42 protein-coding genes (2 of these 42 cut by a window edge) are annotated in these 57,671 nt (G+C 54.6%); 22 read left to right on the forward strand and 20 right to left on the reverse strand.

All coding sequences use genetic code 11. The annotated features are described in order from the left end of the window. A protein-coding gene (locus tag Q4606_RS08450; protein ID WP_303607250.1) for a universal stress protein crosses the window boundary here: on the reverse strand, window positions 1–646 show its 5' portion. Its footprint begins 248 nt before the window's first position; only the first 646 of its 894 coding nucleotides appear in the window; the start codon lies at window positions 644–646; its stop codon lies off the left edge, out of view. 1 nt (window position 647) lies between these two features. Further along, on the reverse strand, window positions 648–2,135 hold the full coding sequence (locus tag Q4606_RS08455) for a SulP family inorganic anion transporter (protein WP_303593799.1): 1,488 nt from the start codon (window positions 2,133–2,135) through the stop codon (window positions 648–650). 196 nt (window positions 2,136–2,331) lie between these two features. On the opposite strand from Q4606_RS08455, the gene Q4606_RS08460 reads away from it, so the two are divergent. Next, entirely contained in the window at window positions 2,332–3,612 is a 1,281-nt protein-coding gene (locus Q4606_RS08460; RefSeq protein WP_303593801.1) for an MgtC/SapB family protein, read from the forward strand. Between the two features lie 11 nt (window positions 3,613–3,623). On the opposite strand, the gene alkB is transcribed toward Q4606_RS08460, so the two are convergent. Further along, window positions 3,624–4,274 (reverse strand): DNA oxidative demethylase AlkB, encoded by a 651-nt coding sequence (gene alkB / locus Q4606_RS08465; protein ID WP_303607251.1) that lies wholly within the window; start codon window positions 4,272–4,274, stop codon window positions 3,624–3,626. 143 nt (window positions 4,275–4,417) lie between these two features. Between alkB and djlA the strand changes: the two genes are divergently transcribed. Together djlA and Q4606_RS08475 are read left to right on the forward strand one after the other, a co-directional pair. Beyond that, window positions 4,418–5,194, forward strand: a complete 777-nt coding sequence (gene djlA, locus Q4606_RS08470) for a co-chaperone DjlA (RefSeq protein ID WP_303607252.1) — start codon at window positions 4,418–4,420, stop codon at window positions 5,192–5,194. Next, window positions 5,194–6,645, forward strand: coding sequence for an amidase (locus Q4606_RS08475; protein WP_303607253.1), 1,452 nt, complete (start codon window positions 5,194–5,196; stop codon window positions 6,643–6,645). Before djlA ends, Q4606_RS08475 begins: the two co-directional genes overlap by 1 nt. Window positions 6,646–6,674: 29 nt before the next feature. Here Q4606_RS08475 and Q4606_RS08480 read toward each other — a convergent pair whose 3' ends face one another. Both Q4606_RS08480 and Q4606_RS08485 read right to left on the reverse strand, forming a co-directional pair. Then, window positions 6,675–9,755: an efflux RND transporter permease subunit gene (locus tag Q4606_RS08480; RefSeq protein WP_303607254.1), complete on the reverse strand. Its 3,081-nt coding sequence runs from the start codon at window positions 9,753–9,755 to the stop codon at window positions 6,675–6,677. A 5-nt stretch (window positions 9,756–9,760) separates the two neighbouring features. Next, a complete protein-coding gene (locus Q4606_RS08485) occupies window positions 9,761–10,843 on the reverse strand; it encodes an efflux RND transporter periplasmic adaptor subunit (protein WP_303607255.1) in 1,083 nt (360 codons plus the stop codon). A gap of 332 nt (window positions 10,844–11,175) precedes the next feature. Between Q4606_RS08485 and ilvG the strand changes: the two genes are divergently transcribed. From ilvG to Q4606_RS08500, 3 genes are read left to right on the forward strand one after another with little or no spacing between them, the layout of a single operon-like run. Then, window positions 11,176–12,876 carry an acetolactate synthase 2 catalytic subunit gene (gene ilvG, locus Q4606_RS08490; RefSeq protein ID WP_303607256.1) on the forward strand — a complete coding sequence of 567 codons (1,701 nt, stop codon included), beginning with the start codon at window positions 11,176–11,178 and terminating at the stop codon, window positions 12,874–12,876. Next, on the forward strand, window positions 12,873–13,157 hold the full coding sequence (locus tag Q4606_RS08495; RefSeq protein WP_303607257.1) for an ACT domain-containing protein: 285 nt from the start codon (window positions 12,873–12,875) through the stop codon (window positions 13,155–13,157). Before ilvG ends, Q4606_RS08495 begins: the two co-directional genes overlap by 4 nt. Window positions 13,158–13,185: 28 nt before the next feature. After that, window positions 13,186–14,370: a nitrate/nitrite transporter gene (locus Q4606_RS08500; protein ID WP_303593816.1), complete on the forward strand. Its 1,185-nt coding sequence runs from the start codon at window positions 13,186–13,188 to the stop codon at window positions 14,368–14,370. Between the two features lie 62 nt (window positions 14,371–14,432). On the opposite strand, the gene cynS is transcribed toward Q4606_RS08500, so the two are convergent. The 4 genes from cynS to Q4606_RS08520 are packed head-to-tail and all read right to left on the reverse strand — an operon-like array spanning window position 14,433 to window position 18,117. Beyond that, window positions 14,433–14,876, reverse strand: coding sequence for a cyanase (cynS, locus tag Q4606_RS08505; RefSeq protein WP_303593818.1), 444 nt, complete (start codon window positions 14,874–14,876; stop codon window positions 14,433–14,435). Window positions 14,877–14,903: 27 nt separating this feature from the next. Further along, window positions 14,904–15,806 carry an ABC transporter ATP-binding protein gene (locus tag Q4606_RS08510; protein WP_303593819.1) on the reverse strand — a complete coding sequence of 301 codons (903 nt, stop codon included), beginning with the start codon at window positions 15,804–15,806 and terminating at the stop codon, window positions 14,904–14,906. Window positions 15,807–15,862: 56 nt separating this feature from the next. Then, window positions 15,863–16,690 carry a nitrate ABC transporter permease gene (gene ntrB, locus Q4606_RS08515; protein WP_303593820.1) on the reverse strand — a complete coding sequence of 276 codons (828 nt, stop codon included), beginning with the start codon at window positions 16,688–16,690 and terminating at the stop codon, window positions 15,863–15,865. Between the two features lie 2 nt (window positions 16,691–16,692). Next, window positions 16,693–18,117: an ABC transporter substrate-binding protein gene (locus Q4606_RS08520; protein WP_303607258.1), complete on the reverse strand. Its 1,425-nt coding sequence runs from the start codon at window positions 18,115–18,117 to the stop codon at window positions 16,693–16,695. Window positions 18,118–18,418: 301 nt separating this feature from the next. On the opposite strand from Q4606_RS08520, the gene Q4606_RS08525 reads away from it, so the two are divergent. Then, complete coding sequence (locus Q4606_RS08525; protein WP_303593822.1) at window positions 18,419–20,344, forward strand: sigma 54-interacting transcriptional regulator; 1,926 nt, start codon at window positions 18,419–18,421, stop codon at window positions 20,342–20,344. Window positions 20,345–20,375: 31 nt separating this feature from the next. Here the strand turns inward: Q4606_RS08525 and Q4606_RS08530 are convergent, their stop codons facing one another. From Q4606_RS08530 to Q4606_RS08550, 5 genes are all read right to left on the reverse strand, one after another. Continuing rightward, window positions 20,376–21,557, reverse strand: coding sequence for an acetyl-CoA C-acyltransferase (locus tag Q4606_RS08530; RefSeq protein ID WP_303607259.1), 1,182 nt, complete (start codon window positions 21,555–21,557; stop codon window positions 20,376–20,378). Window positions 21,558–21,575: 18 nt separating this feature from the next. Next, window positions 21,576–22,727, reverse strand: coding sequence for an acyl-CoA dehydrogenase family protein (locus tag Q4606_RS08535; protein WP_303593826.1), 1,152 nt, complete (start codon window positions 22,725–22,727; stop codon window positions 21,576–21,578). A 25-nt stretch (window positions 22,728–22,752) separates the two neighbouring features. Then, window positions 22,753–23,514 carry an SDR family NAD(P)-dependent oxidoreductase gene (locus tag Q4606_RS08540; RefSeq protein WP_303593827.1) on the reverse strand — a complete coding sequence of 254 codons (762 nt, stop codon included), beginning with the start codon at window positions 23,512–23,514 and terminating at the stop codon, window positions 22,753–22,755. Between the two features lie 108 nt (window positions 23,515–23,622). Next, a complete protein-coding gene (gene bktB, locus Q4606_RS08545) occupies window positions 23,623–24,810 on the reverse strand; it encodes a beta-ketothiolase BktB (protein ID WP_303607260.1) in 1,188 nt (395 codons plus the stop codon). Between the two features lie 50 nt (window positions 24,811–24,860). Next, window positions 24,861–26,003 (reverse strand): acyl-CoA dehydrogenase family protein, encoded by a 1,143-nt coding sequence (locus Q4606_RS08550; protein ID WP_303607261.1) that lies wholly within the window; start codon window positions 26,001–26,003, stop codon window positions 24,861–24,863. Between the two features lie 146 nt (window positions 26,004–26,149). Between Q4606_RS08550 and Q4606_RS08555 the strand changes: the two genes are divergently transcribed. The 13 genes from Q4606_RS08555 (at window position 26,150) to Q4606_RS08615 (ending at window position 43,638) form a co-directional block, all read left to right on the forward strand. Next, on the forward strand, window positions 26,150–27,163 hold the full coding sequence (locus tag Q4606_RS08555; RefSeq protein ID WP_303593832.1) for an AraC family transcriptional regulator: 1,014 nt from the start codon (window positions 26,150–26,152) through the stop codon (window positions 27,161–27,163). A gap of 130 nt (window positions 27,164–27,293) precedes the next feature. Then, window positions 27,294–28,880 (forward strand): fatty acyl-CoA synthetase, encoded by a 1,587-nt coding sequence (locus tag Q4606_RS08560; RefSeq protein WP_303607262.1) that lies wholly within the window; start codon window positions 27,294–27,296, stop codon window positions 28,878–28,880. Window positions 28,881–29,125: 245 nt separating this feature from the next. Beyond that, complete coding sequence (locus Q4606_RS08565; RefSeq protein ID WP_303593836.1) at window positions 29,126–29,572, forward strand: MerR family DNA-binding transcriptional regulator; 447 nt, start codon at window positions 29,126–29,128, stop codon at window positions 29,570–29,572. Window positions 29,573–29,641: 69 nt separating this feature from the next. Next, the gene (locus Q4606_RS08570) at window positions 29,642–30,808 is read left to right on the forward strand and encodes an isovaleryl-CoA dehydrogenase (protein WP_303593838.1); all 1,167 of its coding nucleotides are present in this window, start codon (window positions 29,642–29,644) and stop codon (window positions 30,806–30,808) included. A gap of 208 nt (window positions 30,809–31,016) precedes the next feature. Further along, entirely contained in the window at window positions 31,017–32,624 is a 1,608-nt protein-coding gene (locus Q4606_RS08575) for a carboxyl transferase domain-containing protein (RefSeq protein WP_303594348.1), read from the forward strand. A 15-nt stretch (window positions 32,625–32,639) separates the two neighbouring features. After that, the gene (locus Q4606_RS08580) at window positions 32,640–33,473 is read left to right on the forward strand and encodes an enoyl-CoA hydratase-related protein (RefSeq protein WP_303607263.1); all 834 of its coding nucleotides are present in this window, start codon (window positions 32,640–32,642) and stop codon (window positions 33,471–33,473) included. Window position 33,474: 1 nt separating this feature from the next. Continuing rightward, on the forward strand, window positions 33,475–35,478 hold the full coding sequence (locus tag Q4606_RS08585; protein ID WP_303593840.1) for an acetyl/propionyl/methylcrotonyl-CoA carboxylase subunit alpha: 2,004 nt from the start codon (window positions 33,475–33,477) through the stop codon (window positions 35,476–35,478). Beyond that, window positions 35,478–36,377 (forward strand): hydroxymethylglutaryl-CoA lyase, encoded by a 900-nt coding sequence (locus tag Q4606_RS08590; protein ID WP_303607264.1) that lies wholly within the window; start codon window positions 35,478–35,480, stop codon window positions 36,375–36,377. Before Q4606_RS08585 ends, Q4606_RS08590 begins: the two co-directional genes overlap by 1 nt. 9 nt (window positions 36,378–36,386) lie before the next feature. After that, on the forward strand, window positions 36,387–36,965 hold the full coding sequence (locus tag Q4606_RS08595) for a peroxidase-related enzyme (protein WP_303607265.1): 579 nt from the start codon (window positions 36,387–36,389) through the stop codon (window positions 36,963–36,965). A 51-nt stretch (window positions 36,966–37,016) separates the two neighbouring features. After that, entirely contained in the window at window positions 37,017–38,708 is a 1,692-nt protein-coding gene (locus tag Q4606_RS08600; protein ID WP_303607266.1) for an AMP-binding protein, read from the forward strand. Window positions 38,709–39,158: 450 nt separating this feature from the next. Further along, entirely contained in the window at window positions 39,159–41,117 is a 1,959-nt protein-coding gene (locus Q4606_RS08605) for a hypothetical protein (protein WP_303593846.1), read from the forward strand. A 257-nt stretch (window positions 41,118–41,374) separates the two neighbouring features. After that, entirely contained in the window at window positions 41,375–42,016 is a 642-nt protein-coding gene (locus Q4606_RS08610; RefSeq protein WP_303607267.1) for a TetR/AcrR family transcriptional regulator, read from the forward strand. Continuing rightward, the gene (locus Q4606_RS08615; RefSeq protein WP_303607268.1) at window positions 42,013–43,638 is read left to right on the forward strand and encodes an NAD(P)/FAD-dependent oxidoreductase; all 1,626 of its coding nucleotides are present in this window, start codon (window positions 42,013–42,015) and stop codon (window positions 43,636–43,638) included. The genes Q4606_RS08610 and Q4606_RS08615 overlap by 4 nt, the downstream gene beginning before the upstream one ends. A gap of 67 nt (window positions 43,639–43,705) precedes the next feature. Here Q4606_RS08615 and Q4606_RS08620 read toward each other — a convergent pair whose 3' ends face one another. The 5 genes from Q4606_RS08620 to Q4606_RS08640 all read right to left on the reverse strand — a co-directional run bounded on the left by Q4606_RS08620 (window position 43,706) and on the right by Q4606_RS08640 (window position 55,089). Further along, window positions 43,706–46,237: a hypothetical protein gene (locus tag Q4606_RS08620; RefSeq protein WP_303607269.1), complete on the reverse strand. Its 2,532-nt coding sequence runs from the start codon at window positions 46,235–46,237 to the stop codon at window positions 43,706–43,708. Between the two features lie 46 nt (window positions 46,238–46,283). Continuing rightward, window positions 46,284–47,411 (reverse strand): cytochrome-c peroxidase, encoded by a 1,128-nt coding sequence (locus Q4606_RS08625; RefSeq protein WP_303607270.1) that lies wholly within the window; start codon window positions 47,409–47,411, stop codon window positions 46,284–46,286. Further along, complete coding sequence (locus Q4606_RS08630) at window positions 47,401–50,604, reverse strand: hypothetical protein (protein ID WP_303607271.1); 3,204 nt, start codon at window positions 50,602–50,604, stop codon at window positions 47,401–47,403. Before Q4606_RS08630 ends, Q4606_RS08625 begins: the two co-directional genes overlap by 11 nt. Before the next feature lie 93 nt (window positions 50,605–50,697). Then, on the reverse strand, window positions 50,698–51,879 hold the full coding sequence (locus tag Q4606_RS08635) for a cytochrome-c peroxidase (RefSeq protein ID WP_303607272.1): 1,182 nt from the start codon (window positions 51,877–51,879) through the stop codon (window positions 50,698–50,700). A gap of 72 nt (window positions 51,880–51,951) precedes the next feature. Beyond that, on the reverse strand, window positions 51,952–55,089 hold the full coding sequence (locus Q4606_RS08640) for a hypothetical protein (protein ID WP_303607273.1): 3,138 nt from the start codon (window positions 55,087–55,089) through the stop codon (window positions 51,952–51,954). Window positions 55,090–55,275: 186 nt separating this feature from the next. Between Q4606_RS08640 and Q4606_RS08645 the strand changes: the two genes are divergently transcribed. Then, entirely contained in the window at window positions 55,276–55,968 is a 693-nt protein-coding gene (locus tag Q4606_RS08645) for an aspartate/glutamate racemase family protein (RefSeq protein WP_303607274.1), read from the forward strand. 306 nt (window positions 55,969–56,274) lie between these two features. Continuing rightward, entirely contained in the window at window positions 56,275–56,790 is a 516-nt protein-coding gene (locus Q4606_RS08650) for a hypothetical protein (RefSeq protein WP_303607275.1), read from the forward strand. Here Q4606_RS08650 and Q4606_RS08655 read toward each other — a convergent pair. Next, window positions 56,781–57,671 carry the 3' portion of an ion channel gene (locus Q4606_RS08655; RefSeq protein WP_303607276.1) on the reverse strand. 123 nt of this gene lie beyond the right edge of the window, so 891 of the gene's 1,014 nt are visible here — the last part of the coding sequence; its start codon lies off the right edge, out of view; the stop codon is at window positions 56,781–56,783. The two genes, Q4606_RS08650 and Q4606_RS08655, sit on opposite strands and share 10 nt — an antisense overlap.

Consider the following 57,671-nt stretch of genomic DNA (forward strand, 5'->3'; position numbering starts at 1 on the left):
CATTGCCCACCATCACCAGATGCATTGGCATGCCTTTGAGTACCGGGCTGGCTGCCAGGTGCTCAACACCACGAAACGCCGTGGCGCTGCCATCAAATGCCAGCATGGCGCTTTTAGGCGTTGAGAATTCATTGGGAACCAGCAGGATCGGAAGGCTCATACTGCGGATGACGGTTTCCAACTGGCTGCCGATGTGTTGCTCACCCTCTGAACTGCTTTCGCCGTGCAGCCCCATCACCAGCAGACGAATATGCTCCTGCATTCCCAGCAGAGATTCCGTCAGATCACCATGGCGCTGGCGTTTTTTGATTTCGCTGACGCCTGCCTCCTGCAACCTGAGTGCGGCTTCTTCCAGCATATGGTTGCCATGCTCCAGAGCAAGCTTTGCCCTTTGGCGATCCAGCTGAGCCAGTTCATCCAGAAGATGTTCCCGGCTCCCCAGGCCAATGTTGCCGGCCAGATCCGGCTCCGCCGGGTAGCGCTCTTCATCAAGTACATGCAGCAAGGTCAGCGGCAGGTTCATATACTTACTGGCCCAGGCAGCGTATTCACATACGGCCGGTGCAGCACGGGAGCCATCAACACAGGCTACAACTTGCAATGTATCCTGCGGATCAGTTTGGATATTCGCTGTCGTTTCCTGCATATCAATGGCCCATCAGCTGGTCAATGCCTTCCGGCTTGTCGTGCACGCCAAAGCGGTCAACGATAGTGGCGCTGGCCTGGTTCATGCCAATCACTTCCACTTCCGCACCGTCACGACGGAACTTTATAACTACCTTGTCCAGCGCGCCCACGGCGGTTATGTCCCAGAAGTGGGCACGGCTGACGTCTATCACCACTTTATCCACCACTTCGCGAAAATCAAATGCTGCAACGAACTTTTCTGAGGAGCTGAAGAAAACCTGCCCGGTTACCTGGTATGTGCGTGTACCCGATGATTCATCAAGCGTTGTCTGCACCTCCATAAAATGCCCGATCTTGTTAGCGAAGAACAACGCTGCAAGGAGTACGCCGGCGAACACGCCCAACGCCAGGTTGTGGGTTGCGACAACCACGCACACGGTGACCAGCATGACAATGTTGGTAGAAAGCGGATGCGTTTTCAGGTTGCGGATAGACTCCCAGGAGAAGGTGCCAATGGATACCATGATCATCACTGCCACCAGAGCTGCCATGGGAATTTGTACCAGTATGTCGTCCAGTACCACGATCATCACCATCAGGAAAACACCGGCGGTGAGCGTGGAAAGCCGTGTACGCCCCCCGGATTTGATGTTAATAACTGACTGACCAATCATCGCGCATCCCGCCATACCACCAAATAGGCCGGACCCGATGTTGGCAATGCCCTGCCCACGGCATTCGCGGTTACGATCACTTTCGGTATCGGTCAGGTCGTCCACTATTGTGGCTGTCATCATCGACTCCAGCAGACCGACCACGGCCAGCGGAATGGAGTATGGAAGGATAATCATCAGGGTTTCGAGATTCAGCGGCACATCAGGCCAAAGAAAAATAGGCAGCGTGTCGGGTAACTCGCCCATATCGCCCACGGTGCGCACGTCGATATTGAACAGCACAGCAACAATCGTCAGGGCCACGATACAAATCAGCGGCGATGGCAGCACCTTGCCCAACACCGGTACATACGGGAACAGGTAGATAATGCCCAACCCGGCTGCAGTCATGGCGTAAACGTGCCAGGTAACATTGGTGAGCTCCGGCAGCTGGGCCATGAAGATCAGAATTGCGAGAGCATTCACGAAGCCTGTAACCACCGAACGCGACACAAACCGCATGAGGCCGCCCAGTTTCAGCCAACCAGCTACAATCTGGATCACACCGGTCAACAGTGTGGCGGCCATCAGATATTCCAGGCCGTGCTCTTTTACCAGCGTTACCATAAGCAGCGCCATGGCGCCGGTCGCGGCGGAGATCATACCGGGTCGACCGCCCACAAACGCAATGATGACAGCAATACAAAAAGAGGCGTAAAGCCCCACTTTTGGATCTACCCCGGCGATGATCGAGAAGGCAATCGCTTCCGGTATCAGTGCGAGGGCAACCACAATTCCGGCGAGCAAATCGCCCTTGGTGTTGGAAAACCAGTTGGCTTTCAGTGTATTTACCATAGTTTAGGGTATCCGGGTGGCTGCGCTGTTTAACAAATATCGCATTGCCGATGTTTGGATTACGGCAATTTCGGCAAGATAAGGGGCGCGAATTCTACCAAAGTGCGGGTGCCGGCGTAAGGGCGCCTGTCCTCTTCGCATAGCGGACTGGTATTATTGGAGCACTGCTACAGACACACAGGAGTTTCGCCCGTTCATGGACGATGTTGCATCCCAGTTTCTGGCCGCGAACCAGACCACGCTGAATCTCGCTGTCGCACTCATTCTTGGAGCCATCATTGGCCTTGAGCGCGGCTGGGATGCGCGCGAACAGAAATCCGGCGAGCGCATTGCGGGCATCCGTACCTTTTCCCTCATAGGCCTTCTTGGCGGCATTTCTGTTGTTCTGGCACAGGAAATCACAGTATGGGCGTTTCCCGTTCTTCTGTTGAGCGTGGTCGCCATGGCAATCGTGGCCTACAGTGAACGGCTCGATCATATCCGCAATTTCAGCATTACCGGCATGGTCGGCATGGTGCTGACGTTCTGTTTTGGTGCTATTGCTGTTGCCGTAGACCCCGTAATAGCAACTACCGCCGCTGTGATCACCGCGATTATTCTCGATAACAAGGAACAAATTCACGGCTGGGTGAACAAACTTAAAGCCCACGAGCTGGATGCCGGGCTAAAACTCCTCGTAATTTCCGTAGTGATGCTGCCTTTGCTCCCCAACGAACCAATGGGGCCAAGTGGTGTGCTTAACCCTCGGGAAATCTGGTGGATGGTGGTGATGATCGCGTCCATCTCCTTCGTGGGTTACTTTGCCATGCGGTTGGCGGGCACTAAAAAGGGCATTCTCTTTACCAGCCTCTTTGGAGGCCTGAGCTCCTCCACTGCGCTGACCTTGCATTTTGCTCGCCAGGCCAATCTGCACCCAGCGCTGAACGCACAGTTTGCAACCGGCATCCTCATTGCCTGTGGCACTATGTTCCCTCGCATATTGGTGTACTGCTTCGTGATCAACCGCGACCTGCTTCCCAGCCTTGTGTGGCCAGTCGCGATAATGACGACACTGCTTTACGTACCGGCGGTTGTTATTTGGCGCCGAAATTCCGGGGGCAACCAGCTTAACCAGCCAACCCTTGGCCAAAACCCGCTCGACCTGAAATCTGCCCTGGTTTTTGGCGTACTTTTAACCGTTGTATTGCTGCTCGGTGACTTTCTCGAGAACTGGCTTGGAGACATAGGCGTGTACGTGCTGGCAGCCACCTCTGGTATTGCTGATGTGGATGCAATTACGCTTTCCCTCGGCCGCATGTCCAACACGGGTCTTTCGCTGGATACGGCAGTTATGGGTATTGTTATTGCTGCCACAGCCAACAACCTGGTCAAGTCCGGTATGGCCTGGGTTATTGGTAACCGGAAAACGGGGCTTTATGTCGCAGGGCCCATGCTGCTGTCGCTCAGCGCGGGGCTTCTGGTGGCATGGATTCAGTAATCAGATAATCGCTATCGGGCGCAGCGAAAAGTCAGGTTGTAACGACAGGCACCGGTCAGGGGATGGGCTCCGTGCTTGAGTGTAAGCACTCCATGATAGCGCAACCGTGAAGGCCCTCCCCAGACCACCACGTCGCCGTGGCCCAAGGGAATATTTCGTGGCCGCTCACTCCGTGTCATATCACCGAACTGAAACGTCTGGGGCAGCCCAAGAGAGACCGATACAATCGGCTGCGACAGATCACGCTCATTTTTATCCTGGTGCAGCCCCATTTTTGCACCTGGCCCATACCGATTGATGAGGCAGGCGTCCGGAGTAAAATCCGGATACCCCGCAGCCAGTGCGGCCGACCGTGCCAACTCGGCAAAAATAGGAGGCATCTCCGGCCAGGGGTCGCCAGAACAGGGGTCCTCCGCCTGATAGCGATACCCGCGCGCATCAGTCACCCAGCCCCAATGTCCACAACAACTCATGGCAACAGACATACTGTGCCCGCCGGGTGTTTTCATGTGTCTTAAAGGGGCGGCAGCCGTGATCTGTCCAATCTCACGCAACAGATCCTCATCTGCGGCCGACGCGAAATGCCTAAGCACAAACGCACCCTCCGCAAGGGCTTCGGTCGTTGTTTCAATGTGCTGGTCGGCAAACAGGTCAGGAGTCATAACCGCTACTTTTAACACGAAAAACCGGCCTGCTAACAGGCACGGGTATAGACAGATGACCAGAATGAAAGCCTGTTCATGAAGATTGACTGAAAAACACGTATATTCTGTGGTCTGATCCATTATCCGGTAAGGACGTTTTGATGCTGTTTGCGATGATCATTGGTGGTCTGATTGGTTATGCCTTTGGCAAGTTCCCCGGTTTCCTGGTGGGCGCAGCTCTCGGTGCATTTTTGCTCAACCGGGCGAAGAGCCGTCTGATCGGTAAACTGCAGAACATTCAATCTGGTTTCATTGAATCTGTATTCGCGGTTATGGGTGCCCTTTGCAAAGCAGATGGCGTTGTTTCAAAAGATGAAATCCAGATGGCAGAAACCATGTTCGTGCGTTTTCGCCTGAATGAAACCCAAAAAGCCGCAGCCAAAGCAGCCTTCAGCCGTGGCAAAGCCGAAGGTTTCGACCTGGATGCAGAACTGGCGCATTTCATGCGCATCAGCGGGCGCCAGCCAGCCTTCCTGCAGATGTTTCTGCAAGTACAGGTTTCAGCGGTCGCGGCGGACGGCGTAGTACATCCGGCTGAGCACGAAATGCTGGTTCGCATTGCCCGCGGCCTCGGCCTGCCGGAGAGCCAGGTTGATCAACTGGAAGCCATGCTGCGCGGTGCCCATGCGGGACAGGCTGGTAGCCAGCGCACTAGCGCCCAGCAGAATGACGACGCCTACAAGGTTCTTGGGGTATCCCCATCTATCAGCGATGCAGAGCTCAAGAAGGTTTATCGTAAACTGATGAGTGAAAACCACCCTGACAAACTTGCAGGCCGAGGTCTTCCGGAAAGCATGCGCGAAATGGCGGAAGAGCGCACACAGGAAATCACCCACGCCTACGATGTAATCAAGGAATCCCGGAAAAATAGCGCCTGATGTCGGCCTCTGACTCCCCGAAAATCGGCAACGCGTTTACCGACGATGCCCTGGGCACTGATGACGGCACCGCCCTCGCCGAACGCATCCGTAGCCGCGACGTATCGGTTACTGAGGTCACACAGGCTGCCATCCAGCGATTACGCAAAGTTGAGCCGCTGATTCACAGTATTGTTGCTGAACGTTATGAGCAGGTGCTGGGGGCAGCGGCAAAACTGGACAAAGGCAACAGCCTGACGGAGGCTCCTTTTTTCAGCGGTGTGCCGACCTTTATCAAAGACAACACGAATGTGGCCGGAATGGCCACACGCATGGGTTCAGACGCCGTGCCTGCCGGCCACCCCTTAAAAAAGACCAGCCCTTTCGCACAGCAGATGCTCGCGCAGGGTTTTCTTTGTCTGGGCAAAAGCACCATGCCCGAGTTCGGGTTCAACGCTTCAACCGAATACGCTCATGGTGAACCAAGCCGCAACCCCTGGAACCTTGCTTACTCCGCCGGTGCCTCGTCCGGCGGCTCGGCTGCGTTGGTGGCAAGCGGAGCAATTCCCATTGCCCACGCCAACGATGGGGGCGGCTCCACACGAATTCCTGCAGCCTGTTGCGGATTGGTAGGACTGAAGCCTACCTGCGGGCGCGTTGTCGACAACGACGCCGCTAAATCCCTACCCATCAATATTCTCAGCGACAGCGTGGTTACCCGCTCGGTAAGGGATACCGCGAACTTTATCTACCAGGCAGAGCGATACTTCCGGAACACCAAGTTGCCACACGTTGGCAAGGTGGACGGTCCAACTGAAAAGCGGCTGAGAATTGGCCTGGTTATAGATTCCATCAACGGCCATAAAACTGACGGTATGACCCGTAAAACCGTCGAAGCAACCGCCAGACGACTGGAAGCTCAGGGGCATCACATTGAGCCGGTGCGAGTGCCGGCAAACTCAACATTCCCCGAAGATTTTGCCTTGTATTGGGCCATGCTGGCATTCGGCATCCAACTACATGGACGCAAGCTGACTCATCCGGGTTTTGACAAACGCCGGGTAGATGCTCTTACCCAGGGCCTGGACCGGATGTTCCGGAAAAACTTCTGGCGCATGCCTGCGATTCTGTGGCGCCTACGCCGCGCAAGATTCGATTATGCCAAAGCAATGGCTGGTTTCGACGCCGTCCTTACGCCGGTGCTCGGCCATACCACGCCCAGGCTAGGCCACCTCAGCCCGAACGTGCCTTTCGACACCTTGTTCGACCGGCTGACCCGCTACGCTAACTTCACGCCTCTGGCCAACGTCACCGGCGCACCCGCCATTTCACTTCCCGCAGCCCGGTCACCGGAGAACCTGCCGGTTTCAGTGCAGATTATGGGCCGTCACGGCGATGACCGTACACTACTGGAGATCGCATTCGGGCTTGAGGCCGATCATCCCTGGCCCTTGATCTGCGAGAAGCGTTAATTCCGCGAACGACTCTGCAAACAACGTGGTCATGAGACGTTTCGGCTCAGACGCCTCCTCACTCTCTGCCCGACCTTGTCTCCAAGTACCAGCATGGCCGGCGTTAAAAGCAGTGTCAGTATGGTGGCGAAGGCCAAGCCTCCGGCAATGGCGCTGGAGAGCTGTGCCCACCACTGGGTTGATGGCGCGCCCATACCGAGCGACGGTGTCAACAGGTCGACATTAATACTCAACACCATAGGCATCAGACCCAGCACTGTAGTAATGGCAGTGAGCAGCACAGGCCGTACACGCAGACAACTTGTCTCCAGCGCTGCTTCATAGGCAGTCAATCCCTCTTTCTTCATCTGGTTGTAGGTATCGATCAGAATGATGTTGTTATTCACCACAATACCCGCCAACGCAATGATCCCCATACCCACCATAACAATGCCAAAGGACTGGCCGTTTAACAGCAGCCCGAGGAGAACTCCAGCCGTGGACAGCACAATCGCTGAAAGAATCAGGAAGCTCTGGTAAAGGGAATTGAATTGGGTCACCAGAATAAGCAGCATCATAGCGATCGCCACCAGAAACGCTGTGACGAGAAAATTGGAGGCCTGCTGCTGGTCTTCGTTTTCGCCCGCAAACTTTACGGTCACCCCCTCAGGTGTTTCCGGGAGCTCAGCCTGCAGTGCTTTCAACAGGCTATCCACCTGTTCACCAGGTTGAATATCCGATTTGATGGTTACTGCCCGCTGTCCGTCCACCCGGGCGATGCTGCCGGTCTTGTTTCCCGGTTGCAGATCAAGAAACTGCGAAAGCGGAACCTGCCCGCGCGATGTGTTAATGGTCTGTCGCTGCAGATGATCCAGCTCGCGCCAGTTGTTCGGAACCCGCACGGCAATATCCACCTCATCGCGCACATCTTCAGGGCGGTATGTGGCCAGCACCAGGCCATTGGTCACCAGGCGAACCGCACTGCCGATACTGAGTACATCGGTTCCGAAACGCGCAGCAGCTTCACGATCAACTTCCAGGCGCCATTCAATGCCTGGCAGGCTACGGTCATCTTCAATATCCAGAAAGCCACCTTGCGCGCGCATCTGGTCTTCGATTTGGTCCACATAGCCATTAAGCTTGCTGCTCTCGCGACTGCTGACCTGCAATTCAATTGGTTTGCCGCCGGCAGGGCCGTCTTCCTGCTTCCGGAACTCAAGCTCAATACCCGGAATATCCTCAGTGCGGGTCAGGAAATCATCAAGAATGGCGCTGGCCGGGCGGCGGGTAAACCAATCAGTAAACTGAAACTGAAGCACGCCTATGACATCCGGTGCCATCTGCGTGCTGGCACTCAACATTGAGCGCGCGTAAACAGCTTTCACTTCGGGCATTCCCTGCAAGCGGCCCTCTACCTGACGCACAATGGCGTCTCGCTCCAAGACCGAAAGATCACCCCGGGCACGAACCTGCACTTGCGCCGAATCCGGCTCTACACTGGGGAAAAATTCGACGCCGTAGTTGAACTTGCCATAAGCAACATATACCAAAACAACCACTGCCAGCACGCCTGCCAGCGTATAACCGGGGTAGGACAGTAGCCCGGAAAGCAGTCGACGATACCCATGCATCATCCGGCCGCTTTCGTTAACCACACGGACACGACGACCACCGCTGACACCTCCCAGAACCGGCAGGAACACCAGAGCCATCGCCAGAGATGCAACCAGGCAGATAATGACAGTGATGGGCAGGAACTTCATGAACTCACCCACAACGCCAGGCCAGAACAGAAGCGGTACGAACACCGCCAGCGTGGTCGCCGTGGACGCAATAATGGGCCAGGCCATACGACTTGCTGCCTCAGCCCAGGCATCCACCACCGTCTGTCCGTCTGAAAGGTTACGGTCGGCCAGTTCTGAAACAACAATGGCCCCATCCACCAGCATTCCGGCTACCAGAATGAGGCTGAACAGTACGACGATATTCAGGGTGAGACCCATCATCCAGATAACCAGAATGCCGGTCAGGAATGCGCCAGGAATGGTCAGCCCCACCAGCATGGCGGAGCGCGGGCCCATGGCGGCAATTATAACAATGATGACCAGCACGATGGCGGTTAGCACGTTGTTGAGCAGATCACTCAACATGTCACGAACTTCGTCGGACTGATCCATGATGTAGCGAATATCCAGCGCATCAGGCAACTCTGGCTGCGCCTGGGCAATCAGCTCACGCACCTGCCCCACGGTTTCGATAATGTTGGCACCCGTGCGCTTGGACACTTCCAGAACCAGCGCCGGCTCTCCATTGATGCGCGCAAATCCAGTCGGGTCTTTAAAAGTGCGCTGGAGCATGGCCACATCACCAAAAGTCACAACTGTGTCGCCGTCCACTTTGATCGGCATGGACATGACATCTTCGATATTTTCAATAACGCCCGGGACTTTAAGCGTCATGCGGCCATTGCCGGTATCCAGCGAGCCGGCGGCCACCAATTGGTTATTCCGTGTCACCAGAGAGCTGAGCTGATCGAAGTCTATGCCATAGCTTTCAAGCACTTGAGGGTCTGCAACGATTTCCAGAAGATCCTCCCGGTCGCCCCCTATCTCTACCTCGAGTACCTCTGGAATGGCCTCAATCGCATCTTGAAGCCCACGGGCAACAGTAATCAGCTCACGTTCAGACAGGGGCCCGGAAAGGCCAATGGAAAGTACCGGAAAGAGGGAAACGTTGATTTCATTTACCCGGGGCTCGTCTGCCTCCTGCGGAAGCTTGCTTCGGGCAGTGTCCACTTTTTCCCTGACGTCCTGCAGAGCGGCATCCGGATCGAAACCTGCATCAAACTCCAGCATTACCGAGGCATGCCCCTCTGAGGCAGTACCACGCATTTCCTTTATCCCCTCAAGCGAGCGCAGTTCCTGCTCCATAGGCCGAACCAGCAATCGCTCTGCATCTTCCGGACTGATACCTTCCAGTGTCATGGAGATATAGATCATTGGAATAGTGACGTCCGGGTTTGCTTCCCTGGGGATCGTCTGAAAAGCCGCTATACCGCCCAGAATCAAAAACAAGAGAGTCAGGAGCGTGGTGCGACTGCGATCTATGGCAGCTAAGATGAGTGTGCGCATCCCGCTCAGCCCCGCTCGTCAGAGGCATCAACAGGCTCAACGTACTCACCCTCACTGACAAAGCCCCCACCCCGGGTAATCAGGCGAATTTCATCAGGCAAGCCAGTAACCCAGGCACCTTCAGTGGATACGTTGAGCAATTTCACCGTGCGGAAAACGACCCGATTCTGTTCATCAACGTATTTCACACCAGGGCGACCGTCGTCCCCCAGAGACAGATAGGCCGGAGAAATAAAGGTGGCCTGAACGTCAGGTAAAGCAACCCGGAGGTTGGCACTGCCCCCGGCAATACGTTTCTTGTCCGGATTATCAACCGCGATCTCCAGAGCAAAGCTGCGCGTCTCGGGATTTGCAGCACTGGCAACGAAGGAAACCACACCATCTAGCGTATCGCCATCCAATGGGCGCACCCGCACTTTCTGGCCCGGCGCAACTTGAGAAACAGATTGCTGTGGTACCTGACCTTTAGCCTTTAACCTGTCTATCCGCACCAGTTCAAAAAGCGGCGAGCCCACCTGAACCAGGCTACCAGCCTCAACGCTCTTACTATTAATCACACCATCAAACGGTGCTGAAGGCCTGAGGTGGGCAACTTCAAGCTCAGCAGTCTGCAGCTCTGCACGCGCCGCTGCCAGGTCACTTTCAATACTGAGAATCTCTGACTGCGAGGCCAGATTGCTGGAGCGAAGTTTGCGCGCTGCCGTCAAATCCGCTTCAAGCTTCTTCACCCGGGCCTGCCAGCGCTGGACGACTGCACCGCGACCATCCTCAGACAGTGTTAAGAGCAGATCCCCGGCCTTTACCGATTCACCAAGATCCGCCCCAATGCTTTGGACTGTACCAGCAGCCCTGGCACTCACGTTCACAGTGCTCCATGGTTCAAGCTCGCCCTGAAGCAAAAGGCCCGGTTCATACAACCGAGTGTTGAGTGTCGTAACCTGAACCCGTGTACGCTCCTGCTGCCCTGTTTCCTGCTTTTCCGGTGCTTTGGTGCTCGCAACCTTGATATCACCCGTTGCCATCCAGATAACCAGAACGATCACGACCACCAAAGAGAGCCCCAGCGAACTCCATTTTACTTTGCTCATGAGATACCTACACAGCCTGAATTTGGTGAACGACAGATCGAAAAGTGACGTTGCCTGAAAAATAAAAAGATTAAACGGTTGCAACCGGTTTAAAGCGTGAGGTAGATTCTACACATAATCTTTGTACGAATTCAGAGCAGATTGTCCGTTTTATGAACCTCAAATCCGTGATCGTCCTTGCAATGCTAGTCCTCGTGGTAGTGATACCTTCCGGGGGATTTTGCGTGGATAAACGGGTGAGATAAAGACAAGCCTGACAAAACACCAGAAACCCCCGGCACCGCAAGGTCCCGGGGGTTTCTTTTTTGCGGAAGAAAAAAGGAAATACGATAATGAACGGCGCACAGCACATTCTCGAAGCGTTCCACCGCCACAACATCCAGACGGTTTTCGGTTACCCCGGCGGCTGCATCATGCCGCTATACGATGCCCTGGTGGATGATGTCCGTGTGGAACACGTGCTTTGCCGCCACGAACAGGGTTGTGCACTGGCCGCCGATGGCTACGCCCGTGCCAGCGGCAAGCTGGGAGTATGCATTGCCACCTCAGGCCCGGGCGCAACCAACCTGATTACCGGCGTTGCCAACGCACACCGGGATTCCATTCCCATGCTGGTTATTACGGGCCAGGTTCCCTCGGCTCTGATCGGCACAGATGCGTTCCAGGAAACCGATGTTCTGGGCATGACCCTGGGTATCGTAAAGCACAGTTATCTGGTTGAGAGTGCAGATGAACTGCCAGGCATTCTGGATAGCGCAATGCAGCTTGCCCAAAGTGGTCGACCAGGCCCTGTGTGGATTGATATCCCAAAGGATGTTCTGCTGGCAGAAATCACTACAAGCCCCTTTACGACACCTGCGCCACCGCAAGCAGAGTGCCCGGATCTGGCAAGTGCTATAGCCTTGCTGCGCGCTTCCCGGAAACCTCTGCTTTACAGCGGCGGGGGCATCAGCCTGGCACACGCGGAAAACAGCTTTCGCGAGTTTGCGGAATGCTCGGAATTGCCAGCCGTCGTGACCCTCAAGGGAATCGGAAACCCAGGTAAATATAGCGCTCACAACCTTGGCATGCTGGGCATGCATGGCTCTCGCGCAGCCAACCAGGCAGTGGATGAGTGTGACCTTCTACTGGTTATCGGTGCCCGCCTTGACGACCGGGCCACCGGCAGGATGGATAGCTTCGCGCCCAATGCGCGCCTGGTTCATATTGACGCCGACAGTGCCGAAATCAACAAACTCCGGCGCGCGGAGCTCGCGGTTCGCGGTGACCTGAACGCTATTCTAGGCGAGCTGACAAGGGCGCTCAGAGAAGCCCCACTGGCCATCAACGATTGGCAGAAACAATGCCAGAACCTGCGCACAACAGGCGGGTTTCAGGCAGCCGATAACGAAGAACCTTTGGCACCGATCACCGGCCCTGCCTTCATCCGCCAGCTCTCCCGGGTTGCCCCGGATGACACGATTATTGCGTGCGATGTTGGCCAGCATCAAATGTGGGTTGCCCAGCACTACCAGTTTGATCACCCACGCCACCACCTTACCAGCGGCGGCCTCGGCACCATGGGCTTTGGTTTGCCAGCGGCAATCGGCGCCCAGTTTGCCGACCGCCAAAGCACCGTTTTGAACGTGACTGGCGACGGTTCCTTCATGATGAACGCTCAGGAATTGGCCACTATTCGCCGATATAACCTGCCTGTGAAGCTGATCGTTATGGACAACCAGTGTTTAGGCATGGTGCGCCAGCAGCAGGAACTGTTCTACAACAACCGCGAAAGCCAGATTAACCTCGACGACAATCCGGATTTTGTCGCCATGGCCCGAGCGTTCGACATCCCTGCCCTGAAAATCGACCGCACTGATCAGGTTCGCCGCGGGATTGAAACCATTCTCGCCTATAACGGCCCGATGCTGCTGCATGTTGCCATCGCGCGGGAAGAGAACGTCTGGCCGATTGTAAAACCGGGTGGCAGTAATAAAGAAATGATTAACGAAACCCGCCGCTGTGCCGCGGATAAGAAGGAGAGAGTTGCATGATCACTGACCGTAGCAATGTATCGTCCAGCTATACAATTACCTGCCGGATGAACCACGAAGCGGCAGCCCTTGAGCGCCTATGTCAGGTGGTTCGTATCCGAGGTTTCCGAATTGAAAAAATGGCCGTAGAAACGACAAACGATTTTCTGGATATCGCCTTGACGGTTCAAGGCACCCGACATGTGACCATGCTTCAATCTCAGCTGGAAAAGCTGCACACTGTCGCGGAGGTTATACTCACCACTCCAGCCATGATGCCTGCAGCAACCCGCTCGGCCTGACGGCCCGGGACGATGACAGGGAACAACCGTGATATTCCGAAATACTGCACAGCGTTATCCATTATTTGTCATCGTCCTGGCGCAGCTGTGCGGAACCTCGCTGTGGTTTAGTATAAACGGTGTATGGCTCTCACTTTCCCGGGAGCTCGGGCTTTCGGAAGCAGATATCGGGCATTTCACGCTCACGGTACAGGCAGGCTTCATCATCGGTACCCTGGGCATAGCCATAACCGGTCTGGCTGACCGATTCCATGCCAGTTATATTTTCGCCTGTTCCAGTGCACTTGGCGCCTTGGCAAATGCAGGTTTTGTAATCGCCGTAACATCGCCTCCCTTTGACCTTGTTATGCGTTTTTTAACCGGCCTTTGCCTGGCCGGGATCTACCCCCTCGGGATGAAACTGGTTATCGGCTGGACGCCCAAACATACAGGAACCGCACTGGCCTGGTTAGTTGGCATGCTGACCCTTGGTACCGCCATGCCTCATCTGCTACGGGGCATCACACCGGGGCTTCCCTGGGAGTGGCCGTTACTGGGCTCTTCGGCCCTGGCACTTCTGGGTGGGGCTGCGGTTCTTCTTCTGGGGGATGGCCCTCACCTACCGTTGAACACAGCAAAAACCCGATTGCGAAGCGGGCTGGCGGGGCTCAGGTCGCCCGGGTTTCGTGCTGTAGCCGGTGGTTACTTCGGCCACTGCTGGGAGCTTTACGCTTTCTGGACCCTGACACCGCTGTTGATTACCCGGGAAGTACTGCGAATGCAGGCCCCGGCATCAATGATCCCCTTATTATCATTCACCGTCATCGGTGTAGGGTTTGCAGGCTGTATAGGCGGAGGCTGGCTCAGCCGACGGCTTGGCAGCCAGTGGGTAGCAAACAGTTCACTGGCTGTGTCGGGAACGATCTGCCTTGCTTACCCTTTCCTCGTCTGGGCCCCGCCTGGCATATTACTGGCACTACTGATGTTTTGGGGGCTTACGGTCATTGCCGACTCCCCCCAGTTTTCCGCACTGGCAGCCGACAACGCTCCCAGAGAATATGTCGGAGCATCTCTGGCGGTAATGAACGCCATAGGCTTTGCGCTGACCATACCGGCCATCTGGATAACCAATAGCCTCTGGGACACCCAGGGCGTCTGGGTGACACTTTGGTTGTTACCCGGCCCTGTTCTCGGGCTTTTGTCGATGCGCCGGCTCAATAGCCAGGAAGGCTAAGGTCTGGCGCCCTCCTTCTTTACAATCTTAATCGACAACCTGTATCGGTGGCCTCTTCCGGGCTACCAGGCTTTATAGGGTAGAAACTTCCCATTCATCGTGACGACGACTCGGTCGCCCTTCGGGTTCTCTTCCTTTTCGATATCCATGCTGAAATCAATTGCACTCATAATGCCGTCTCCAAATTTTTCATGGATGAGCGCCTTCATGGTATCGCCATATACTCCAACCACTTCGTACAGACGGTAGATCAGCGGGTCTTGAGGAATAGCACCGTCCCAGGCTTTCTTCGGGCAAACCTGGAGTGCTTCGGCTATCTGTTTATCCAGGCCCAGCGTCTCACAAAGGCTAAAGGCTTTGTCTTCGGTCAGGCTGTTCATACCCAGTACGGCAGAGGTAGTGAACACCGGAGAAAGGCCAATAGCCTCGGCAATGGCTTCCCATGTCATGTCCTTGGCTACTTTTGCTTCCAGAATCTTTGCAGTCATCAGTTCTTTGTTCATCATGGCAGTTTCCTCTTTCGGCTATCAATATCAGACATTTACCGCATGGGCGGCAATTTCAGTTTCAGTTTCGGCTCCAGCAGAAGCAGACCGGGCGACTCCTATGGCGGGCTCCACTATTCTGGGCGTGCCATCTTCCTCCGGCGTGGCTGACCCACTCCGGTTGACCAGAAAGTCCACCAGGTAGTCCCGGGTTTTATGATAGGCCGGGTTCTGAAAGATCGTGGCCCGAGCTCTCGGGTGGGGGATATCCACTTTTACACTCTCGGCTATGCGGGCGTTGGGACCGTTGGACATGAGGAAGATGCGGTCAGATAGCAGAATCGCTTCATCCACATCGTGGGTAATCATGAACACAGTCTGTCGGGTCTCTTGCCAAATATTGACCAGTTCGTCCTGAATGACGCCTCTCGTGAGCGCGTCCAGCGCACCAAACGGCTCGTCAAGCAACAACAATTCAGGCTGGGTGGCGAAAGCGCGGGCAATACTGACTCTCTGGCGCATACCGCCAGATAGCTGTGACGGCTTACGATTCAGGGCATGGTCCAGGCCTACCATTTTCAGATAACGTTCACTGTGCTCTCTGATCTTTTCTTTAGACCACTCGGGCCAGCGGGCGCGCACTGCAAATACGATGTTGTTCAGCGTCGTTTTCCAGGGCAGCAAGCTGTAATTCTGGAACACAACGCCGCGCTCAAGCCCCGGGCCTTTGATTTCCTTCCCGTTCATAACCACGTTGCCGCCGCTGGCTTCATCCAGGCCGGCCAGTACATTGAGGATGGTCGACTTGCCGCAACCAGAGTGGCCGATGATGCAGACAAACTCCCCTTTCTCCAGCGCAAAACGGACATCTTCAAAGACGGTCAGTTCGCCGCCCTGCCCGTCCGGGTATACTTTCGACAGACCGTCGACTTCGAGGAATGGCTTACTCATAACAGGTCTCCATTCGGAGTATTGAGGCTGGCGCCCGCTTGCAGACGCCCAGCCACTCATTCTTTGTATTCCACCAGCTTTTGGGCTTTACCCAGAACCAGGTCCAACAGCATACCCACCACCCCGATCATCAGGATCGAGAAGATCACGCTTGCCAGGTCCAGATTGTTCCACTCGTTCCAGACGTAGTATCCAATCCCGGTGCCACCCACCAGCATTTCAGCTGCAACAATGACCAGCCAGGCTATACCGATGGAGATCCGCATACCGGTCAGAATGGTCGGAGCAGCTGCGGGAAGGATGACCGTGATTGCGGTACGCAGCGGCCCGAGTTCGTGAGTACGCGCCACGTTCACCCAATCCTGCCTGACGTTGGCGACACCAAATGCCGTGTTAAGCAACATTGGCCAGATCGAACAAATAAAAATGACAAAGATGGCGGACGCATCGGAATCCTGAATGATAAACAGCGCCAGAGGCATCCACGCCAGAGGGGATATTGGCCGCAAAACCTGAATGTAGGGATTCATGGCCTTGTACATCAACGGTGACATGCCAATAAGGAAGCCCAGCGGCAAAGCGATGGCCATGGCAGCCAGGTAGCCGGCAAGAACCCGATATACCGAATAGGCCAATTGAATACCTATGCCTTTGTCGTTGGCGCCCGCATCATAGAAGGGGTCAGACAACTCGGCCCAAGCCAGTTTGATCACCGCCGAGGGCGGTGGCACCCGCGATTCCTGTTCAGCGCCGCCCATCAGCATTTCGTATTCGGTCAGCCCGGTCTGGGCTTCAGGGGGCTGAGTAGCCATCTCCCAAAGCCCCAGAGCCAGGATCAGGAACGATACCGACAACAACGCTGCCCGAACGTTCAGGGATGCCATGGTTACACCCTCCCGATGTCAAAGCTGCGGGCGTATTCTTCTGCGTGATCCGAATCGAAGGTTTTACCCATGATAACGTGAGTTTTATATGTCTTGTCTGGCGCGGTGTAGCCGAGCTCTTTCATAATCTTGCCGGTTTCGCCCGCCAGATAGACCTGTTCAGCGATGCCCTTGTAGTCCACATCACCTTCGATATATCCCCAGCGCTTCATCTGGGTGAGAATCCAGACGCCCATGGAGTGCCAGGGGAATGGATCGAAGTCGATACGGTCCGGCACATTTTGTATCTCGCCAAGACCGTCAGCGTAATAGCCGGTCAACACCTGCTGAATAACCGGTACCGGCTGGTTCAGATAGTTCTTGGGCGCAATGGCTTCGGAGATTTCCTTCCGGTTTTCAGGGTTATTAGAGTATTGGGTTGCATCGATAATCGCCCTTAGCAGGGCTCCGTAAGTGTTGGGGTTCTGGGTAGCAAACTGCTGACTGCAAGCAAAGGCACAACACGGATGGCCGTCCCAGATATCTTTGGTGAGCATGTGAATGAACCCGACTTTTTCCCAGACTGCACGCTGGTTGAAGGGGTCTGGAGATAAGTAACCATCCAGGTTACCGGCGCGCAGGTTGGCGACCATCTCAGGGGGTGAAACCACACGAATCTGCACGTCTTTGTCTGGATCAACGCCATTTTCAGCCAGATAGTAGCGCAGCAGAAAGTTGTGCATGGAGTACTCGAACGGCACACCGAACTTGAACCCTTTCCACTGTTTGGGATCCCGCTTGTCCTTGTGATCAACGTGCAGAACGATGGCCTGGCCGTTGATATTCTCGACAGCCGGCATAATGTAGGGTTCCGGCGTAGAGCCTGCGCCTACTGTCATGGCCAGAGGCATGGGCGTAAGCATATGAGAGGCGTCGTACTCGCCAGCCAGAGACTTGTCCCTAGCCACCGCCCAGCCGGCGGTTTTGGTTACGGTCACATCAAGCCCGTAGCGCTCATAGAAACCCATGGGATGCGCCATGATGATCGGCGTAGCACAGGTTATCGGCACAAAACCTACGTTCAGTTTGGTTTTCTCGAGCTTTCCAAGAGATTCCTTTACAGCTGCCTTGGCTTTCTCAAAGGGGAACACACTGCCAAGCAAAGCAGCTGCTGTGCCGGCGCCCATCATTTTCATGAAACTCCGGCGGCTGTGGTCGTTGTGCGCAAACACTGACCGCACCACTGCACTTTCAATTGCCCGATCCATCATCGCCTCGGAATCCATGATCCCTTGAGATGCCATGACGTCCTGGCTTTGAGACTGCGGCAGGTCCAGTGAAATCGACGGCATTTCCTGACCCGGCTGACACTCGTGGCAACCGCAGGTTTTTGCGTGAATCAGAGATTTGTCACCGTCAAACGGATTGCCAAGGCTTTTCGTGGTCATGGGGCACTCTCCCTACTCTTCGCTAGTTTTTGCACTTTTGCTGTGCAGCAAAAATGCGGTCCGGGTCCGGCATGTGAAAACCAATCTGCCGTCTACGCGTTCTGCCAGAGTTATTGCAGGGTTTGTGCCATCGATTCAATTTTTAGTAACCACTTGTTTTTATTTGATTTTCAAGCTTATCGCACAACTTTTAAAACTACGCAATTTCGTAATTCACGATATTTCGTAGCCAAATTAACGATTTTTCGTAGTTGGCACAGAGTTTGTTTTGTCTTTTTGCAGGATCACACGGGACAACTCTATGAGCACCAAAACTGCCGACCCCGCCATCGAGTGGATCGACCATCTTCCGGAGGCTGCCCTGCTGGTTGATGCGGGAGAGGATCTGATCATTGCTGCAAACAGCGCCATGGGTAGGATGATCGGCACAAGCCGGCGATCTCTCACAGGCACTCCATGCACCCATCTGTTTCCGGACCAACGCCCACAACTGATCGCTTTCACCGAAGAAACCCTGTTCCGGGGACAGGGATGGAGCAGAGACTTTATGCTTCAGCACCGGGACGGCAACACGGTAGAGCTGGAAGTCTCCTCCTCTCGGGCCGGCGAAGCCGAATCCCTGAATGTATTATTGCTTCTTAGGGACAGGCAACAGTTACGTACGCTGAGGGAGAGACATGAAGTCAACCACTATCACCGGGGCGGATTGCTGGAGTGGCGGCGCGTAGAAGAGTTGTTCAAGGACATGGAACGAGAGAATCAACTGATACTGCACGCTGTCGGGGAAGGTATCTATGGCGTTGATGCAGAGGGGCGTGCCACCTTTGCCAACCCGGCGGCGGAGCGAATGCTGGGCTGGAGAATGGATGAACTGATGGGCCGGGTAATTCACCGGGTGATGCACCACTCACATCAGGATGGCAGCCTTTACCCCTTAAAAGAGTGCCCCATTTACGCCGCTTTTCGTGATGTCAGCGTCAAACGCGTAGGCGAAGACTGGTTCTGGCGTAAGGATGGCACAGGCTTCCCGGTCGAATACACCAGCACACCCATCCTCGACAACGGCCACCCGGTCGGCGCCGTGGTAGTTTTCCGCGACATATCTCCCCGCCTGCAGTCACAAAATGAGCTGCAAAAAGCCCTGGAGGAAGTCGAAAGCCTCAAGCACCGACTGGAAATGGAAAATGCTTATCTGCAAGAAGAAATCAGTGCTGAATACCACTTCCACGAAATCTTCGGCCAGAGCGACGCCATCAAAGCCATTGTTCGACGTATCGGCATGGTTGCGCCCACCGATGCCAATGTTCTGATTACCGGAGAATCCGGCACCGGCAAGGAACTGATCGCACGGGCCATTCATCAGTCCAGCACCCGCAGGGACAGGCCACTGATACGGGTAAACTGCGCAGCGATTGCCAAAGACCTGTTCGAGAGTGAGTTTTTTGGACATGTGAAAGGTGCATTCACCGGCGCTATTAGCGATCGTGTTGGGCGATTTGAATTGGCTGACGGCGGTACACTTTTTCTCGACGAAGTCGGAGAGATCCCGTTGGAGCTTCAAGGTAAGCTCCTTCGGGTGTTGCAAGACCAGCAATTCGAGCGCGTCGGGGACAACCGCACCAGGGCTGTAGACGTTCGGGTTATCGCGGCGACCAACCGGGAGCTGAAAACGGAAGTTCGGGAAAAAACCTTCCGTGAAGACCTGTACTTTCGCCTGAACGTCTTTCCTATCGAATCCGTGCCTCTCCGGCGACGCGTGGAGGATATCCCGATTCTGGCCCAAGAGTTCCTCAGCCGCGCGTGCCAGAAATTTAACCGGCCAGCCCTTGTACTGAGGGAGCAGGAGGCTGAAATCCTGAAGGCCTACCAATGGCCGGGCAATGTGCGAGAGCTGGAGAATGTTATCGAACGCCAGGTCATTACCTATGACGGCAGTTTCGATCTGGAGACATTGGCGCCAGATTCACGATCACGACCCGCCAGCTACCAGCACCCGCCGGCGCGCCACGATAACGGCGAGCTTATGACCGAAAATGAACTGCGGGCACTTGAAAAGCGGAACCTGATCAATGCACTCCGAATAAGCGAAGGCCGAATTTTTGGAGACGACGGTGCTGCGGCGCTTCTCCAGATCAAGCCAACAACGCTGACTTCACGACTGAAAAAGCTTAGGGTTGATGCACGGCAATACCGTACTCAACCCCATCAGCCTCCAGCACCCGTTTGAACAATACAGAACCCTGGAGGCCAGCCACCTATCAGACCAGCTCTACAGCAACTGCAGTAGCTTCACCACCCCCGATACACAGGGAGGCCACTCCACGCTTCAGTCCTTTCTGCTTTAGAGCATTGAGGAGCGTGACAATGATGCGTGAACCAGACGAACCGATAGGGTGGCCCAGAGCACAAGCACCGCCGTAGACGTTCACCTTTTCCGCATCCAGTCCCAGCTCATTGATCGCCAGCAAGGAGACAACGGCAAAGGCTTCGTTGATCTCGTAAAGATCTACCTCGTCTTTGCTCCAGCCGGCTTTTTTCAGCACCTTCTCTATGGCGCCAATGGGTGCCAGAGTGAACTCGGCTGGCAACTGGGCGTGGGTAGCGTGGGCCACAATCTTCGCCTGAACGCTCAAACCGCGGGCCTTTGCTTCCTCAGCCGACGCCAGAACCAGCGCTGATGCACCATCACTGATAGAACTGGAGTTAGCGGCAGTAACCGTGCCGTCTTTTTTAAAGGCCGGCTTAAGTTGGGGAATCTTTTCGGGGCGCGCATTACCCGGCTGTTCATCGGTGTCTACCAGGGTTTCGCCACCACGTCCAGGAACGCTAACGGCCGCGATTTCAGGCTTGCACCAACCGTTGTGTATCGCCGCCAGTGCCTTGTTCAATGAGCCGATGGCAAAGTCGTCCATGGCTTCCCGGGTGATGTTGTATTCATCAGCCGAGCGTTGCGCAAACACGCCCATCAGGCCGCCTTCATAGGCGTCCTCAAGACCGTCGAGGAACATGCTGTCCATCACCTGACCGTGGCCCATACGCATACCGCCGCGAGCTTTCGGCAGCAAGTAAGGTGCCTGGCTCATGTTCTCCATACCACCGGCAATCATGATGTTATTGGTGCCCGCCTTGATCTGGTCGTGCGCCATGATCACGGCCTGCATGCCGGAACCACACATCTTGTTCACAGTGGTGCAACCTGAGCTGTCCGGGATACCGGAGGCGCGGGAGGCCTGGCGCGCAGGTGCCTGACCCAGTCCGGCCGGCAACACGCACCCCATAACCACCTCCTGAATGTCTGCGGGTTTCAGGCCACTGCGCTCAATAGCAGCCTTGATGGAGAATGCTGCCAGCTCAGGAGAACGCACCGAACTCAGCGCCCCCATCATGCCACCCATGGGGGTGCGGGCAGATCCCGCAATCACTACGCTGTTATCGCTCATACTCAAACCTCAATAATGTCAGACTCTACCCAATACAGAACGGGCAATGATTTCTTTCATGACCTCGGACGTACCACCATAAATGCGCTGAACCCGGGCATCCATGAATGCACGGGAGATGGGGTACTCAGTGGTATAACCATAACCACCAAACAACTGCAGGCAGCCATCTGCCACACGACACTGCATTTCAGTCGCGCTGTACTTGGCCATGGACGCCGTGGGCGCATCCAACTCACCGACTTCGTACTGGCTGATGCACTGGCTTACGAAGGCCTTGTTGACCTGGTAATCGGTTTCCATACGGGCAATTTCAAAGCGTGTGTTCTGGATCTGAGCCAACTTCTGGCCAAACAGCACACGCTCTTGGGTGTAAGCAATGGTGAGATCCAAAGCACCTCTGGCGGCAGCGACGCCCAATGCGCCAATAACCAGGCGTTCACGTGGCAACTCCTGCATCAGGTAAACAAAGCCTTTGCCTTCTTCACCCACAAGTGCCGATGCCGGTACGCGCATGTCCGAAAAGAACAGCTCAGAGGTATCGCCGCTGTGCTGGCCTATTTTGTCGAGGTTCCGCCCTTTGCTGTAACCCGGCAGGCTGGTGTCGACCAGAAAAAGGCTGATGCCTTTGGCGCCCGCCGAAGGATCGGTTTTCGCCGCAACAATCACCATGTCAGCATGCTGACCGTTGGTGATGAAAGTTTTGGAGCCATTAAGAATGTAGTCGTCACCATCCCGCACAGCACTGGTGCGCATGGCCTGCAAATCACTACCGGCACCCGGCTCGGTCATGGCTATAGCGCCAACCACCTCGCCAGATACCATTTTGGGTAGCCACTGCTGCTTTTGCTCTTCGTTACCCAGATGGCTGATGTAAGGCGCGACAATGTCTGAATGCACCATCACGTTGGTAGAGAGCGCACCAAACCCCATGCGAGCCAGCTCCTCGCCAACAACCACGGAATACTGAAACGGTGCGCCGCACCCCCCACACTCTTCAGGAACATCGACACACAACATGCCGGCATCGCCGAGCGTGTTCCATAGTTCACGGGGTACAAGGCCGGTTTTCTCCCATTCCTCATAGTGTGGCGCCACTTCTGTTTCCAGAGCCTTGACGACAGATGCCCGAAACAGTGCGAGCTCTTCTTGATCCACAGTGTTGGTCATTGCGCTCTCCTCACAATCATTGGATTCACTTGGGTGCCATACGCAAAGCACTGTCGAGCCGGATGGTTTCGCCGTTCAGAACCGGGTTGCGAACCATCTGATCCACCATCATGCCAAACTCTTCGGGCTTGCCCAGGCGCTTGGGGAACGGCAGCGTTGCCGCCAGGCTATCCTGAACTTCCTGTGGCATACCGGACATCATCGGCGTCATGAACAGGCCAGGTGCAATAGTGTTTACCCGGATACCTTCGCGGGCCAGTTCCCGGGCCGACTGAATTGTCAGGGCAACCACTCCCCCCTTGGAGGCACTGTAGGCTGACTGTCCGATCTGCCCCTCGTATGCGGCTACCGAAGCCGTGTTGATAATGACACCCCGTTCGCCATCGGCATTGGGTTCACGCTGTGCCATATCGGCAGCAGCCAGCCTCAGAATATTGAACGTACCGATAAGGTTGATCTGGATGACCTTGCTGAACTTTTCCAGTGGCATAACGCCGTCGCGACCAAGAATCTTTGCTGCCGGGCCAATACCTGCACAGTTCACCGCGATACCGCAGGGGCCGTGGGCCTCACGAGCTGCCGCCAACGCCGCTTCTGCACTGTCTGGCGAGCTCACATCGCAGTGTACGAAGATGCCACCAATATCGGCGGCTACCTTTTCGCCCTGTTCTTTCTGCAGATCAAGGATGGCAACTTTACAGCCTGCCGCTGCGAGCGCACGGGCTGCACCTTCGCCAAGCCCGGAAGCACCGCCGGTAACAATGGCTGGTATGTTTTTGAATTCCATCGTCTTATACCCCACATCAAATAGTTTGGCTGAATCAGCAATCAGAAAACCTTTACGTTAACGTAAACTTTAACCAATTCAGCCCTGAAAATAAATCAGTCTGTTGGATCAGCCAAGGCTTTCGACGATCAAAGCTATGCCCTGGCCACCACCAATACACATGGTAACCAGCCCGTAGCGCCCGCCCGTGCGCTCAAGCTCTGCCATCGTTTTGATGATCAGAATAGAGCCCGTGGCACCTACAGGGTGACCCATAGCGACCGCGCCACCGTTCGGATTTACCTTGTCTGCTGGCAGACCAAGCTCTTTGCTGACCGCCAGTGCCTGGGCCGCAAACGCTTCATTGGACTCAATCACGTCCAGGTCTTCCACGCTGAGACCAGTCTGCTCGAGCACCCGACGTACGGCCGGAATCGGACCCAGCCCCATAACGCTGGGATCCACACCCGCAAATGCGTAACCGACAATCCGTGCCCGGGCTTTAAGGCCGCGCTTTTCGGCTTCCGCGGCACTGGTAAGCACCATGGCAGCAGCACCGTCGTTAATACCGGAAGCGTTTCCAGGAGTGACTATCCCCTCTTTGGTAAAGGCGGGCCTCAAGCCGGCAAGGCTTTCAGCAGTGGTACCGGGGCGCACATGCTCGTCCTGCTCAACGACTGACTCTTTGCGACCCTGCTTTACTGTTACCGGCACAATCTGTTCTTTAAAGTAGCCACTCTCAATGGCGTGACTGGCACGGCGATGGCTTTCTGCCGAGAAGGTATCCAGATCTTCACGGCTCAAGCCGTACTGCTCTGCAATACGTTCAGCCGTCATGCCCATGTGCCCGCTACCGAACGGATCGCTAAGTGTGCCTATGGTCATATCAACGGCTTTACCATCACCCATACGCAGGCCCTTGCGAACATTAGGCAGCACGTAAGCACCCTGGCTCATGCTTTCGGCACCACCCGCCAGGGCAATCTGACTATCGCCCATCATAATCATCTGCGCAGCACTGATAACCGATTGAACACCGGAACCGCAAAGGCGATTCACATTGAATGCCGCGGACCCCTTTTGCAGACCAGCATTGAGCCCAATATGGCGAGCAACGTAAGCATCAGCCGGGCCGGTCGGAATAATGTGGCCAAATACAGAGTGGTCGATATCTTCAGCAGGCACGCCGGAACGACTGATAGCTTCCTTTGCTGCGCAGGTTCCCAGCTCGGCCGGGCTCAGCGAACTCAGGCTGCCGCCAAAGCTGCCAATGGCTGTACGTGCACCGTCTAAAATTACAACATCGGTCAGTTTCATAGCGTAATTCCTTAAATTTAAGATGAGTAATAATCCGGAGAACGGATAATCTATTTGCCCAGCATAGAGCGGGCGATGACTTCTTTCATGATTTCAGATGTCCCGGCATAGATCGTCTGTACTCGGGCATCCACAAAAAATCGCGACACGGGATACTCAAGGGTATAACCGTAACCGCCGAACAACTGCAGACACTCATTCGCAATGTCGCATTGCATTTCGGTGAGCATCAATTTCAGAATGGCCGCCTCTGTTGGCCCCATTTCGCCTTTCAGATAGTTGGCAATACATTGATTCAGATAAGCTTTTGCCATTTCCAGGCGCGCCCGGGCCTCTGCAAGCTTAAACCGGGTGTTCTGGAAATCCGCAACTCTCTGCCCGAAGGCCTGACGTTGCTGCACATAATCCAGCGTGATTGCCAACACACCCTCGGTCGCGCCCACAGCCTGCGCACCAACGCCCAGCCGCTCTCGTGGCAACTCCTGCATCAGGTAGGCGAATCCACGACCCTCCTCCCCCAGCAGCGCATCGTGCGGGACCACCAGATCCGAGAAAAACAGTTCCGCAGTATCACTGGCGTGTTGTCCAATCTTGCGAATACCCTTGCCTCGCGAGAATCCAGGGAGGCTGGCATCTACAAGGAACAGGGATACACCCTTGGCACCGGCGGCGGGATCTGTTTTGGCACACACAATTACCAGTTCGGCGTTCAGACCATTAGTGATAAAGACTTTGGCTCCATTGATCACATAGCCGTCCTCCGTGCGCTGGGCCGTGGTGCGCATGGCGGCAAGATCACTGCCGGCACCCGGCTCAGTCATGGCAATAGCACTAAGCACATCACCGCTGATCATGTCGGGCAGGTAACGCTTTTTCTGCTCTTCGGAGCCAAGATGCAGAATATAGGGCATCACAATGTTGGCGTGAATATTATAGCCGGAAGCCAGACCGCCAAAACCCTTGCGAGCCATCTCCTCAATAGCCAACTGGGAGATCTCGAAACTCGCCGCCGCACCTCCATATTCTTCCGGCATATCAATGCCGAGCATGCCAGCCTGCCCCAGCGTATTCCAGACGGGCCGCGGAAGAGCTGCATCCTCCTCCCACTTTTCATAGTGGGGCGCAATTTCCTTATCGAGCACCCGGTTGATCATGGCGTGAAACAGCTCAATATCTTCGTGTTGACCCGACATATATAACCCCCTACATAACCCTTGGATAAACCCGTTTTTGATCTGATAAACCGGGCAGCCGACCATTTAAAGGGTTATGCTGTTCTCCGAGAATGGCCGTACAAGCCGAAAAAATTGACACTTTACGCACCTGAACCGCCGCAGACATGTCCAACTTGCCACCCAGACCTCATATAGCGAACCACTACCTTCGGGCATCCTTGTGTGGCGCCGAACGACTGGGCGCCCAGCGCGAAGCTCTACTGGCAGATGCTGGCGTACCAGCAGCCTGGCTGGACAAACCGGAGCAGCTGATTACCGAAGACCAGCTAACCCGGCTGATAAAAACCGTCTGGCGCGCGACGCGCGACGAGTTCATGGGACTGTCCACCAGTCGATGCAAAAACGGCACCTTCGCTCTGATGGCCGATTACTGCCTCGATTCCGCATCTCTGGGCGCGGTGTTGCGAAAAAGCGCACGGGTCTACAGCATCGCCTGCGACAACGTCGATACAGGCCTGAATGAAAGTGACGATAACAGATTGGTATTTTTCCGCCTGAGCCTCGAAGACAGCAGTCTGGATACCGACCACATGCTTCAGGAATTCCTGCTACTCATGTGGCAACGATTCGCGTGCTGGCTGGTGGACCAGCAAATTCCATTCGCCACGACCCGATTTAACTATCCGCCCCCACCTCACGTAAATGAATACCGCGCCATGTATCCGACCGAACTGCAATTTAATGCAGAGGTCTGCGGCTTTGCTTTGCATGAAAAATATCTGCAACTCCCCGTAACGCGCAGCGAGGCTGAGCTGGCCGTGTTTTTGAAAGAGGCGCCCGCCTACATTCTGCACCGCCCGGACATCGATGATAGCCTGCGCAACAGGGTTCGAACCCTTTTGGCGAACCAAAGCCTGAAAGACATGCCGAGTCTGGATGAGCTCGCAAAGATGCTCCACATGACACCACGGAGTATCGGTCGAAAGCTTCAGGAAGAAGGCACTTCCCTGCGCATAATCAAGTCATCCCTGAGGCGGGAATACGCTGTAAAACTGATGAGCACGGAAAACCTCACCGTTGCCGACATCAGCGAGCGCGTCGGCTTTTCAGAAACAGCCTCGTTTTGCCGGGCCTTCAAGCGCTGGACCGGTAAACCGCCCTCCCAATGGACCGGGTAATCAGCCGGCCGGAACAGCGAACTGGCCAATTAGGTCAATTTTTTCGACCTGATCGATCATTCCCGTAGCATCCGTTCCTCTGAGTTAATGCCGGCACGCACGAAATAACAACAGCACAAGGGGCACCTGCATGAACAACACCCGTACATCCGCTTCTACCTCCGTATCAGCGGGTATACAGCGGGCTCTGCGCAATACCATCGGTGACGCCATTGCCCGTTCGGCGAGCACTCACGGTAGCCGCACCGCTCTGGCTTTTGGCGATCGTACCTGGACCTTTTCGGAGATCCACACAGCCTCGAACCGGCTGGCGCACCGTCTGATAGGACTGGGGCTGGAGAAAGGCGATCGCGTCTGCGCTTACGGCAAAAACTCGGACGCTTACGTTCTGCTTTGGCTGGCTTGCACAAAGGCGGGGCTGATTCATGTGCCACTCAATTACGCCTTGATAGGGCATGAGCTCACTTACGCGCTCAATCAATCTGGCTGCAAGGCCCTGTTTTCCGATCTGGAACTTCTACCCCAGGTTGACGAAGTGCAGGCTGAAACGGATGTGGCAATTCATGGCAGCATTCATGGCGGAGATGCCTCGGGCAACAACCCGGATGCACTGAAGTTCGCGCTGGCAGATGGCGAGGATACCGCACCGGAACTGGACCTCTCCGAAACCGACGTAGTACAGATTCTCTATACCTCAGGCACTACGTCCGACCCTAAAGGTGCCATGCATACGCATCGCTCACTGATGACGCACTACAGCGCCTGCCAATATCATTTGGGCATTCGTGCGGGCGATCGTTCACTGGCCGCTCTACCACTCTACCACTCGGCTCAGATGCATGTGTTCACCATGCCGATGTTGCTGAGCGGCGGCTACAGCCGGATGATCAACACGCCAACCCCCGAAGCGATTCTCGGCCTGCTTGCCGGCGAACAGCTCAATGCCTTCTTCGCACCACCTACCGTGTGGATTGCACTGCTGCAAAATCCGCAATTCAATCCGGACAAACTGCAGCACATGGACAAACTCTACTACGGCGCCTCCATCATGCCCGTCCAGGTTGTAAAAGAACTTGGCGAGAAATTGCCCGGCGCAGGCCTTTACAACTGTTATGGCCAAAGCGAAATCGCCCCGCTGGCAACCGTACTACTACCCGATGAACACGCTGAAAGACCCTCTTCTGCCGGCCGCCCCCTGCAAACCGTTATGACCCGCATTGTGGACCCGGTTACCGGTCACGACTGCAAACCCGGCGAACAGGGTGAGCTGGTTCATCGTTCACCACAATTGATGGTGGGTTACTGGGCCAAACCGGAAGCGACGGAAGAGGCCTTTAAAGACGGCTGGTTCCATTCCGGCGACCTGGGCTACCGTGATGATGAGGGCTACATCTACATTGTTGATCGCATAAAAGATGTCGTTAATACCGGCGGCGTTCTCGTTGCCAGCCGCGACGTGGAAGAAGCTCTTTACCAGCATGAATCTGTTGCAGAAGTTGCGGTTATCGGCGTACCGGATGAAAAGTGGATTGAGGCCATTTGCGCTGTTGTGGTTGTCAAAGAGGGCTACCCGGACGATCCAGAGGCGCTTATGCAACACGCCCGCTCCAAACTGGCCAGCTTCAAGGTACCCAAACACATTCACTTTGCAGAACAGCTACCCAAAAATACCGCAGGCAAGCTGTTAAAACGGAAACTCCGGGAAAACCTCTCCTGACATCTGTAACCGCCAGCCTCAGCCCCCGCACGCCCGTTGCGGGGGCTGAACAAGCGTCTAAAACCTTTACCATACCTCCGCACCGCTTCACACAACCCCGTAACTGTCTCTGATACACTCCATCGCAACCTAACAGACCAACGGACTGATTTCATTTCCTGAATCAGAAGCCGGAAATTTTACCTCTGAAATTGCTTTACGTTTACGTAAGCTTCATCTAACCTTGGTTAAAAAAGGATATCGCCATGATCGTAAAGAAAACGTTCAGCATCAGTGAGCTCTCTACCGAGTTTGACGTGACGACCCGTAGCATCCGCTTCTACGAAGATCAGGGCTTGCTAAGGCCAACACGTCGAGGGCAAACGCGAATCTTCAGCACCAAAGATAAAGTGCGCCTGAAGCTCATACTTCGAGGCAAGCGCATGGGCTTCTCTCTCGCTGAAACAAAAGAACTTTTCGATTTGTGGGATGAAACACCGACCGGTAACGAAAAACAGCTGCTCAAGATGTTGACCATACTGGGCAAAAAGCGCGCTCACATGGAGCAGCAGAAAAGCGATATAGCGATGGCGGAAATGGAAATCGATACAGCGGAGTCGCGGTGTCGGGAAGCTCTATCTGAATTGCAGAAAAAGAAAAAACAACAGGCACCGGCCAACGACGAACCCGGAAGTGTTGCTAAAAAGAACTGACAGCAACTGGCGCCCGGCCCGGCAAGCCATTTTTAAACACATATCTGGCAGAACAAAAGGCAACCAAACATGAAATCACAATACTCAGAGCTCAACTTCGGCCTTGGCGAAACCCTCGACATGCTTCGTGAGCAAGTCAACAGCTTCGCCGCGACCGAAATCGCCCCACGCGCGGAAGAAATCGACCGCAGCAACGAATTCCCCATGGATCTTTGGAAAAAGTTCGGCGATATGGGTCTGCTGGGTATTACCGTTGATGAAGCCTATGGCGGTTCAGGCATGGGTTACCTCGCACACGTGATTGCGGTGGAAGAAATCAGCCGGGCCTCCGCCTCTGTCGGACTTTCCTATGGCGCTCATTCCAACCTTTGCGTAAACCAGATTCACCGGAACGGTACAGAAGAGCAAAAGCAGAAGTACCTGCCCAAACTCGTCAGCGGCGAACACATCGGCGCTCTCGCTATGTCTGAGCCCAACGCCGGCTCCGATGTTATTTCCATGAAACTGAGCGCAAAAGACGCCGGTGACCACTACGTGCTGAACGGCAACAAAATGTGGATCACCAACGGCCCCGACGCCAACGTCTACGTTATCTACGCTAAAACCGACGTAAAAGCTGGCTCAAAAGGCATCACCGCCTTCATCGTAGAACGCGATTACGAAGGCTTCAGCCGACACCAGAAACTCGACAAGCTCGGCATGCGCGGCTCCAACACCTGCGAACTCGTATTCCAGGACTGCAAAGTGCCCAAAGAGAACGTGCTGGGTGAGGTGGGCAAAGGCGCAAGAGTACTCATGAGCGGCCTCGACTACGAGCGCCTGGTTCTCTCCGGAGGCCCGCTAGGCATCATGCAGGCTGCCATGGACAATGTGGTTCCCTACATTCGCGAGCGCAAGCAATTCGAACAAGCTATCGGCGAGTTCCAACTGGTTCAGGGCAAAGTGGCCGATATGTACACCTGGATGAACACCGCCAAGTCCTATGTTTACATGGTGGCCATGTCCGCGGATCGCGGCGAAACCACCCGCAAAGACTCCGCCGGCGCCATCCTCTACTCCGCCGAAATGGCTACAAAGCTAGCACTGGACGCCATCCAGCTTCTCGGTGGCAACGGTTACATCAACGAGTATCCCACTGGCCGCTTGTTGCGCGATGCCAAGCTGTACGAAATCGGTGCAGGTACATCTGAAATTCGACGCATGCTGATCGGTCGGGAATTGTTCCTGAACAACTAAGCGGCAGCTTCAAGTCACAGGCTTCCTCGACCTTCACGGACAGGGGAGGCCAGCACCCAAAGTATGACGGAGGGGGCGGTGACAGAAGGGTCCGGGAATGTTGGAGGCCAAGGATGGCCGGAAACAAGCGCACATGGATGTGCTTGTAGCGGTTCCCGGACCCTTCTGTTACCGGCCCCGAATCCCCCGAGGTCAGGAAGTCAAACCCATGACGATACTGCAAAGCAAAATAAACCCCAGGTCTGAAGAGTTTCAGGCAAAACACACCGCCATGGCAGAAGCCGTCGCAGACCTGCGGGAAAAAGTCTCCACCATCCAGCAGGGTGGCGGCCCTTCATACCAGGAGCGTCACATCGCCCGTGGCAAACTCCTGCCCAGAGAGCGCATCAACCGCCTTCTGGATGACGGCTCACCGTTCCTCGAAACCGGCCAGTTTGCTGCCTACAACGTCTACGATGAAGCTGTACCTGCGGCTGGAGTTATCACCGGCGTAGGTCGCGTCAGCGGCACCGAATGCATGATCATCGCGAACGACGCCACCGTAAAAGGCGGCAGTTACTACCCGTTGACCGTCAAAAAACACCTGCGTGCCCAGGAAATAGCCCTGGAAAACCGCCTGCCCTGCATCTACCTCGTGGATTCAGGCGGCGCCAACCTGCCCCTGCAGGACGAAGTGTTCCCTGACCGAGACCACTTCGGCCGCATTTTCTACAACCAGGCCCGAATGTCAGCCGACGCCATCCCACAGATTGCCGTCGTAATGGGCCTGTGCACCGCCGGCGGTGCGTACGTACCTGCTATGGCCGATGAATCCATCATCGTACGCAACCAGGGCACCATCTTCCTGGCCGGCCCGCCACTGGTAAAAGCCGCCACCGGTGAAGTCGTTACCGCCGAAGACCTGGGCGGTGCCGACGTACACTGCAAAGTCTCCGGTGTTGCCGATCATTACGCCGAAAACGACGCCCATGCCCTTGAAATTGCCCGGCGTTGTGTTTCCAACCTCAACCGCCGCAAACCGGTTGACGCAGAGATTCGCAAACCCAAACCACCACTGTACGATCCAAGCGAAGTCTATGGCATTGTCGGCACCGACCTGCGCAAACAGTTCGACGTGCGCGACGTCATCGCCCGCACAGTAGACGGTTCCGAGTTTGACGAGTTCAAACGTTACTATGGTCAAACCCTTGTTACCGGCTTTGCCCACATACACGGCTACCCCGTGGGCATCATCGCCAACAACGGCATCCTGTTCAGCGAATCCGCCCAGAAAGGCGCGCACTTCATTGAACTCTGCTGCCAGCGCAATATCCCGCTGCTATTCCTGCAGAACATCACCGGGTTTATGGTTGGCCAGAAGTACGAGGCCGAAGGCATTGCCAAGCACGGAGCCAAAATGGTGATGGCAGTGGCGTGCGCCAACGTACCCAAAATTACCGTCCTGATTGGTGGCAGCTACGGCGCCGGCAACTATGGCATGTGCGGCCGCGCCTACAGCCCCGACTTCCTGTGGATGTGGCCGAATGCCCGTATTTCCGTCATGGGCGGCGAACAGGCTGCCGGGGTATTGGCTCAGGTTCGTCGTGAAGGCCTGGAGCGCAAAGGTCAGGAATGGAGCGCAGAGGAAGAAGCTGCGTTCAAAAAGCCGATTACCGACACCTACGAACACCAGGGCCATCCTTACTACGCCAGCGCCCGCCTGTGGGATGACGGAGTCATCGACCCGGCACAGACCCGGGAAGTCGTTGCCCTCAGCCTCTCTGCCACCTTCAACCGGCCGGCGAAGCCCACGCGCTTCGGCGTGTTCCGGATGTAACCGGGGAGAACGACCATGACAGACACCAACACCCAATCCGCTCAGGCGGAAAAGGAATCGGCCGTTCTACTGAAGCGCCGCGCTCAGGGCGTGACCGAAATCGTGTTGAACCGGCCCGACAAACGTAACGCCTTTGATGACGTGATCATCCAGCAACTGATCAGCGCAATCACCGAAGTCGATGCCGACAGTGAAACCAGAGTGGTTATCCTCCGCTCCGAAGGCAAACATTTCTCCGCCGGCGCGGATCTTGGCTGGATGCGCCGCATGGCGGACAACAGCCAACAGGAAAACCTGGAAGATTCCCGCCAACTGGCGCGTCTGATGGCTTGTCTTAACCATCTCAGCAAGCCGGTTATCGGCCTTGTCCAGGGCGCGGCCTACGGCGGCGCGGTTGGCCTGGCAGCCTGCTGTGACATTGTGATTGCGACGGAAACATCCAGCTTCTGCCTGAGTGAGGTAAAGCTGGGGCTGATTCCTGCAGTGATAAGTCCTTACGTTGTGCGCGCCATTGGCGAGCGCCAGGCACGCCGCTTCTTTATATCAGCGGAAGTATTCAATGCCCGGGACGCCGAACACTTCGGCCTTGTGCATATCGTCTGCGACGATATCGACGCCATGAACTCTCGTTGCAACGAAATGCTGCAGCAGTTGGCCCAGAATGGCCCGGAAGCCATGAAAGCGGCCAAGAGCCTGGTGTTTGCCGTCAGCCACAAGCCCATCGACAGCCATGTGATTGACGATACCGCGCATCGCATCGCTGATATCCGCGTAGGCAAAGAAGGTCAGGAAGGACTCAACGCCTTCCTGAACAAACGTCGCGCCAACTGGATTCCGGAGAGCAACTAACATGTTCAGCAAAATACTCATTGCCAACCGGGGCGAAATCGCCTGCCGGATTATCCAGACAGCACACCGCATGGGTATCCGTTGTGTCGCCGTTTATTCCGATGCAGACGCCAACGCCCATCACGTCTCCATGGCAGACGAAGCCTTTCACATTGGCCCGGCTCCCAGCTCGGAAAGCTACCTGCGTGGCGAGAAGATCATTGAAATCGCCAAGCAAAGCGGTGCCCAGGCCATCCACCCCGGCTACGGTTTTCTATCTGAGAACACCGGGTTTGCAGAAGCCTGCGAAGCCAACAACCTGGTATTTATCGGGCCGCCCTCTTCTGCCATTGCAGCTATGGGATCCAAATCGGCCGCCAAAGCCATAATGGAGAAAGCGGGTGTGCCACTGGTGCCCGGTTACCATGGCGACGACCAAACCCCGGAAACCCTGCGCGCTGAAGCTGAAAAATGTGGCTTTCCACTGCTGCTAAAAGCGGTAGCCGGGGGGGGCGGGAAAGGTATGCGTGTGGTCGAGAACATTGGTGAATTCGATGATGCCCTCGCGGCTGCCAAGCGTGAAGCAAAGAACGCCTTCGGCAACCCCGACATGTTGATAGAACGTTACCTGACTCAGCCGCGTCACGTTGAAATCCAGGTCTTCTGTGATCAGAGCGGCAACGGTGTTTACTTGGCCGAACGTGATTGCTCGGTGCAGCGCCGCCATCAGAAAGTTCTGGAAGAAGCCCCGGCGCCAGGCCTGAGCGAGGAAACCCGCAAAGCCATGGGTGAAGCTGCGGTGAAAGCCGCCCAGGCGATCAACTATGTGGGCGCTGGCACCGTGGAGTTTCTCTACGATGTCGACGGCTCCTTCTTCTTCATGGAGATGAATACCCGATTGCAGGTAGAGCACCCGGTTACCGAGATGGTTACTGGCCAGGATTTGGTGGAGTGGCAGCTTAAAGTGGCCTGGGGTGAGCCCTTGCCCCTTGAGCAATCTCAGGTGAGGACACGCGGCCATGCTCTGGAAGCTCGTATCTACGCTGAAGATCCTGACCAGGATTTCTTGCCGGCCACCGGCAACCTGCGTTACCTGAGCACGCCCGATGAGAGCGCCCATGTACGTGTCGATACCGGCGTCATCGAAGGCGACGAAATCAGTATTCATTACGACCCGATGATTGCCAAACTGATCGTATGGGACGAAACCCGTGATCAGGCCATAAACCGCATGGTTCAGGCGCTGGAGCACTACCGGATCGCTGGTGTTAAAACCAACATTCGGTTCCTGCACGCACTGGCCGATTCGCAGCCATTCCGGGAAGCCGACCTTACCACCGGCTTTATCGACAGCCATCGTGAATTACTGTTTCCGAAATCGAAGCTGGACACCCACAAAGCGCTGGTACTGGCCGCTGGCTTCGTGCTGGAAGAGCGCAAATCTGCTGAGTCCGTAAGCACAGATCCCTGGTCGCCTTTTGGTCGCCGCAACAGCTGGCGCCTGAATTCGGAATACGCTCAGCCCCTGCAGTTGCAGGCGGGTGACGAGATTCACGAACTGAAAATTCTCGAGCGGGACGACAATTACCAGGTATTCGTAGACGGCAGTGTATACAGCCTCACGGCAAAACTTGATGACGACTACATGCAAGCCGTTATCAACGGCCACCGGATCAGCATCCATGGCAACCTGCACAATGACCAATTGGTGCTTTTCTACGAAGGCGACACTTTCCAGTGCACTGTGTACCGGGAAAATTACATTTCCGACGACCTGGCGCCTGAAGGCGGCCTGACAGCCCCCATGAACGGTGCAATTGTGGCCGTACAGACTAATGTGGGCGATACGGTGACCGGTGGCCAAACACTGGTCATTATGGAAGCCATGAAGATGGAACACGCTATCAAGGCCCCGGCAGACGGCGTCGTCACCGAAATCTTCTTCACCGAAGGTGAACAGGTTTCGGAAGGTGCAGAACTGATTGCGATCGAAGTCGCGAAAGAAGGCACTGAGGAGGCAGTCTAATGGCCTTTCCCGAACAGGTTCGGCTGGTAGAAATGAGCCCGAGGGACGGCCTGCAAAATGAGGCCGGCCCGGTGATTGCCACAGGCATTAAAACCGGGCTGATTGACCGGCTCGCCGATTGCGGCCTGACGCATATCGAGTCCGCCAGCTTTGTATCACCCAAATGGGTTCCGCAAATGGGCGATGCCGCTGACGTGATGGCCGGTATCCAGCGTAAAGCGGGCGTACGCTATTCGGTGCTGACTCCTAACCTCAGAGGCTTCGAGAACGCTCTGGCGGCGGGTGCGGATGAAGTGGCCGTATTTGGTGCAGCTTCAGAATCGTTCAGCCAGAAAAACATCAACTGTTCCATCGCAGAAAGCCTGGAGCGTTTCCTGCCCGTGATGGAGGCAGCGAACAAGCACAAGATTCCAGTGCGAGGCTATGTTTCCACCGTACTGGGGTGCCCCTATGAAGGCGATATCGCACCGGAACAGGTGGCAAAAGTTGCCAAAGCGCTGGCTGACATGGGCTGCTATGAAATCTCTCTGGGCGATACTATTGGCGTAGGTACACCACTGAAAGCCAAACGTATGCTGGAAGCCGTAGCTAAACACGTGCCCGTTGAGCGCCTGGCTGCTCACTTCCACGATACCTATGGCCAGGCCCTGGCCAATCTATACGCGGTACTGGAAGAGGGCGTATCCGTTATCGATGCCTCTGTCGCAGGCCTGGGTGGCTGCCCATACGCCAAAGGGGCTTCCGGTAACGTCGCCACCGAAGATGTGCTTTATCTGCTCAACGGCCTGGGCATCAGAACCGGCGTGGATCTGGACAAACTGGTGTCGACCGGCGAGTGGATCAGCAGCCAGCTCAACCGACACAACGGCTCGAAAGTGGGCCAGGCGCTCAAATCGTAAGGATCTGACATGACCAAAAACAAGAATGTTGTTGCTCTGGATCTTCCGATTCCCGACATGAATGACCTTCCGGACGATGTCCGGAAGTATTTTGAAATTTGTCTGGAAAAGTTGGGAATGGTTCCCAACGTGCTAACCGCATTCAGCCAGAATCTCAAGCAGCTGGACGGCTTCACCCGCTTCTATAATGAGCTGATGATGGGTGAAAGCGAGCTTAGCAAGCTGGAACGGGAAATGATTGCAGTAGTGGTCTCCTCAGAAAACAAATGCTTCTACTGCCTGGTGGCCCATGGCGCAGCGGTACGTGTCTTGAGTGGCGATCCCACCTTGGGCGAGCATCTGGTGATGAATTACCGGTCGGCCAAACTGGATAAGCGCCACCGCGCCATGCTGGATTTCGCATCCCACCTCACCCGCTCGCCGGCAACGGTCGCGGAAGACGAGGTGCAGGCTCTACGTGATGCAGGATTCAGCGACGGTGCGATCTGGGACCTGAGCAACATAGTCGGCTTTTACAACATGTCGAACCGCGTGGCGATTGCCAGCGACATGCGCCCGAATACTGAATATCACAGTCAGAGCCGCTAACAGGCTCACTAAAATTTTGACCTCGAAGACAAAAACAACCGGAGGCAGACAATGAACCAGACTCTTCCAAGCTACACCAGCGGCACCTCCAAAACACCGCTGCTGGGCATGACCATTGGTGAGATGCTTGACCGCACCGCCAACAAGTATCCCGACACCGAAGCTCTGGTGTGCCTGCACCAGGACATCCGATGGACCTATAAAGAGTTCCTGGCCAAGGTCAATGAGGCGGCAAGAGCCTTTTTGGCGATTGGTGTGAAGCGCGGCGATCGCGTGGGCATCTGGGCTCCGAACCGGTATGAGTGGACGGTCACCCAATTTGCTACCGCCAAAGTGGGCGCTATTCTGGTCAACATCAACCCGGCCTACGGCATGCACGAACTGGAATATGCCATGAACCTGGCGGGCATCAGCGTGCTGGTTACCGCTGACAGTTTCAAGGCCTCTGACTACCGCAAAACACTTTACGAGTTGGCGCCAGAACTGAAGGCGGGCACACCCGGAAAAATCAAGGCCCAGCGGCTTTCAGATCTGCACGCAGTGATAAACCTGGATACGGAAAAGCACGCCGGCATGTGGAGCTGGGACGAGTTCACGGGGTTTGGGGGCAATGTCAGCCAGGACGAAGTGGACAAGGCCCAGAGTCAGCTGCAGTTTGACGACCCTATCAACATTCAATTTACCTCTGGCACCACCGGTAACCCGAAGGGCGCTACCCTCACCCACCACAATATTCTGAACAACGGCTTCTTTGTGGGTGAAAGTCAGATTCTTACCGAAAAAGACCGCCTGGTTATTCCGGTACCTCTTTACCATTGCTTCGGCATGGTAATGGGCAACCTTGGCTGCATCACCCACGGGTCTACCATGATCTATCCGGGCGAAGGCTTTGAACCCAAAGCAGTGCTGCAGGCAGTGCACCAGGAAAAAGCTACGGCGCTCTACGGCGTGCCCACCATGTTTATCGCAGAACTGGCCGATCCGGAGTTTGAATCCTACGACCTCTCAACCCTGCGCACGGGCATCATGGCAGGCTCAATATGCCCCGCGGAGGTGATGAAAAAGGTCAACGGCAAGATGAATATGAAGGAAGTTCAGATTGCCTACGGTATGACCGAAACCAGCCCGGTTTCCACCCAGACCAGCTCCCTTGACCCGTTCGAGAAGCAGGTCACTACTGTAGGCCGCACCCAACCGCACCTGGAAACGAAAATCGTCGACCCGGCAACAGGTAACGTGCTGCCCCGCGGCGAGATCGGTGAGTTGTGTACTCGCGGTTACAGCGTAATGCTGAAGTACTGGAACAACGAAGAAAAAACCCGCGAAGCCATCGACGCTGCTGGCTGGATGCACACCGAAGATCTGGCGACGATGGACGAAGAAGGCTATGTGCAGATTGTCGGTCGCATCAAGGATATGGTGATACGTGGTGGTGAAAACATCTACCCGAAAGAGGTTGAGGAATTTCTCTACACCCACCCATCCATTGAGGAAGTTCAGGTTACCGGCGTTCCCGACGACAAGTATGGCGAAGAACTGGTTGCCTGGGTCAAACTGCGGCCCGACGCAGACCCGGTGGATGCCGATGGCCTGATGGCCTTCTGCAAGGGCAAAATTGCCCACTTCAAGATCCCCCGTAACTACAAGTTCGTGGATGAATTCCCGATGACGGTTACCGGCAAGATCCAGAAGTTCAAGATGCGAGAAATTTCTATCGAGGAAATGGGGCTGAAAACAAGATAGGCACCAGGTAACAGAAAAATGTAGCTCAGCCCGAAACCTTATGTGTCGGGCTGAGCCAGGCCGTCCCCCCCATCAGCGAGACTGTTTGACTGCGATTAGCCGAAACTGTACCTGTTTTTCAGGGTCGGCGTTGACTAGGCTTTGGAGGATTCCAAAAACTATCAACAAAAACAAGAGGTAGTTGTCATGCACTATCAACGCAGTTTTCTAGCGCTCGCCTGCAGCGTCTTTATTTTGCAGGGTTGCCTGAACTCAGACTCCGATTCTGATTCCAGCAACCAGAGCCAGCAAGACCCAGCCCCGGATTTAAGCAGCTTTGATTTAGTCACCGCCAGTTATTGTGACCATACTGTGCAAGGCCACTGCATGTACCCCTTTCCCAACAACTTCTTCACGGAAAATGACAACTTGACGCCGACCGGGTTGAGAGTCAATTTCATGGAGGCAGGGATGCCCGTTGCTGCGCCAATAGACCTCCCCGCAGCGCCAGCGGATAATCGCTACGTTCCAGTAAAAACCACAGAATCTGCACCGATCAACCCTGAACAATGGAATCGCAATGATGGATTTTCACCCGGTTCCATGTTGCTCGCGCACTTGCCCGGTATTGATCTGACGACGACCGGAGCGGCTCCGCTGACTGATATTGAACAATCCTTGGAAGCGGATGCCCCCATACTGGTGTTCAATGCGCAGACCCTCGAACGTCATTTATTATGGGCGGAACTGGACGCGAACAATACGGACCCGGCACAACAAGCCCTGATTATCCGGCCCGCGAAGAATTTTATCGAAGGTGAGCGCTATATTGCAGTCATTCGCAACGCCAGGAACGCCGATGGCGAATTGCTGAAACCTAACGAACTGTTCCGAGCCTATCGCGATGGCATTGCTACTGGTGAGGAAGCGTTTGAGGCTCGTCGTGATGCCATGGACGACCTATTCGAGACCATTGAGGATGCCGGAATCTCCCGTGAGGAGGTGACTCTGGCCTGGGACTTCACCATAGCCAGCCAACGGTCGCTTACCGAGCGGTTGTTGAGCATTCGTGATGATGCATTCAGTCGGTTGGGTGGTCAAGCTCCAGTGTTCACCGTTACCGAGGTGCTGGAAGATCCTGCCAATGGTCTGAGCCGGAACATTGTCGGCACCTTCGAAGTGCCCAATTACCTTAACCAGCCAGATGGCGGGGTGGGTGCGACCTTCAATTATTCCAACGATGGCCCCGACGCCTTACCCGAAGTACTCAATGGCAACGACGTAATGCAGGCCAGGTTCCGTTGCCAAATACCTTCTATGGCGGTGGCTGACTTTTCAGATCCGAACAGCGCGGTTGAGCCAGCGCGGGCGGCACTCTATGGGCATGGACTGTTCGGGCAAAGTGCCTATGAGCCCAAAGGTGGCGAATTTGGCAGCGGGCACGTTCGTGCCCTTCAAAGCGAGCACAATATTGCCTTCTGTGCCACAGACTGGATCGGCATGGCTCAGGAGGACATAGTCGCCGGGAACATTCATCGTATTTTGGCCGACCTGAGTGACCTGCCCAAACAACTCGATCGCAGTCAGCAAGGTTTATTGAACTTCATGTACCTGGCCGAACTGATGCGCCACCCTGACGGCTTCGCCAGCAATCCGAACTTCCGCCATGGGCCAGGCGATACTCTGGTCTATGATCCGACAGAGGTATTCTATGACGGAAACAGCCAAGGCGGGATTCTTGGTGGCGCGCTGATTGCTACTGCACCGAATATCCACCGCGGAGTGCTTGGTGTGCCGGGGAGTAACTACAGCCTGTTGCTGAGGCGTTATGGCCCATTTAACCAGCGTTTTGGCTCGGTGCTTTATGAAGCCTACCAGGACGGCCTGGACCAATCCCTGAACTTCGCGCTCATGCAAATGCTATGGGACAGAGCCGAAAATAACGGTTACCTCAGCCATCTGGCGGGAAATCACCTACCCAACACCCCTACTGACAAACAGGTGTTGCTGCACGTAGCACTGGGCGACTATCAGGTAACTCAGTGGAGTGCCGAAATCATGGCGCGCACCATTGGCGCGGCGGTACACGAACCAACCGCCCGCCTGGGAGAGAGCCCGGACAGCAATCCACTCTTCGGTATCCAGCGGATCGAGCAATATCCACACGAGGACCATGCACTGATGATATGGGATTCGGGTGACGTGGTGGAAACCAGCCCGGGAACTTTCAAGGGCAACCCGTTGCCGCCGACTAACAACACCGGCCCGGACGGCGACTACGGCAACGACCCGCACGAGTCACCACGCAACACTCTGGCAGCCAGGGAACAAAAATCTGACTTCATGCGAAGCGACGGTGCAGTCACTGATGTGTGCGGGCTTGCGCCGTGCTACAGCGATGACTATACCAATCTATCCCGCCTGCCATAAATAAAGGCGATCCTACCTGCGGCGGCAAAACAATCCTTCGGATTGCCGTCGCAGGCCCGGTTGTCACGTCCCTTTAGATCAGATTGCCCGAGCCGGCGGCACCGCGATTGCCCAGCAACCCCACCAAGATCCCCTCTCGAGAGCGATACTGAATCGATGCTGTTTGTGTTGGTTTGGAGCCAGCCTATCTAATCCATTTGACAAGCTGCTCTGTGTCGTGATTCTATGATGAATAACAATGTTATCGATGTTAACTTATGCCGAACAATACCCCCTCGTTAAAATTCGCGTACCACCACGGTGACCTGCCAAAACAAACCCTTGATCTGGCTCTGAAAACGTTGCGTGAACTCGGGGATGCTGCCATTAGCCTGCGCGCCCTTGCAAAACAGCTTGGCGTCAGTGCTCCAGCTTTGTACCGGCATTTTTCAGACCGCGACACTTTGCTGGCTGAGCTGGCCATCGGTGGGTTTGAGGCTTTGACTGACCGGCTGGGCGCCGTAGACCAAACGACGCCGCGCACAGCGCTGATCGAGATCGGCCTGGTGTACGTAAAATTTGCACAGGAAGAACCCAATCTTTACCGCCTGATGTTCGGAGGCCGCGTTCTGCCCTTGGGAGCTCATCCGCGACTGGATGCAGCCGGCAAGCGTGCGTTCAAGGTACTGGAAAACACCGTGTCCAATGCCCGCCAGCTTGGTTATCTGAAACCCTCACCTGTTTCGATGACAACCGCTGCAGCCTGGTCCCTGGTGCACGGACTGTCTCAACTCACAATCGATGGACATTTGCCGAGCGCAAAGGCTGAACCCACGTTGACCGAAGGCGTACTCAGCTTGCTGCTGGACGGCGCCCGGAGCGACACCCGACAACAATCACAACAGGACTCAAACCTATGAGCAGCCCCAAACCCAGCACCCTCCGCGTTGGCCGCCGCTACCGTGCCAACCGCCTGGACGGCCCCTACGATGCCATTATCATCGGTTCCGGCATTGGCGGACTGACTGCTGCTGCCTGCATGAGCAAAATGGGTAAAAAGGTTCTGGTGCTTGAGCAGCACTATACCGCCGGCGGCTTCACTCATAGTTACGACCGTAACGGCTATGAATGGGATGTAGGTGTGCACTATATCGGCGACATGGGTGCAGACCACACCATGGGAAAGCGCTTGTTCGACCACATTACAGACGGACAACTGAAGTGGGCACCAATGGACGCCCATTACGACCGCATTTTTTTAGGCGAGAAGCATGTGGACCTGGTTGCCGGCCCTCACGCCTTCCGTGCTGAACTGGTCAAAACCTTCCCGGAAGAAGAAAAAGCCATCGACACCTACCTTGATTACCTACGCAAGGTATCCAAGGCCATGCCCGGCGTCGTTCTGGGCAAAGTTTTGCCAGACCTGGCCGCAGGCCCACTGAGCATGCTTACCAAACGCCGCGCCCCGGATTTCCTGAACAAGCCGACCCGTGAAGTGCTGGAGCGCATTACCAGTAATCAGGAGCTGATTGCTGTACTCACCGGCCAATGGGGCGACAACGGCCTGCCACCGGCGGAATCCAGCTTCATCATCCACTCGCTGATTGCACGCCATTATCTGCACGGTGGGTACTACCCTGTCGGCGGTGCCTCTGAAATGGCGAAAACCATCATCCCGGTGGTTCAGCAAAGCGGTGGCGAAGTCTTCACCTACGCCGATGTAACCGGCATTTTGGTCGAAAAAGGCAAAGCCATTGGTGTTCGCATGGCAGATGGCGAAGAAATACGCTCACCGCTGGTTATCAGCAATGCCGGCGTGTTCAACACATTCAACAAGCTACTGCCCGAAGACGCGCCTGAATGGGGCTACTATCAAGACAAGCTGAAAACCGTTAAGCGCTCCATGGCCAGCAACTGCCTGTATATCGGTCTGCAGGATACGGCCGAAAACCTGGGTTTGCCGAAAACCAATTACTGGATCTACCCTGGCCCTAATTACGAAAAACAGATACAGAATTTCATGGACGACCCGGAGAACAACGACATACCGCTGACCTATATTTCCTTCCCCTCGGCCAAAGACCCCAGCTTTGCCGAGCGCTACCCTGGCCGTGCCACCATTGAGATCGTAGCGCCTGGCCCGTTTGAATGGTACGAAGAATGGTCCGACAAAACCTGGGGCAAACGCGGCGAAGACTACGAAGCCAAAAAAGAAGAATACGCCCAGCGACTGCTGGCAAAACTGTACGAGAAGTTCCCTCACCTGGAAGGTAAAGTGGATTACTACGAGCTGTCCACTCCCCTGTCCACCGACTATTTCTGCCGGTACAGCAAAGGTGAAATCTACGGCCTGGACCACACCCCTGACCGCTTCGAGTTGGACTGGCTGAAACCCAAAACCCGCATTCCCGGCCTGTACCTCACAGGTCAGGACATCATGACCTGTGGTGTCGTCGGCGCCATGCTCGGCGGCCTGCTGACAACGATCGCCGTGAGCGGCTTCAAGGGGCTCCCGCTTGCGAAAAAGATGTTTGTGGGCTGATGGACAACCCCATTCCCTGTGGCAAGGAGCAGGGAATGGGGTTGTCCGTGCACTTATCTCTATAGATCTAGAATTCCAACCCGAGAGTCAGCCAAAGCTGACGACCAGGCTCAACCCCTGAGTCACCATCAAGAACAGTGTACACGCGATCATTAAACAGGTTGCGCAGTTCAGCTCCGGCAATCAGTGAGGTACCGTATATCGCGGGATGGGTATAGCGCATGGAAAGATCAAACAGGAATGTATGAGGACGATCCTCATCGGCATACTCAGTCAGACTTTCACGAATGACTTCGCCACCCGCTGACGTGATCAATTCGCCCTCCACTTCCCGGCCGGTATCGATAATCTGGGCATAATCGCCACGAAACCTGCCGTTGATCGTTCCACTAAGCTGATTATTGAATCGGTGTGACACACCGATGTTAATTACAATCGGCCGGTTAAAATCGCTGCGCAGAACATCCAGTTCCCCGTACGCTACACGCTGCCCCTGATACCAGACAAATTCCGATGGCGAGGTGTTATCTATGGGGTCATCATAATCGGCATTGTTAGTTTTGGTTTCAGACCAGGTACCACTAACGCTGACCATGGTGTCACCATAAACTCCGTTCCAGCCCAGGGAAACCCCGAGGTACTCGCTGCTGCCCTCATTATTCATGATGTAATAACGATAGCCGTCTGCCTGAGTATCGGTGGTGGTTCTGGCAAACTCGTCCTTGTTGTCACGCTTCACCACTTTCAACACCATGCGTCCACCCAACAGGGCCTGATCCAGGCCCAAAGTCTGCTCATCGCTAAAGGGGGTGTCTACATCATCAAACACATAGCGGTAGTCGCCCTGGCCTACTTCTCGCTCCCAATCCGTCACGATGTTCTGTTCGGTAGAACGGTATTCCGTATAAAACGGGGCCCTTGCCTCCCGCAACTTGTAGGTAAGCAACGCTGCGCCGTAGTACCGGTTAAACCCTGCGATTAGAACGGTACTTGCGTTATCAAACACATCAAATGTCGCGCGCGTACGGAATGCAACATCATGGTTCTCAAGAAAATCATTGTAGTCGTATCGCAGCCCAAGGGTTCCTGTCAGGCGTTGCCAAGCCAGTGTCGTTTCGCCATAGAACCCAGCCTCATTCAGCGCTACTTCAACATCGTCGGCCTGATAAATATTGCGACTGGAAAAATACTGTTCATTCTGCACGCAATCCGTCGTAATTCCCCGACACTGTACATCGGTGTTGATCACTGCATTGCTGTATATCGCAAGGTCCTCATCACGCCGAAAGCGATAAGTACTGTGGCTGGCCTGAATTCCGGCTTCGTTGGTAAATTCCACAGCACCTATACGAACCGGCAAGGTTGCCACGGAATACGCCAGATCGGTCGAATTCTGAATTTTATCCAGGTCGCCATAACCACCTTCACGGCTCAGGCCAACATCGGCTTCACGGCCCCACTGGCGGCTACTGGTGTTTTCCCAACTGAAGTATCCGTTTGGTGCCTCCCGCTCGTTAACACTGCTTGTCCAACCCAGATCCAGATTATGTTCTAACTGCTCGCCAAGGTATTCGAAACCGGCTTTAAGGTTATAGCCTCCACCGTTGACCGTATAATCACTGGCCTTGGTGTCGGTAATAAAGGTGTCGCTGGAATAAGGAGACCAGGTCGCCGAAAGGTCCAGAATTGCGGCGTCTCCGAGTTGGGAGGACAACTTCAGCAACACATTCTGGTTGCTTTGCGTCCGGTTTCGGGTATTACCCAAACTGACATCTGGCGTTTCAGAATAGGCCTGACTAACACTGGTTATCAGCCCGATCTCATCGTTAAGCGGTGCCGAATAAGTAAAGGCTGCCCGGTATCGCTCGAAGTCCGGCTCTTCGGGAGGAGTTGGAGGCAATGTTTCAATCTCAGGGTCCCACTCCCTTGTAAACGTGCGAAAGCGCGTCCACTGGCTACGAGTACCGCTAACCGTCAACTTGCCTACCGATTCGCGACCAGCACGCCTGGTTGTCGCATCCACCACGCCGCCGGTAAAACCACCGTATGCCGCTGGCACATTGCTGTCGTATACCTTCAACTCGCCAATAAGATCTGCATCGATGAAAAGCGACTGCTCATGACCACCAATATCGCTGATAGAAGAGCTGCTGTCTGAAGCCGGATCAAGGCGGTTACTGTTGCTCAGACCGTCCAGAACAAAGTTATTTTCATAGAATCGCCCGCCAGATATAGATATCGATTCAGGCTTCAGGTCGGTCAACCCCTCCACACTCTGACTGCTTTCGCCAAACTGAATGCCTGGAACCAGCTTTAGAATGTTCTCAAGACCGCCATCAGCGCTGCCAAAACGCTCTATATAGCTTTGATCAAAAATATATTCACCAGCACCAGATTCACTTGTACCACCCGGGTTCTGCACTGGTGCGGTAATCAGCAATTCCGGTAACTGAGTCGGTCTGGAGACAGATACTGCCTCCGGCTCTTCGGCCAACACCTCAAAACCAGTAAGGGACAGAACCGAAGCTACAACCCAATGTCGACCCGGCACATAATGCTTTCGCGAAGGGCCATTGGTAAAACAACGCCTGTTTGTCATGAGTTAAACCTGAAAGGAAAGTCAAAAACCATTGAACTGAAAAATGTCAGCGGGGCAATTCTGTGGGCGTCGTATAAGGCGCCCCCCTACCCAAAGTAAGCAAAAAAGCCTTCAGCGCCTGAAGCTCCTGCTGGTCCAGATTTAAAGGCTGAATCAGCGGCGACAGTTGAGCAAACCTGGGATCCTGGCGGCCCAGCTCGGTGGGCTGGTTTTGCCACCAGCCCATATTGTAAGCAGCCAGTACGTGATCAAGATCAGCCAGTAGGCCGTTGTGCATATATGGCGCAGTAACTGCTACGTTGCGCAGTGGCGCGGTACGAAAAGCACTGAAATCTTCATTTTTTTTCGTCACTGAATAACGGCCGGTATAATTGCCAACTTCATAAAAGGCCGTCCCCAGATGATGGTATTTGCCATCAGTAAGTAACGCGCCATTGTGGCAGTTCATACAGCGGCCTTTGGTACGAAAGAGGTGTAAACCTTGCAGTTCCTGATCATTCAGTGCACTTTGGTCACCGCGCATGAACCGATCAAAACGTGTGGCAGTGGTGGTACGCTGGCGCACAAAACCCGCAATGGCGGCAGTTATCCGGTCAAAGTCCACCTCCGGGTCTCCAAAAGCCTTCTCAAAGAGCTGACGATAAGCCTCAATAGCCTGAAGCCTCTCGATAATCTCTGGCGGATTGCCTGCCATTTCAATCGGATTGGTAATACTCGCTGCCGCCTGCTCTTCCAAAGAAATAGCGCGGCCGTCCCAGAACAGTTCCTTCAGATAACCAGCATTCAGAATCGTTGGTGAATTCAGCTGACCCTGCTGGCGATTATGACCAAATGAAAAGCGACGTCCATCTGCCCAACCAAGATCCGGGTCATGGCAGGACGCGCACGCATGTTGACCGGAGCCAGACAAAACAGGGTCAAAAAACAACGACTTCCCAAGCTCTCGCCGGGCCTTTAGCAACGAACTCGTCCCAGGATCAGCGGATTCAGTATGAGTAGCATTTTCTGGCAAGGCGGCTAATGGTGTTACCTGGTTGCCCGGCGCCACAATAGGGGCCGGCCACTGTTCCTGAGGCACAGAGTACAGCGCCCGCAAGTCCGTAGCCTGAGCCGGTGAAACCAGCGCTGTACCTGCTGCAAGCAGCAGGTACAGCGCAAATCTGCTAGGCCGCATCTACACAGGTGGCACAGTACGGGGTTTCGTCCAGCCTGTTATTAGTTCCGTCACCATCAATATCATCATCAATTCCAAACGGGGCGGCGGCCTGCTCTTCGGTAGAACTTTGCGGGTCAAAAAAGTCGGCTTTGCTATCGCCGTCGAAATCAAAGCGGGCTATACCTGCTCCAGGGTAGTCGTCCTGTGCCGACAGTTTTTCAGCAATGCTCGACAGCATCGCATTGCGATCAGCCGTCGTATAAGTCGACGTACGTGAGATACTTTCAGCCAGTTCGTAATGACGACCCTCAGCCAAGGTAACAACCAGCTCCTTACTGCGCAGAACGCGATTGTTATCATCCAATAGCTCGAAAACCTCCAGCGCACCACCAAATACCAGAGGCGAACCGGCGTTTCCTTTTGCCATATCGGCTACACGGGCTCTTGCCTGCTGTATATAGGCCGCGTTTTCCGAATTCCAGGTACCCTCTGTCGCCAGCAACTTGCGTGTGGCAGTCGCAATATCGGCATAGTCATCAGCCACATCTTCCAACTCTTTGGCCAAAGTGTTTGCGGAATCAATGCTATCTGCCGCTGTCATCATCGTATTCAGGACTGGCAAAGAAAGGGTATCCAGAGTCTCAATCGCATCACCGGGACGTCCTGCGTTACTCTGCAAAACCGCCAGTTCGCGATAGAGTTCAAGCTGGTCGTCGGGTTCAGTAATCGAAGCCACCAGACCCTTGGCACGATTAATCTGTGTTTCAGGGTATTCACCCAGCGCAACATACCCATTGGCTACGGCAATATCAGCGTCAATCCGGTCTTGAGTAGCCGCACCGTCGCCATAGCGTGTGACTGCTGTGTTGGCGCAGACGTTCATGCGCTCAAGCGCCAGTGCCTCTCTACCGGTTGTCGCTGTCGCTCTCGCAGCAGCAGCGCAGCTTTCAGTAACCAGTTGCTTTGGAGTGGATGTGCTGGCAATAAAATCATCGGTTACCGCAAGGGACCAAGCGTTTTCGACCACGGCTTCTGCAGCTGCGGGCAAATCTGCCTCCAGCAACTGGGCCACAAGTGTTGTCCCCTGGAAAGAAAGGCCCCGAATCTGATAGACCATGTGATACACGCGATCCAGAACGTCTGGAACCTGCGCTGTCATCACCTCAATAGCACTATTCGCGTCACCGGTCCTGGCCGCATCGACCGCTTTGAATACAGCAAGTTCCAGCCGTGCAGCAGTCACTGCGTCCGCGCCAAATGGCTGACCTTCAACTTTTTCGGTGAGCAGAGTCTCGTATCGGTCAATCAGACCCAGGCGCACATAGGGAGCTGCTGCTGTACCCACGTAGAATCGTGCAAACCCATTACATGCGACACTGAGCAGTGGTTCGAATTTTTCAATTCCAGCCAATGCCTTGGTGGTTTCTCCAAGGCGACTGTACAAATCAACATAACGGCTTGTGTACTGGGTCTGAAGGGCGGCACAAGTAATCGGGCCCGGCTGAACAGGCATGTTGTCAATCCAGGATGCAGCCAGATCTGTGTAGTCGCGGGCCTGCTGAACCGACGAACCAACAAGACCTTCAGCCTCCGCCTGTTCCACGAGATTAATTGCCTGCTCAAGCAATGCATAAGTCAGATTAGAGTAGTTACCGGACCAGGCAGCACCAGGGCCTCCGAACCGATCTCTGAACGACTCCACTGGCTCTAAAACCTCTGTAGCTTTCTGATTCAGCCCTACCTGACCGTAGTTAGTACTCAGGTTCTGCAGAAACCGGGTATCGTCAAAACTCAGGTTTTCAACGCCTTTTTGCGCAAGGACTCCGTTCCCGGAAAGGTAGATATCAGCAGCCAGGTCCAAGTAATGAGAGCCTTTTTCTGCGTTACCGCTATCAAAGAATGCCTTTCCTATTTTCCGGAAGGCATCGGCCCGCTCACTGGGCTGGAAGATTTTACTGAGGGCAATCAACTCGGCGCGTTCGTCCAGACCGGCGGCGGCAAGACCGACAGCAATCTGGGCGTAGACAGGATCTGTAATAGCGTCGTCGTATAACCCGGTGAACAGGGTTTCCGCTTTGTAGAAAGGCGACAGATCAGAACTCAGAAAGTACTGAGCTTTGGCTTCATTGTCGTCGTTCAGTAGTTCTTCCTGTGCCAGGGGCAACTCATGATCAATAAAATCGATGCGCGCCACGAAAGCGACAAGGTCATCCGTTGCCACTTCGCCAGGCACCACCAGATCTTGCGTCAAGCTATCACTATCAAGCCCATAAATGCTGATCAGATAGCGCGCCAGGTTATCGATTCCCGGGCTATCTGGGTCGACACCTTTACGCCCATTCGCTTCCCATACCGCCTGCGCGATGCGGGCGATAGCCTCGGTTGTTTCCGGGGATTCGATAAGACTCAAAGATTCACGATAAAAGCGCGCCAGACCACTTTCAAACTGAAGGCGGTTCCAGAGCTGCACGGTTCCAACACCCGGCTCAGGGTTCACCAGCGCTGCATCAAGTGCTCCAAGGCGCCCGGCAACAACCGCCAGCAGCGGACGTTCGGTGTTAACCGCTGCCAGACCATTGATTGCGCCGGTCAAGTCACCGTCAGCCACCTGTAATTCTTCGATAAAGTCGGCCCACTCAAGCCCGGTGTCGCGCAATGCTTTCGCGATTTCAGTCAGTTTCAGGCTCAGAACCTGAACCTCCGGATTATCGGCGGGGTTGTCATCCAATTCTTCGGCGGCGCTGAGGTTCAGCAAATCGGCAAGTTGTTGTGCGGATAAATTGTCACTGGCGTTCGCAGCCAATGTGGTTAAAGGGGAAACCACAAATTCACCGCTGGCGCTGACATCCGCACGCAGGGTAACACCCTGCAAATCGGCACCGGTTTCCACATCCCGTCCACCAATCGCAACCACAGCGGCAAGCTGACTGAGTTGCTGCTCACTCAATTCGAAACGGAAGCTGCCACCACTGTCGGTACGTACAATGCTGGTTAATGCATTGCCGTCGGCATCGACCAGGCGCACTGCAGATTGTTCGATGGCCGGATCTGTTACAACCCCTGACACGACTGACGATGACTCCTGGGCTGAGGAGCTATCGCCACCGGAGGACCCTCCACCGCAGGCACTCACAGTCAGGGCAGCAAGAATAACAACCATTAACCGCCCTAGCCCCGGAACAAAGGGTTTGCGTAGGTTTAAACGAGACATAGGAACTCCGAGAGTAAGGCCGATATGATTTTTAAGGCGGTAATTATCCCTACACAAAATTAATAATGCAAATCATTATTATTTGTATTTAATTTATCTCTTATAGCTAAGACTGAACCCATTCCGGGTGTCAGATGACAGGCTGTGCAAGAAGCTCTCAAGCTGATTCAGCTCTTCGTCTGTCAAATTTAGAGGCTTAAGCAGCTCCGAGGTGGATGGAAATAGCGGGTCATCGCGATATTTTTCACCGCGCTTGAAGTGGTAACCGCCTGCGTTATAGGTTGATAAAACATTATGCAACGCAGAAAAAGTACCCCAATGAAAATAAGGTCCGGTGCTACTGACATCCCGTAACGATGGCGTTTTAAAGCGCCCCACGTCTTCCGGATTACCGGTTACCTCGTAACGCCCCAGGTCCTCGCGTTTACCGCCATATCCGGTTAATCCTACATTGTGATATTTACCATCACTGAGAAGCGGACCTTGATGACAGTTCATACAGCGAGCTTTGGTTCGGAACAGGTGTAATCCATGGACAGCGCTGTCGCTCAGCGCAGTGGGCTTACCCGCTAAAAACCGGTCAAATGGGCTTTGGCGTGACCGCAGCGTGCCAACCCAGTCAGAGATTGACTCAGTAACCTGGTCAAAATTAAGTGATTGATCACCATAAATTTCAGCGAACAGCGCCGGATATTCAGGATGCGCAGCTAACCGGGCTACGACTTGTTCCGGATCAGCAGCCATTTCAATTGGGCTGGTCATCGAGATCGCAGCCTGCTCCGCCAAGGTTGCAGCTCGCCCATCCCAAAAAAAATCTTGCTTCAAGCCAACGTTCAGCAAACCGGGAGTATTGCGCGTCCCCCTCTGATGGTTATGACCAATAGCGACACGCAGGCCATCGCTGTATTTTTGCTCACGCCTGTGGCAGGAGGAACAGGAGATCTGACCCGAGCCAGACAGAAGAGGTTCGAAGAAAAGACGTTTCCCGAGTGCCTGGCGCTGTTTTTCAATCCCCTCGGCAGGTGGCGCTTTGGGCACAAGCCCCAGTTGAATGTGCTCTTCTACATCCAGGGTTGGAGCAGGCCAGTTCGCAACAGGCTGCTGATAGCATTGGCGTAAAGCATCTATGGAAGATTCACAGCTTTCCGATTCAGCAGCACCGGCGTATGAAAATGCGCTGCCCCCACCCAGAACACCCGCAACCATGGCAATGCCGACCTGCCTACAACCTTGTTTCCACAGCTGAACAATGATTTGACCTTCATGATCAGGCAAAGCTAGCGTCTCCAGACCTTATACAGAGAAGGAGGCCGGCAAAGCCGCCGGCCTCATCATTAACAGCCCGCATCAAGCAGCATCGTATGGTGAGATATCCGTTGTATCGAGAATGACGTCACCATCAATATCCGGATCCATCGTAACCCCCAGATCCGCCCGCTCTTCAGACGTTGACTGAGGATTGAAAAAGTCCGGAAGCCCATCCTGATCAAAGTCGAAACGAATCACCGTCGTACCCGGGAAATCGTCGTAATCAACCAGTTCTTCTGCAACGAGTTTCAGACGGCTATTTATATCCGGAGCAGTCTCGGCTTTCTGAGCAAGTGCAGCAGACTGATCAAAGGCTCTGGCCCGGGCCAACTGACTTACCACTTCGCTATAGAGATCTTCCCTGGTTTCCGGTGAATTAAGCTGATCAATATATGACTGAATGCCCTCACCTGACGTAAGTTCGGCAATGGCGCTGGCTCGAAGAGCCTCCACACGCTGAGTCAACGCCGCATTTTCACCACGAAGGTTTTCACGAATAATGTCCGCAACGTCCGCATGATATTTGCTGACGTTTACCCAGCTCTCGACTGCATCAACAAGCTCTTCATCTGTGGTTGACGCATTTACCAGATCTTTGGCCTGACCCCAGGCGCTGGTCAGATTCTGTTCAGCTTTCTCAGATGCCCCTGCCGACGCAAAAAATTCTCCGGCCACCAGGGTTTTTGCCAAACGGTCAGCGGGCGTCTGCAGAATCGGGATCAGGTCGTTGTAGCTCTGCACCAGCTCCAGGGTTTCATCAACCAGACCTACCCGCTGGTACTTGGGTATCAGGACCGCACGAACAATAAATTGGTCATCCGTAGACTGCTGGTTATCCCTGCCCGTGACCTCGTTCTTACAAAGCCTCATTTTCTCCTGCGCCAGTTCCTCAGTTTCCCACTGCTGATAACGCAGTGACATTTCCGCACAGCCATTCGCAGTAAATGTAGTAGGCGATGTTTGATCGTAGAACTCGTCAGATATGGACAAACCATACGCAAAGTCCAACACCTGCCTTGCCTTGTCATTCTCTCCACGAGCGTAAAGTGTGCCAGCGAGATAGTTGCGATCAATAATGTCGTCGTAAGTCAGTGCCTGCAGCTGATCCTCTATATCGGTCGTGCTTGCAACAATCACATTGATGGCACCTTCCAGGTCGCCCTCCTCGACCTTGGCCAACGCATCGTATAGAGACAGCGCTGCCAGTGCGGAGCTTGCATACTGCTCGCTTTCTGGTAGAACCTTTTGCTCAACCAACTGACGGAATTCGTCGGCACGTTCCAGATAGCCAAAGCTGTACGCAAAACGTTCAGAAATACGAGATGACCATGACACATCGCAAGCGTTATCAAAGCTTTGGCTGAAGGCTCCCAGCGCTTCACTAACTGCCGCAGTGTCGTTTAAACGAACGCCGAAATCCGCAACATCAGCCAGCAGGCTATTTCTGACAGAGTTGCAGTTGCGCGTCGTTCCATTGGAACCCAGCCCGTAGACCGCTTCGCGAAAAGCACGATTTGCAGTTACAACGCGATCAGACTCGGCTTCGAACAGCTCTTCAATGTTGCGCTTCATGGCGTAAACCAGGCGCGCATAAGCCGTGGAATAAGTTCCCTGCTGAGCGGTCAGGTATGTAGATATCCGGTCAAACGACGCGCTCGATTCAGTTTCATTGCCCGCAGCAAGAAAATCATCGCTGAGTTGCTGAAAATAAGCTGCGTCATCACCATCCAACTCCAGCGGGCCAGCAGGATCGCTTTTGGCTTCAAGATAACTCAGATAGGTGTCCCTGGATTTTTTGAGGTAATCAACGGAAGCACTACTGTCGCCCCGATCCAGCAACGCCAGCCCGATAGAGCGGTAGCTCAAAGCACGCTCAACCGCACCAAAAACAGAAGCTGAAACCGTCAATTCCGCCTCGTCAATCAAGCCGGCCGAAGCCTGCCCCGCCGCCACGGCGCCATATATCGGATCCAGCAATGCATCATCGTAAACTCCCTCAAAAACCTGAAGAGCACGAAAATACGGAGATACATCGGAACGGAAGAAATAGTCAACGCGTGTAGCATTATCATTACCCAGCTCTTCACCGGAAGCCAGGGGCTGAGTAACGTCTACATAATTACGATCCGCCAGCTGAAGTAGCACGCCATCGGCACCAAGGTCAGTAGGCAAAACTACATCCCCTGCAGCCAAATCAGTAACAACGACGTTGTTATCGAGCAGAACAAAGCGAACCATATTCAGTAAGGCAGAACTGTCTGTGGGAACACCTCGCTTTCCAATGGCGCCCCAAATTGCATCGGCTACGCCATCCGCATTACTGGCAAGCTGTTCACTTTCTGACAGCCCCAGATTGGAAATAAAATACTGCTCGACACCTTCACGAAGGTTGACGCGGTTGAATGCCTCAACGGTGTCTTTCGGAGTTGCTTCCGGATCTGTTACCAGTGAATTCAAGGCTGCAACTCGTTTAGCCAGTGATTGCAACGCCAGATCCGCGGAACCCGAGGTTAACTCACTGGCCTCCAATCTCTCAGCAGCAGCGATGAAATTCGCACCGCCGGTTGTATCTGTGCCTGCCGCCGCAAGAGCATCGGCAATAAGGTCGTTGGCATCATCAGTTCCTCGCAACGCAACCATCAACTCTGACAACAGCATGCTTGCGCGCTGAGCTTTCACCGATGCAGCTGGATCGCCTTTAATCTCAGCCTCAGACAACCCCAGAATTTGCGCTAGTTCCTGCTCATCCTTGCTGCCAAGCAAAGTTGTCAGTGGTGACACCACCAGGGAATCACCAGCAGTGTCTATCGGTGCGGTCAAAACCAGCCCGGTGAACTCCAGCCCGGTTAAGCTGTCTTTGCCGCCGGTAGCCAAAACACCTGTGACCTCTTCAGCCTGTTCAGCACCAAGTTCCAGTTGAAACTCACCATTAGTACCTGTTTGAGCCAGTCGACTCAGTACATCGCCTTCACTGTTAATCAGCCGTACCGAGGACCCAACAATGGCTGGATCGGTAACAACCCCACTAAACACCACGTTTTCGGGGCCCGAATCAGTCGATGATGAATCGCCTCCGGAACTGCCTCCACAGCCTGCAATGGCAAGGCTCCCAGCCAATACCAAAACTGCTTTCGGAGCTCCAAAGAGCTGCAACCAATCCATAGTGCGTTGGATCATGAACGAACCTCCAGATGAAAACCAAGACCAAATGTTAATGATAATTATACTCATTTACATTTTTGTAACAAGAAGTTTCATCTGCGAGGTAGATGCTTGTACGATGACCAATATCTAAGACCCTGACGGTACTACAGAGGACTGGGCGCCGAAATCCATGCAGATCTGTTGAGCAACTGAAGCCTTATGAAAACCATCGGATTAATCGGAGGCATGAGTTGGGAATCCACCCAGACTTACTACCGCCTCATCAACCAGAAAGTTCGGGAACAACTCGGCGGGCTCCACTCTGCAAAGATTATTCTCTACAGCGTGGATTTTGCAGAAATCGAGAGTCTTCAGCATAGGGGAGACTGGGACGGCACTGCGAAGATACTGATATCCGCAGCGCAATCCGTTGAAGCCGGTGGCGCCGACCTTCTCCTGATTTGCACAAACACCATGCATAAGGTTGCCCCGGAAATTGAGCAAGCTTGCGCGGTACCGCTACTTCACATTGCAGATGCCACAGCCAATGCGCTGTTAAAAGACGGTATAACATCGGTGGGGTTGCTTGGCACACGATTTACCATGGAACAAACCTTCTACCGTGAGCGGCTCGAGCGACAGGGCATCAGCGTCATCATTCCGGATGACAGCGAACGAAATGCTGTACACCGGATCATCTACGAAGAGCTGTGCCAGGGCGTCATCAACCCTGACTCAAAAGCTATTTATCTTGATGTTGTAGATTCACTGGCCACGCGAGGCGCTCAAGCCGTTATTCTGGGATGCACTGAGATCGGCTTGCTGATCCAGGCTTCCGATACGCGGGTGGCGCTGTATGACACAACCGAGATCCACGCGGTTCAAGCCGCCTTGCGGTCCCTCAGTGACTGAATCCACTTATAAAAACAGGAACCAGAAGCGTTCCCATAACTGTTGCTGCAACCATCCCGCTCAACACGGTTGAGCCCAGGCTGACACGGCTGTCTGCCCTTAGGTTAGACAATACCAAGGTTAATGCCCATCAATTCAGAAACATCATTCTATTGAATGATTTATCATGCTCCCCTGTTCAGGACAGCCAGTACCGCCAAAACTTTGCTATATTTTATCGCAAGACAATAACGCGTCCTCTTTTAAAGTTGTGCGCGAACTCGGTGAACCTTTTAAAGAGTGAGCGTGAAAACGATGAGTTATAAAATGCTGAAGTGTACCCCCCTGCTGATAGGCCTTTCCCTTTCAGGTTGCGCAGTTCAGGAAAAACTTACACTTGGGGTGGAGGACCCTTGTGCCTCACTGCAAAACATCGTCGCGGACTACAACTCGGGATTTTCCAGCTATCGAGGCAAAGCGAGCACTTTCCAGTCGATTACGGTTTTCCGGGCCAAAGAGCAGATAATCAGTGGTCATTGCGAGATCTGGGAATGGGCCAATGAGGACAGCGCCTACATGTGCTCAAGCACAGCGCCAAATGAAGATGTAGCCAAAGCGATGTATGACAAGTCCATCGACTCTGTTGCCCGTTGCATTGGCAACACCTGGACACAAGAGGCTGAGGCCGAGCGCATTCGTGATGGCGAAGCCGCAGGCGTAGCAACGCGCTTCTCAGCGCAGGAAGCGGGTAAACCAGGCATTGCTGTCCATCGGGTGGACTACCGAAGAGATAACTCGGTCTATATCTATATCGGACCAACCAGCCGGCGGGATCACTTCTGAGCTGCGTGAATCATTTCCCAACTCCAACCATTTTCTTCAACCAGAGCTTTGAGGAGCTTGCGCCGCTCACTCACGGCAATCGTGCTGTGCTCTCGAGTAAGGCGCCGTGCAATACTCGTCGAGTTTCCTCCCTCACCGCCAGGAGGCTCCTCCCTGGCGGGCTTGATAAAAACACGGGAGAGCGTGGTGAGAAACTCAGTGATTGCTCTGGTGCAATTAGGCACAAGAACATACAACTCCGGCTGACGCTCAAATGCTTCATCAGGTAAATCACGCAGAACTTCATCCAGCACAGCTATTTGCAAGGCCAATGATGATGCGGAAGCGGGACTGTGGAAATAATGGAGAACTGGATACGCCAGGTGGTTTTGGGCAACGAGTAAAATTTGCGCGGGTACGGATTCAAGATAACTTGTGAGAGATGAGTAGCTTCGATCGTTTTCTATATGCCTGCGCACCGATTCCACACTGTCACCCCAGATTGCAAACTGCAGCGAAAGTGCTCGCTTGGCCGCAGTCGCCTGGATCACCGGGATTGCATAGGTGATAGATGATGTGACCAGGACAAGACCATTAAATGCGGTCGCAACTGATACCAAGCGCCACAGAGTGCTACTTGGAATGAAGTCCCCGGTGCCCAGAGTAGTCAGCGCAAAACCAACATAGTATACCGTCTCATAACTCTGCGCAGGCAGTCGCGTTGTGGAGCTAACGATTGCCCCCTCGCTACCCAAATACACCAACGACCAACCTAACCAGCTGAGACCAAACCAGAGTAAAATCAGAGAGAGGGTAATACAGGGGCCTGCAGCTACACTCCAGCCTGGCGACCGAAAAAGCTGACTTCCCGCTTTGAAAAACCGGTGAACTCCGTGAGAAAA

Source organism: Marinobacter sp. 1_MG-2023, assembly GCF_030549045.1.
In the GTDB taxonomy this organism is placed as follows: domain Bacteria; phylum Pseudomonadota; class Gammaproteobacteria; order Pseudomonadales; family Oleiphilaceae; genus Marinobacter.

What these genes read in the sequence shown, in the direction of transcription:
- ilvG (WP_303607256.1), top strand. Translation starts at nt 11,176, where the DNA reads ATGAACGGCGCACAGCACATTCTCGAAGCGTTCCACCGCCACAACATC.
- Q4606_RS08495 (WP_303607257.1), top strand. Translation starts at nt 12,873, where the DNA reads ATGATCACTGACCGTAGCAATGTATCGTCCAGCTATACAATTACCTGC.
- Q4606_RS08610 (WP_303607267.1), top strand. Translation starts at nt 41,375, where the DNA reads ATGCCGAACAATACCCCCTCGTTAAAATTCGCGTACCACCACGGTGAC.
- Q4606_RS08615 (WP_303607268.1), top strand. Translation starts at nt 42,013, where the DNA reads ATGAGCAGCCCCAAACCCAGCACCCTCCGCGTTGGCCGCCGCTACCGT.
- Q4606_RS08650 (WP_303607275.1), top strand. Translation starts at nt 56,275, where the DNA reads ATGCTGAAGTGTACCCCCCTGCTGATAGGCCTTTCCCTTTCAGGTTGC.
- Q4606_RS08575 (WP_303594348.1), top strand. Translation starts at nt 31,017, where the DNA reads ATGACGATACTGCAAAGCAAAATAAACCCCAGGTCTGAAGAGTTTCAG.
- Q4606_RS08485 (WP_303607255.1), bottom strand. Translation starts at nt 10,843, where the DNA reads ATGAGCAAAGTAAAATGGAGTTCGCTGGGGCTCTCTTTGGTGGTCGTG.
- Q4606_RS08640 (WP_303607273.1), bottom strand. Translation starts at nt 55,089, where the DNA reads ATGATCCAACGCACTATGGATTGGTTGCAGCTCTTTGGAGCTCCGAAA.
- Q4606_RS08625 (WP_303607270.1), bottom strand. Translation starts at nt 47,411, where the DNA reads ATGCGGCCTAGCAGATTTGCGCTGTACCTGCTGCTTGCAGCAGGTACA.
- Q4606_RS08645 (WP_303607274.1), top strand. Translation starts at nt 55,276, where the DNA reads ATGAAAACCATCGGATTAATCGGAGGCATGAGTTGGGAATCCACCCAG.
- Q4606_RS08565 (WP_303593836.1), top strand. Translation starts at nt 29,126, where the DNA reads ATGATCGTAAAGAAAACGTTCAGCATCAGTGAGCTCTCTACCGAGTTT.
- alkB (WP_303607251.1), bottom strand. Translation starts at nt 4,274, where the DNA reads ATGACTCCTGACCTGTTTGCCGACCAGCACATTGAAACAACGACCGAA.
- Q4606_RS08455 (WP_303593799.1), bottom strand. Translation starts at nt 2,135, where the DNA reads ATGGTAAATACACTGAAAGCCAACTGGTTTTCCAACACCAAGGGCGAT.
- Q4606_RS08570 (WP_303593838.1), top strand. Translation starts at nt 29,642, where the DNA reads ATGAAATCACAATACTCAGAGCTCAACTTCGGCCTTGGCGAAACCCTC.
- Q4606_RS08480 (WP_303607254.1), bottom strand. Translation starts at nt 9,755, where the DNA reads ATGCGCACACTCATCTTAGCTGCCATAGATCGCAGTCGCACCACGCTC.
- Q4606_RS08560 (WP_303607262.1), top strand. Translation starts at nt 27,294, where the DNA reads ATGAACAACACCCGTACATCCGCTTCTACCTCCGTATCAGCGGGTATA.
- Q4606_RS08550 (WP_303607261.1), bottom strand. Translation starts at nt 26,003, where the DNA reads ATGTCGGGTCAACACGAAGATATTGAGCTGTTTCACGCCATGATCAAC.
- Q4606_RS08530 (WP_303607259.1), bottom strand. Translation starts at nt 21,557, where the DNA reads ATGAGCGATAACAGCGTAGTGATTGCGGGATCTGCCCGCACCCCCATG.
- Q4606_RS08475 (WP_303607253.1), top strand. Translation starts at nt 5,194, where the DNA reads ATGTCGGCCTCTGACTCCCCGAAAATCGGCAACGCGTTTACCGACGAT.
- Q4606_RS08630 (WP_303607271.1), bottom strand. Translation starts at nt 50,604, where the DNA reads ATGTCTCGTTTAAACCTACGCAAACCCTTTGTTCCGGGGCTAGGGCGG.
- Q4606_RS08585 (WP_303593840.1), top strand. Translation starts at nt 33,475, where the DNA reads ATGTTCAGCAAAATACTCATTGCCAACCGGGGCGAAATCGCCTGCCGG.
- cynS (WP_303593818.1), bottom strand. Translation starts at nt 14,876, where the DNA reads ATGATGAACAAAGAACTGATGACTGCAAAGATTCTGGAAGCAAAAGTA.
- Q4606_RS08600 (WP_303607266.1), top strand. Translation starts at nt 37,017, where the DNA reads ATGAACCAGACTCTTCCAAGCTACACCAGCGGCACCTCCAAAACACCG.
- bktB (WP_303607260.1), bottom strand. Translation starts at nt 24,810, where the DNA reads ATGAAACTGACCGATGTTGTAATTTTAGACGGTGCACGTACAGCCATT.
- ntrB (WP_303593820.1), bottom strand. Translation starts at nt 16,690, where the DNA reads ATGGCATCCCTGAACGTTCGGGCAGCGTTGTTGTCGGTATCGTTCCTG.
- Q4606_RS08510 (WP_303593819.1), bottom strand. Translation starts at nt 15,806, where the DNA reads ATGAGTAAGCCATTCCTCGAAGTCGACGGTCTGTCGAAAGTATACCCG.
- Q4606_RS08580 (WP_303607263.1), top strand. Translation starts at nt 32,640, where the DNA reads ATGACAGACACCAACACCCAATCCGCTCAGGCGGAAAAGGAATCGGCC.
- djlA (WP_303607252.1), top strand. Translation starts at nt 4,418, where the DNA reads ATGCTGTTTGCGATGATCATTGGTGGTCTGATTGGTTATGCCTTTGGC.
- Q4606_RS08590 (WP_303607264.1), top strand. Translation starts at nt 35,478, where the DNA reads ATGGCCTTTCCCGAACAGGTTCGGCTGGTAGAAATGAGCCCGAGGGAC.
- Q4606_RS08525 (WP_303593822.1), top strand. Translation starts at nt 18,419, where the DNA reads ATGAGCACCAAAACTGCCGACCCCGCCATCGAGTGGATCGACCATCTT.
- Q4606_RS08555 (WP_303593832.1), top strand. Translation starts at nt 26,150, where the DNA reads ATGTCCAACTTGCCACCCAGACCTCATATAGCGAACCACTACCTTCGG.
- Q4606_RS08535 (WP_303593826.1), bottom strand. Translation starts at nt 22,727, where the DNA reads ATGACCAACACTGTGGATCAAGAAGAGCTCGCACTGTTTCGGGCATCT.
- Q4606_RS08460 (WP_303593801.1), top strand. Translation starts at nt 2,332, where the DNA reads ATGGACGATGTTGCATCCCAGTTTCTGGCCGCGAACCAGACCACGCTG.
- Q4606_RS08605 (WP_303593846.1), top strand. Translation starts at nt 39,159, where the DNA reads ATGCCCGTTGCTGCGCCAATAGACCTCCCCGCAGCGCCAGCGGATAAT.
- Q4606_RS08520 (WP_303607258.1), bottom strand. Translation starts at nt 18,117, where the DNA reads ATGACCACGAAAAGCCTTGGCAATCCGTTTGACGGTGACAAATCTCTG.
- Q4606_RS08540 (WP_303593827.1), bottom strand. Translation starts at nt 23,514, where the DNA reads ATGGAATTCAAAAACATACCAGCCATTGTTACCGGCGGTGCTTCCGGG.
- Q4606_RS08595 (WP_303607265.1), top strand. Translation starts at nt 36,387, where the DNA reads ATGACCAAAAACAAGAATGTTGTTGCTCTGGATCTTCCGATTCCCGAC.
- Q4606_RS08620 (WP_303607269.1), bottom strand. Translation starts at nt 46,237, where the DNA reads ATGACAAACAGGCGTTGTTTTACCAATGGCCCTTCGCGAAAGCATTAT.